The following is a 57,671-nucleotide window of genomic DNA, read 5'->3' as shown; positions in this document are numbered from 1 at the left end:
AACGGTATAAGCTTAGTATCAGTTCGAAAAATGGACAATATAATGTTAGAGGATAGAACGACTGCTACAAAAAAGCAGATGAACATAATTACGAACGCTGTTAATAGAATTAGGGGGAACCGAACCCATAGTGATGAATAGTGTTGCTATTACATGCAGGTTGTACATGGTTGTGGCCAGACGCTTGCTATCGAATTACTATATATTTAGCAGGCAATAGATTTTGATTAGTCTTAAAAATCAAGCGGGTCAAAAAATGCTTAAACTATTATAACCGTTAATTTTTCAGCCAAACGATATAGGCGACAAAACCTATCCAGCTTAACGCCAGCAATATCCACTGTAGAGATGTCATAGGCATAATATGCGTGACCTCTTCTGCCGTTTCGGTATTTTCACTTTCAGTTTGTTTGGCCTTTTGTTTACGCTGCTTATCTATTTCTCGTAATTTTATACCCTGCTGTTTTTTATACTCAGCAATACCTTTTTGAATACCTTGGGCGATCAACTTGGTTTGCTCTTTAGTTTGCCCACTTTTTTGTCTTCCTTTAGCCATTTTCATCGCTTGTGCTTCAACTTGTGGGGATACTTTATTTTTCATTTTTTTCCATGTTACTTATTTGAATTGACAACGAATACTAGCAGGCCTATGCCTATTTTAGGCTGCTCATTTGTTACTGTATTTACCCTTGAATAAAGGGGCACACATCCTTTACCTAACATCAGACGCGCCACGTATAGCGCTAGGCAGAATAACAGAATTTACGGTCACATTTGAACCCAAAGACGGTTAAAGCAACGCGTTGTGCACAAGTCTTTAGCCTACGCTCTGGTTATTTATCTGCTTGGCACTCCTTTCTAAAGTGAGGTTAATTCGCATAAACATTCCTTGAATTGCCTCGACCTGTGTTGACTCGTCAACTTTAGACGCTAGCTCTTGATACAGTAAATCTGATTTGTGCTTCAATCTATCATCGGTTTTACCTTTACTGGCCAACAAAAACGCATCCGCTAAAGAATGTTGCCATTGTTTTAGGTACTTTAAATCTTTACCTGCAACGTTTTCGCAGATTGAACGCAAGCGCACAGTGGCATGTCCCAAATTCAAAGCTGTTAAAGCAAGATCGGTAATAGCCCGAGAATGAGAGCCCTGATCGTAGTTAACTAAGCGCAGTAGTCGGTCTGACATACGACGGTTATACCAAATAGCTGGTGTTTCATGTTCGCCTATTTCGCGTAAATCTTCATAGGTCGCTTTAAACACTCGATGCACCAATAATCGAACGCTCGGGCCGGTAAATAAATGAAAAATCCAAAATAGAATACTTACCCCGGCAAAAATAGCCATGGCAGCGCTGAGTGTATAATCGATTGAAAATGCCAAGCTCATGTCGGTGCTTGGCCTAACTAATATTGAGAATGGAATGCAAAAACCTAAACCATAAGGCAATGTTTCACGATCGGCGAGTAGCAGTAATCCTAAAAAATAAGGACCAGCTAATACCAATAATAATATTTCTAATTGTCCGCCACTTTGCGCGAGTAAATTTAGGGCGTAAAAAATAGTGACGACACTGGCCACTATCACACCCATTAATAAACGTTTTATTACCACCCGTAAAATAGCCAAGGGTATACGCGATAACATAATAGAGAAAATCACTGGCAAAATCATGATCATTAAGGCAGCTGAAGAGCCGGTACTTATCCAAATAAATGCGCCAATTAAAAACACTAATGTTGTTCTAAATCCTACAATTATACCCGCCAACGGGTCGCGGTAAGTCAGCATGCTAGGGGCGTTTAATAAGGTTTTATCACGATCTTCGAGGGCGCGATAAGCTCGCAGTAAAATGGTTAAATCGGCTGGTATATCAAGGCCAATATTGAACATATGAGAATCAAAAGGCGTTTCACAAGGATTGTTTGTTCGCTCTTCAGTTAGTTCTTTGCGAAATGCTTTAATTTGCTCGGCACAATATTCATAATCGTTAGACTCTGCGATGCTTGCAAACACGTCTTTTAGCCTATTGAGTAATTGTGCCAACGTAGGGCTTATTAGTTGTGCATGGTTGCGCTGTAAACGACCAAAAATTTGAATTAACGCTAATAAAGAAAGTACTTTTTGTGCCAGTTGATTTGCCGCTCGAGAGCGACCAGGGCCTTTGGGGCCTTCGTATCGCACCGCACTAGAGTCTTCATTTATAACGCCTAACGTGGTCATAATCCCGTCAATTTGTTGATGGCGGTTCTCATGGGAGCCATTATGATCAAGTTCGGTAACCAAGTAACTTAAGGTTTGGTTTATGACTGAGCGTGCTTGGTTTTGTAATGAATCCTTTATTTCTACTGGCCAAAATAAATGACTCACAAGGCCGGCACAAATAGAACCAACCACTATTTCACTGACACGAGCCTGTGCAATATCAAAGATAGCTGAGCTACTCACAGCCGATGGGTTAGCCATCACTAGCAGCACAATAATGGCGGCAGTAACTGCCGCCATTGCAAAGGCGTAAACAAAATTTGCTTGGCGTACCATGGCTGATAGTGCAGAGTTTAAACCAAGCCAAATCGCCAATGTGCCTAGCGCTAAATAAGGGTAGGGCATAAGTTGGGTTAACAGTAAAATCCCAAATAAACCACCTATAACGGTGCCTATAATTTGGCAAATAGCTTTTTCAATCACTAAACCGCTTTCGGGGCGTAATTGCAAAAATATCGCCGAGACTAACGCCCAATAAGGCCGGTCAAGATTAAGCAACATAGCGATAGTCAAGGCCATTGCCATGGCAATAACACCTTTTAGGGCAAAAATCACAGCCTGCTTTTTGGGAAAGAACAGATTCCGCCACACTACATTCAAGGTATTCTCCTTATTGCGTAGCGAGGTGTATTGTGGCGGTCATGCCAGCACTAAGCTGGGTGTTTTCAGGCAATGGATCTAACTTAATATCAACAGGAATTCGCTGTGATAAACGAACCCAGTTAAACGTTTGCTGAACCTGGGGTAAAAGCTGACCGTTGCTTTGAGTATTGGTATTAGCAATGGCTTTGCCAACGCTGACTACATGACCCGTTAACGGTTCGCCTGCGCTAAGTAATGCGATTTTCGCTTTTTGATTGGGGTAAATTAGAGGGATTTTTGTTTCTTCAAAATAACCTGTAACGTAAAACGAGTCAGCTTGCACTATGGCAAATACCGATACGCCCTGTGCGACGTAGTTCCCTTGGCGAAGGTTTAGGTTGATTATTTGCCCCGACACCGGTGCGGTAATGTTTGTTCTGTCTAAATTTAACTGCGCCAACGTTTGTTCTGCTTTCGCTAATTGGTAGTTAGCTTCGGCTATTTTGGTATTTATGCGCGTTGCTTCTAAATCTTCTTCGCTAATCGCTTTTTGGCTCTTTAATTCAACACGACGGGCATATTTATGCTTAGCCAGTTGCCAGGAATATAAGGCATTTTCAGTATTTGCATGGCTTTTTTCTAAAGCCGCTTGATAACGTTTACTATCTACATTAAAAAGCAACTCGCCTTTTTGTACACTCTGGCCATCTTTTACATTTAAGTGGGTCACCCAACCAGATACATCTGGCGCTATCGTTACTATGTCAGAACGAATGCGACCGTCCCGCGTCCAAGGGGTATGCATGTAATCATTCCAAACCCAACGCCCAGCGAATAAAGCGGCTATAACAACCAGTATTGTAAAAATAATACGTATATATTTTGTCATCGAACTTATCTTCCACTAAATAAATAGACGGTTAGGGCCAAATAGCATACGAACATTGACACCTCGAACCACGACACTTTCCAAATTTGGTCGTGCCAGCCCAAGCGGTGCAAAATAAAACGCGTAAGAGCGGTTAAGATAAAGGCAATAGGGAAATAAACAACCATAGGGCTGAATTCGACTCCGCCCAAAACGACAGCTTGAAGCATAAATAAATATCCCATTATTTGCAGAACAAGGCTTATCGTAAAACCCGAATGAGCATGCATAAAATAGTGCAGTAATAGTGACTATTGTGCCGTTAACGGCGCGATAAAAACACTCCACCAATGTAACTAAAAATGAACTTTGATTCTTGGATGTTGATGTTTAAAGGGAGTTAAGTGCCATTCACCGCGCAAAGTTTTGATTTATGTACGTGGCACTTAACACTCATTAACCTCTAATTTAACCGTATAAATCTTCCTGGGCCGAACGATTTCTTCGTTGGCGCAAAAGTAAGTTTGCCATGTACCAAACTACGATGACATTTATCACAAACACACCAACACCTACGATACTGGTATGGAATAGGATTTCATAAACTTCAAAAGGGATATAGATGGCGCCGCTGACTAATGCAAACCACTCCGTCCATACGAGTCCTTTCCATAACCCATAGGCTTCAATTAGCCTGATCACAGTATAGGCGAGTGCGCAGATGGCGATCAGACTCATATTGCTAGCTGAAACGTTGCTCAAAGCATGAATAAATATACTTGGTAAATGGCTTGCTGGATTCAAGTGGGCGTGACTGACAATGGACTCCGCCACCTGCTGTAAATTTCGTCCGGCTAGCATATGGATACCCACAGCAACCATAAGAGCAAGCAAACCTTTAAAGGCTTCTAAGACTGCAATCGCTTTTAGGCCATTTTCTGATGACGTCATACTGCTCTCTATTTAAACAAGGTTAGAATTTATCGATTACATACGTTGAATGATAATGCGTAAAGGTGATTGAGTCGCTGGTTAGTTGAACCATTTTTTAACTAAAAGGTTCACAATCTTACGTGATATTTGATAATAAGGGTGAGCGGGTGACGTTGTTTACTGGCATTGCATCGACCCACTTGCCAGTCACTATATGGGCCTTAATAATCATAACTCTGCAATGCTTTTTAATGCAGCCAGTTGTAAGTCGTCTGCTCTTTCACTGAATAGCAATCACCTGACGGACAAGCCCTGTGTTTACAGGGCTTAGTTTTGACAAAACTCTTATTTAATAAAATTAAAAACGAGGGGAATATCGGATTGCTAATCCCACTGTTCTGCCTATAACATCGTAATCACTGACTGTGTTGAAGTGATTCGCACCTGCTTGTGGAATGGGCGGTTGTTTATCGAATAGATTGTCGATACCGAAGTTCAACACCACTTGCTCTGTGGCTTGCCAAGAAGCGGCAAAGTCAAAATAATCTTGGGCAGATATACTGGTTGAGCGATCAGACGCGTAATCTACACCGCCGATACGTCGCCAACCTAGTTGGAAATTCATGGCGTCTAGGTTCCAATCAAGGGTTGCTCTGTGTTTATAATCTGCTTGTAACACACTGGCGAAGTCCCCTGAACATGCACTGCCATAGGTCCCCTTGCAATCAACCGCTGCCACTGTGGCATTACTCTGGCGAGTTTGCTTAGTAACCAGATTCCCTTGGTAACTTAACTTAAGCGTACCGCCGAGAGCATCGGGTGCATCCACAATGTAATTGGTTGCGATATCAATACCGCTTTGCTCAATTGAAGCTAGGTTGAAATCGTTGACGATGGCTGTGGTAATAAAGCCTGTGGTTGGGTCTCGCAATACGGCGCCACATAACGGGTTGCTCGCATCAGGATTATCGATATAACAGCTTTGTAAGGCCGCCCCCGGTTGAATTTGACTCACCGCATCAGAGATTTCAATGTGATAGTAATCAATGGATACATCAAAGCCTTCGATGAAAGTGGGTGTGTAGACCACCCCGACGGTTTCAGATTCAGCTTGCTCAGGTTTGATTTCAGGGTTACCACCATAGGTATATTGCGCGGTACTCGAATCGTATGGGGTATCGACAGCGGGGGCACCATAGCGTTCGCATTGTGCTGTATCGCCAGTGCCTAATAAACATGGATCGCCGTTATAACGACCAGCAAATCGCGCCACAAACTGGTCGCTCGTTTGATCAAACAAGGCAAGTGACAAACCACTGATTGGACTGGCAAACTCACCAAGGTTGGGGGCTCTAAACGCCGTTAACTTATTCGCGCGCAAGCGAATATCATCGTTAATGGCCCAGTTAAGGCCGATTTTATAGGTGTCTTCTGCTTCAGTATTGGAATAATCCGAAATTCGATAAGCCCCTTCGACACTAATTTCTTTGGCAAAGGCGACGTCTGATACGACCGGTATTAGTACTTCTGCGTAGAATTCTTCACTATCAAAGCCAGCATCCATATCAAATGCACTGACTGATGCGAAACTGGTGCCATTTCTAAATGCATCACCTGGGGTCTGCTTGCCTGTTTCTTTACGGTACTCATAACCGACAGCAAAATCGATAGGCCCATCAGGTAGCTCAAAAAACGCTGATGAATCACCCGATAGCGTCGCTGCTAACACACTTTGGGTACGTTCTCGGGTGGTATAGATTAATGGGTCGCTGAAGCTGGTTAAATCCAAGTTAGGGTCAAATATATCGACAGTATTGGCAAGTGCAGCAAAGCGGTTGTTACCAGAGCCATCAACTTTATAGCCATTGTTGTAAATAGTCGCAGTTTCATCGGTTCGGCCGTACTGACCATAAACGTCGTAACGTAAATACTCATTGATATCGCCTTTGACACCCATTTGCAGTTGAAGAGAATCTCGAACAGCCTCAGTGCGCTGTACGCCGAGTCCGAGGTTTCTTTCAACATTAACCTGTGCGATGCCATCGCTGTCGAAGGTTAAGTTATTGCGGATGTCATCGGTTAAGAAGGCGTTATCGGCACTCAATGTAATCTGTTGATTAACGGAAATAGGTGCCTGACCACTTGCGCCAGCGCCGTTAACTGTCACTTTAGAGTACATGGCGCGGCCATAGGCTGTGGCGTTGTCTGTCAAATCAAAATCAAACAGTAAACCGGTAGACAAACGCTTCATGGGTTGAGTGAGGTAAAGATCAGCAGTAGAGCTAGTGGTTTGACGTTCATCTACCACGCTCCCAGCGGCATCAATAGCAAATGCGTCACCGGTGGCAATATCAGTATAATAACCGCCTGTGTTGATGATTGAATTGGCATTTTTCATGGCGTAATCACGTTCACCAGCCAGCAGCTCTTTTCGTTCAGAGTAACCTACATACCCTGTGATATGACCTGAACCGTTGGCAATATCACCACCAAAAATCCCTTCGAAATTGATTTTTTCGTTGCCACCGTCAGCGGTTTCATAACTGCTAGAAAACTCTGCCCCGTTGAAATCATCGTTTAGAATAAAGTTAACTACGCCAGATACCGCATCGGCACCATAAACCGCTGCAGCACCACCTGTCAGTACATCAACACGCTTAATTAACCCCGTGGGGATCATATTAACGTCTACTGAATTACGGAAACTAAAAGGCACGGCACGGGTGCCATCAATTAACACCAAGGTACGGTTTTGGCCTAAACCGCGAAGGTCAATAGTGGATGAACCAAACGAATCGCCCACGGTAGAGCCTGTGCTGTTCGCTCCTGCTGCCGCTTGGGGCAATTTACTGGTAATATCTTCTACGTTGATGGCCCGGTCCAATTTAATTTGTACTTCATCGACACTGGCAACGGCACTGCTCGACACTAGCTCGGTACGTTGAATTCTCGAGCCAGTGATAGAAATCACTTCGGTTTTATCTTGCTTCTGACTTTCGTCTTGCGCCATAGGGGCAGAACTAAAAAGGGCCGCTGTGACTGCTAGTGTGACAGGCGTCAGCGTGAGTCTTTGCAGCTTGGTAGTGTAAGTTCGATGCTTCATGTGTTTTCTATCCTGTGTCGATATTCGTTGAAAAAATATGCCATGAATGATTTTATTTTGTACAGCAGGGGCATTATCAGTCTAGGAAAATAAAAATTGCAATAAAAGTTTCTTGTAAATAATAATTTTATTGATAAATTATTCTTATTAACAAATCTTTAAACAATAAAGTCGAGTCAAAATTAAGAATGAACACCCATATAGAGCAACTTTATCGCAGTGCTAAAAAACGCTCACGCGTTATTATTGGTTTAATGAGCGGCACGTCCTTAGATGGATTAGACGTGGCGTTGTGTCGAATCGAAGGCCACGGCACTGATATGCAAATTGAGCTAGTAGAATTTTGTACTGTGGATTACGACGATAATTACAAACAGCAAATAAAAAGTGTTTTTGCTCAGCGCCAAGTTGATTTACAGCAGGTGACGTTGTTGAACCCTTGGGTGGGTGTATTGCATGGCCAAATGGTCAATCAGTGTTTAGCCAAATGGGGCGTAAAAGCGGCTGACATCGACGCCATCGCTAGCCACGGGCAAACCATATATCATTGTCCCTTGCGTCAGCACGGACAAAACGAATTTGGAAACGGGACCTTGCAAATTGGCGATGCTGATCACTTAGCGGTAACAACAGGCATTTTAACCATAGCTGATTTTCGTCAAAAGCATATCGCAGCAGGGGGCGAGGGCGCGCCTTTGGCGGTCTACGGTGATTATTTGTTTTTTACCAGCCGTCAAGAAAATCGTATTTTGTTGAATATGGGCGGCATCGCTAATCTAACCTATTTGCCACTAACCGCTGACTCAAGTGCGGTCTTTAGTTCTGATATTGGCCCAGGTAACACGATTATGGATGCTTACGTGCAAAAACACTTTGCTCCACTGCATTATGATAAAGACAGTGCGATCGCAGGTAAGGGGAAGATACATCAAGCGTTATTAGAGACTCTGAAACAGCATGAGTTCTTTACGCTGAATTTCCCTAAAACCACAGGGCCAGAAGTGTTTAATTTGCGCTATTTAATGGCTGCACAACAACGCACCAATACACAAGATTTAGCACCTCAAGATGTGATGGCTACCCTTAATTTCTTTTCGGCTTACGTGATCGCACAAGCAATCAACGACTGCGCTGCCAATTTAGGTGACTTTAGTGTTTATGCTAGCGGTGGCGGTATTCACAACCCATTATTGATGGAACACATTTTAAGTTTATGCCCGAGAATTTCCACTATTGAAGATACCAGCAAGCTAGGTATAGACCCAGATGCGAAAGAAGCCGTATTGTTTGCGATCTTAGCTAATGAGTGTTTGGTAGGCGGGCAGCAACCTTTTGGCAATATTGCCCAAGGGATCCCTGACATCACCATGGGAAAAATAAGCTTTCCTGATTAAAAAACGGGGAGGCGCTACTTTTTGGTTGCCCTTCGCTTCTCCTTTTTCATTCGCCTTTAATACGCAAATTTAGCCGCGCTTTTTTCTTGAGCTTTTTAAGTCGTGTCTTAGCAATATTTGCCCCTGTTAATAACATGTTATATCTTACTGTATGAAAATTAGCTTCCTATTATCAGCGCGTTAAAACTAGATAATTACATTAACACTGCGCCTTTATTTGTGCAGCCAAGGTCAGGGGAAATAGTACAATGCAGCATAAAAATAAGGTTACTCAGTTAAGCATTAATACATTTCGTTTCTGTCGGCTTTCACTGGTCGCCATCACAATTTTTATCAGCAATACTTATGCAAACGTGTCATCCGACGATGCTTTTATCAAACAGCATAAGCTAGTGGAGCGCAGCACAGACATTTTATTTTGGACCCAAGAAGAACGCGCGATTGGGTTTAAAAGCATCGGCAGAATGTGGCCTACCAGAGTGGTAGCCAAATCTAACAACGCCAAACCTCTGATACTGAACGACATTGGCTTGAGCGATATCACGTACGAGGTTGAGGGAAAAAAATACACTATCGAGGATTTCATCGGGCTTAAAAGCGCAATCGGTATTGTGGTGCTAAAAGACGGCGAGCTAGTGTACGAAAATTACACCGATGGCAATGATAAAAACACCCGCTGGATATCATTCTCTGTAACTAAATCAGTCTCCTCTTTATTGATTGGCGCGGCCATCAAAGATGGTTATATCGCAAGCATTGATGACCAAGTCGTAGATTACTTACCGCAATTAAAAGGCTCAGCGTACGACGGGGCGAGTATCAAAAATGTGTTGCATATGAACTCAGGCGTTAAGTGGAACGAAGACTACAGCGACCCAAATTCAGATGTATCACAAGCGGGCGCATCAAACGGCATTACGCTAATAAATTATGTAAAAGCACTGCCAAGAGCACACAAGCCAGGAACCGTCTTTAACTACAACACCGCTGAATCAAATCTAATTGGCGAGCTTTTACGCTCAGCTATAGGCAACAACGCGGCGACTTACTTACAAGATAAAATATGGCAGCCCTACGCCATGGAAAGCGATGCATTATGGGTATTGGATAGACCCAATGGCGTCGAAACAGGCGGTTGTTGTTTACTTGCAAGCCTGCGAGATTTCGCAAAAGTAGGTCAATTTGCTTATGAGCAACTCCCGTCACCAGAAAATTCGCCATTAGCAAAAAATTGGCTGACAGACTCCGTTACCCCCTCTGACACTTACCCCAACTACGGCTATCAATGGTGGTTAGAAACCGATAGTAATAGGTTTCGTGCATCCGGCATATTCGGCCAAGCAATCGCGATTTATCCCGAGCTCGGGCTTGTTATCGCTAAACACGGCAATAGCGCCCAAGCAACCGGCCCCAGTGAATATAAAACACATGAAAAAGCGCTTGATGCAGCTATAGTGGCAAGAATAAATGATATGTAGGTCATCGTTATCTGCGTTTTATACTTAGGCGCTATGTAAGCGGCTAAGTAATAACGTCGTTGTCGTGACCATACCTCTCAAGGTTATGCTGTTAATTTTGCGACTCAGATCCCATTGATTGAACCCGTGGCTCATTTTTCTCACCGAATTTTTGTTTTAAATACTTAATGTTTGCATTGAGTTCCATTATTTCCATTTGTGAGTCACGAGCTAAATCTCGCATCTCTTTAACTCGTCTTGAAATCACAAAAATAAATACCGGCACCAATAGCCACAATATAATAAATGCCACGTAGAATATAACGCCTACCAGCCCAAAGTTACCTAAAATACCTTCCATATAAAACTTATCCTTTAAAATCAATAACCTGAGTATATCGAATCGATTAAAATCAATCCGCGCACTTATATTTTTTGTTCTTACATGTTCGATTTTCTAACACAGCATTGTCTTCTGTACAGGTGTGTTTTCTTCTCAATAATAAAATGGGATTTCTAACTACGCAGTAGTGCCCAGCTGAACGAATAACCATCGAAGGTGAGACGGTAATTTCATTATGGGTAAGTAACATCATGGACTGTTAGTGCTGTGCGTTGAAATTATAGCTGTTTGCGTTTTCACGACCAGTGTTAGTCAATAAGCGCAGGGAGAAGTGACTTGCCGAAGTGTGCCCTTTTTTGCTTACTTTTTGCGGCTGTTGGTAAAAAGTCAGCTAAGCCGCTGGATGCGGTTTGAAAAAATATCATGCGACCAACATGGATATTGGAAGGTAGGGCAACGCAGAAAGTACCGGGCTGGCGTTCCAGTTGCCGAGATGCCTTAAGCATAGGCATGCTCTTTGTGATCGTAGGTCATAATTAAGCAAAGCTAATATCCGACCGAAAGGTTCAAAAAAGTCAAATTGTCGACAATTACTACTATTAATACTTGAAATACCCAATTACTTTGCTATATTGTCGACATCTTATTGCAGAGTAGCCTTCTTTATCTATCCAGATAAGCTGCAATCTCAACAGTGGAATTGATGCTTTAAACATGCAAAACCTGACCGAAATGCCTATTACCGCCGCAGACAAAACGTTTTTCCAATTGCGTAAAGATATAGTAGAAGGTGTGGTGGCTGCAGGTTCAAAGCTCAGCGAAACTGAATTGTCGACAAAGTATGGTGTTAGCCGAGCGGTCATCCGCGAAGCGATTAACCGTTTAGCCACGTGCCATATTGTTGAGCGCAAAGCCAATGTGGGCGCCCGGGTGGTGTCACTTTCTCCTGAAGGGCTGGTGGACTTGTATCAAGTGCGTGAATCTTTAGAGGGCATGGCGGCGCGTTTAGCGGCCCAGAACATGACAGATGCAGAAATCGCAGACTTGAATGCCTTGCTGAATGTGCACTCAGAAGATGTAAAAACACATGGTTCTTATTATCAAGAAGCAGGGGATGTGGACTTTCACTACCGTATTATTTTAGGCAGTAAGAATAACCATCTTATTGCCATGCTTATCAACGGTATTTATCACTTGGTACGCATGTATCGTGTGCAATTAGGCATGTCTGGCCCACGAGTAAGTACCGCATTTGAAGAGCATAAACATATAGTGCAAGCCATTTGTAATCGCGATGGAGAGTTGGCAGAAATGCTTATGCGCCGCCATATTTTATATTCGAAAAACAACATTCAGCGCAAATTAATGCCAGAGCTTGGAGCTTAGCGTTGCCGTCATTGTGTTGTCATCAAATAACCTTTTAATTGTTGCGATGAGGCCGATTTTTACCTCATCAAAAAATAACTACCCTAAGGAGCAAGTTACATGAGCCCAGGTCAAAAATTTCGTCAAGCCTTAAAAGATAACAAACCGTTGCAAATCGTTGGGGCGATTAATGCCTATTCAGCCATGATGGCCAAAAAGATTGGTCATCAAGCCATTTATTTATCCGGTGGCGGTGTGGCTAACGCATCCTACGGTTTACCTGATTTAGGCATGACATCACTCAATGATGTGATTGCAGATGTACAGCGCATTACTTCGGCCTGTGATTTACCGCTTTTAGTGGATATCGACACAGGTTGGGGCGGAGCATTCAATATTGCCAAAACCATTCGCGATATGGAAAAAGCCGGCGCAGCCGCTGTGCATATGGAAGACCAAGTAGCGCAAAAGCGTTGTGGCCACCGTCCAAATAAAGAGATCGTACCCGTAGAAGAAATGGTTGATCGCATTAAAGCTGCCGTTGATGCACGCACCGATGCTGACTTTTTCATTATGGCGCGCACAGACTCATTCGCCCAAGAAGGGCTAGATGCCGCCATTGCGCGCGCTAAGGCGTATGTGGCCGCTGGTGCTGACGGTATTTTCGCCGAAGCAATAAAAACAGAAGAGCATTACCGAGCGTTTGCAGATGCTTTAGATGTACCGATTTTGGCTAATATCACGGAGTTTGGCCAAACTGAATTATGGAATAAAAAAGTGTTAGGCGAGTGGGGCGCAGCCATGGTGCTTTACCCATTAAGTGCATTTCGTGCTATGAATAAAGCCGCTGAAACCGTATATAGCGCCATTTTAGAGCAAGGCGATCAAACCTCTGTTGTGGATCAAATGCAAACTCGCATGGAGCTCTATGATTACCTTAATTATCACGATTACGAGCAAAAGTTAGACAGCCTTTTTGCCCAAGGCAAAAACAAGTAGGCGCAGGAAAACTGTTAACAAGCAAATAATTGATAACGCATTAATAGCCATAAATGGCGTTACTGGGATGACGGTTATCTCGGTTTTAACGAATACTTATTTAGGAGCAAGTCATGGTTGATAAAAAATTAAGTGGTGCAGGGTTACGTGGTCAAAGTGCAGGCGAAACGGCCTTGTGTACAGTGGGCAAATCAGGCTCTGGCTTGACCTATCGCGGGTACGATGTTTCTGATTTAGCCGACAACGCTACCTTTGAAGAAGTGGCATACTTGTTGTTCAACGGCGAGTTACCGAATCAAGGGCAATTAGACGAATATAAAGCTATGTTGCGCAACCAGCGCGATTTACCGCAAGCCTTAAAAGCAGTGCTACAGCTTATTCCAAAAGACGCACACCCTATGGATGTGATGCGCACGGGTTGTTCGTTCTTGGGTAACCTTGAGCCAGAGACTGACTTTTCACAACAGCAGCAAGCGGCTAATCGATTGCTAGCGGCGTTTCCGGCAATTATGTGTTACTGGTATCGCTTTACACATGATGGTGTTGAGATTGATTGCACCACAGATGAAGATTCTCTGGGCGGGCATTTCTTGGCCTTACTACATGGTAAAACGCCATCTGAACAGCACCGTAAAGTAATGGACGTATCCCTTATTTTGTACGCCGAGCATGAATTTAATGCCTCTACTTTTACTGCGCGTGTTTGTGCATCAACTTTGTCTGATATGTTCTCTTGTGTAACAGGCGCCATCGGTTCACTGCGTGGGCCATTGCACGGCGGAGCAAATGAAGCTGCCATGGACATGATCCAAAAATTCAGCTCGCCAGCGGACGCCAAAGAAAAAATGGCCGGCATGTTAGAGCGAAAAGAGAAAATCATGGGCTTTGGTCATGCAATTTACAGCAAGTCTGACCCGCGTAATGTGATTATTAAAGCTTGGTCTGAAAAGCTAGCCCAAGAAAACGGCGATACATCTTTGTATGACATCTCGGTAGCCTGTGAAGAATTTATGTGGGATAGCAAAAAATTGTTCTGTAATGCGGATTTCTTCCATGCGTCTGCGTATCACTTTATGGGTATTCCGACTAAATTGTTTACCCCGATATTTGTTTGTTCACGCTTAACAGGCTGGGCAGCACACGTGATGGAGCAGCGTAGTAACAACCGTATCATTCGCCCCAGTGCCGACTATGTTGGGCCTGACCCGCGCAAAGTGTCACCTATTAGCCAGCGTTAAGCTAAAACTGGCAGAGGAAACTTTTAACCCAAGTGCCTCAGCCGTGTTCGCTTAATTTTTTCGCCAGTATCTGCTTTCATTCTTAGCAAACAGGTTATGACTGGCGCGTTGTTATTTTTGTATTTAAGGACCGCTATGAATACTGATTACCGTAAACCTCTTCCTGGCAGCAAGCTCGATTATTTCGATACCCAAGCTGCTGTTGATGCCATCACCCCTGGCGCTTATGCAAAATTGCCGTATACCTCTCGGATACTGGCTGAAAACCTAGTTAGGCGCTGCGCCCCCGAGCAACTAACTGATTCGTTAAAGCAGCTTATTGATCGCAAGCGTGATTTGGATTTTCCGTGGTTTCCAGCACGGGTGGTGTGTCATGACATCTTAGGTCAAACGGCCTTGGTTGATCTGGCTGGCTTGCGCGACGCGATAGCAGAAAAAGGTGGCGATCCATCAAAAGTAAACCCTGTTGTACCTACCCAATTAGTGGTTGATCATTCGTTAGCAGTCGAATTTGGTGGTTTTGATAAAGACGCGTTTGAGAAAAACCGCGCCATAGAAGACAGACGTAACGAAGACCGATTTCACTTTATTCAGTGGACCAAAACCTCGTTTAAAAACGTGGACGTGATCCCATCCGGTAATGGTATTTTGCACCAAATTAACCTTGAGCGTATGTCGCCAGTAGTACAAAAACTAAATGGCGTTGCCTTTCCTGATACCTTGGTGGGCACTGACAGCCACACGCCTATGGTTGATGCGCTAGGTGTGATGTCGATTGGTGTAGGCGGATTAGAAGCTGAAAGCGTCATGTTGGGCCGAGCATCGTATATGCGCTTACCCGATATTATTGGCGTGGAATTAACTGGACGCCCGCAACCTGGGATCACCGCCACTGATGTGGTGTTGGCACTTACCGAATTTTTACGTAAAGAAAAAGTAGTATCGTCGTACCTAGAGTTTTATGGTGAAGGCACTAAGCACCTGACCTTGGGTGACAGAGCCACCATTTCGAACATGACCCCAGAATATGGTGCCACGGCAGCGATGTTCTATATCGACCGTCAAACCATTGATTATTTAACCTTAACGGGTCGTGATGACGAACAGGTTAAACTGGTTGAAAACTACGCCAAACACACAGGGTTATGGGCTGATAGCCTAGAAACTGCTGAATATGAGCGAGTGCTTACGTTCGACTTGTCTACCATTGGACGTAACATTGCTGGACCGTCAAACCCCCATAGCCGCGTGCCTACTTCTGAATTGGCGCAACGTGGCATCAGTGGTGTGGTAGAAAACGAAGAAGGTAAAATGCCTGACGGCGCGGTGATCATCGCGGCTATCACCAGTTGTACTAATACCAGTAACCCACGCAATATGGTGGCGGCAGGTTTGATTGCGCGCAATGCAAACAAACTTGGCTTAACGCGCAAACCTTGGGTGAAAAGTTCATTAGCGCCTGGGTCAAAAGCGGTGCAATTGTATTTGGAAGACGCGAAACTATTGCCTGAGCTAGAACAGCTTGGTTTTGGTGTCGTGGCCTTTGCGTGTACCTCATGTAATGGCATGAGCGGGGCACTTGACCCCGTTATTCAAAAAGAAATTACCGAGCGCGATCTTTACACAACTGCAGTGTTATCAGGTAACCGTAATTTCGACGGCCGTATTCATCCCTATGCTCAACAAGCGTTTTTGGCCTCGCCGCCATTAGTCGTAGCGTACGCTATTGCCGGCACCATTCGCTTTGATATTGAGCGCGACATACTTGGTCACGACAAAGACGGTAATGCCATTACCTTAAAAGATATTTGGCCCACAGATGAAGAAATTGATGCTGTGGTTAAAGCCAGCGTTAAACCTGAACAGTTCCGTAAAGTGTACGAGCCCATGTTTGATTTGAAAGTGGAATACGGCGAGCATATTAATCCGCAATACGATTGGCGCCCGCAAAGTACCTATATTCGCCGCCCCCCTTATTGGGAAGGTGCATTAGCTGGTGAGCGCAGTATGAAAGGTCTGCGCCCATTAGCGGTATTGGGTGACAACATCACGACGGATCATTTATCGCCATCAAACGCGATCCAGCTTGATAGTGCCGCTGGAGCATATTTACATAAAATGGGTTTGCCAGAAGAAGATTTTAACTCTTACGCTACTCACCGAGGCGATCATTTAACGGCTCAGCGTGCGACATTTGCTAACCCCAAACTGTTTAATGAAATGGTTTATGAAATGGGTAGCAACGGGCAAACGAAAGTGAAGCAAGGGTCGTTGACGCGCCTAGAGCCTGAGGGCACTGAAATGCGCATGTGGGAAGCAATTGAAATCTATATGCAGCGTAAACAGCCGCTCATTATTATTGCAGGTGCTGATTACGGTCAGGGTTCGTCACGTGACTGGGCTGCCAAGGGGGTGCGCCTTGCGGGTGTTGAGGTGATAGTAGCAGAAGGTTTTGAGCGTATTCACCGTACCAATCTTATCGGTATGGGTGTATTGCCCTTAGAATTTATGCCTGGTGAAAACCGCCATACTTATCACATTGATGGCAGTGAAACATACGATGTACTGGGCGAGCGCACGCCTGGAGCAACAATGACCGTAAACATTACCCGTAAAAGCGGTGAGCAAGTAAGTGTGCCGGTGAAGTGTCGTATTGATACCCAAGAAGAGTCTTCTATCTACGAGGCGGGCGGGGTATTACAGCGCTTTGCGCAAGACTTCCTTGAAGCAACGGTAGGGTAAGGCCATGGCTAATCAGTCAAAAAGTCAAACACAGGCGCATCAGCCGCAAATAAAAATAGCTGCCACTTATATGCGTGGCGGCACCAGCAAAGGGGTATTCTTTGCCCTTGCTGATTTGCCTGAAGTAGCCCAAAAGCCAGGCGCTGCAAGAGATAATTTATTGCTGCGTGTTATTGGCAGCCCTGATCCGTACGGTAAACAGACCGATGGTATGGGCGGAGCTACATCAAGCACCAGCAAAACAGTGATTTTGTCGAAAAGTGATCACCCTGACCACGATGTGAATTACTTGTTCGGTCAAGTGGCCATCGATAAAGCCTTTGTGGATTGGAGCGGTAACTGCGGAAATTTAACCGCTGCGGTAGGCTCGTTCGCCATAAGCAATGGCTTAGTTGAAGCTAGTCGGGTGCCACAAAATGGCATTGCCGAGGTGCGAATTTGGCAGCAGAATATCAAGAAAACCATTATCGCTCATGTACCCATTACCGAAGGTGAAGTACAAGAAACCGGCGATTTTGAACTCGATGGCGTAACATTCCCAGCTGCTGAAGTATTAATTGAATTTATGCAGCCTGCTGATGACGGAGACGATGCAGCAGGCGGCCCCAGTGGAATGTTCCCCACGGGGAACATTGTGGATACGCTCAATTCACCAGAGCTGGCAGCCCTTGGTTTAACTAATCTGCAAGCAACACTGATAAACGCGGGTATTCCGACTATTTTTGTTAACGCTACTGATATTGGTTACACCGGCACTGAGTTACAAGAGGTGATCAATAGTGACCCAGCGGCCTTAACAAAGTTTGAAACCATACGTGCCCAAGGGGCAGTGCAAATGGGATTGATTAAGGATATAGGCGACGCTGCATCACGTCAGCATACGCCTAAGGTCGCTTTTGTCGCGCCACCAAAACCCTATGTTTCATCTAGTGGTAAAACCATTGGGCTTGAAGACATTGACGTATTGGTACGCGCCATGTCTATGGGTAAATTACACCATGCCATGATGGGCACTGCTGCCGTTGCTATTGGCACCGCCGCGGCTATCCCTGGTACATTAGTTAATATGGCCGCTGGGGGAGGCGATCGTACTGACGTGCGCTTCGGTCACCCTTCTGGCACGTTGAAAGTAGGCGCTGCCGCTGAGCAAATTGATGGCCAATGGTCTGTGCTTAAAGCATCAATGAGCCGCAGTGCTAGGGTATTAATGGAAGGTTGGGTGCGAATACCGAAAGATAGCTTTAAAAGCACAATGCCTAGCAAATAAGTAATTCATTAACCTTGTCTATTGGTAAGCGATCTTAGCTTTTGTTAAGGTCGCTTTTTTATTATTAATGCGCTTGTTATTGCGTATTCGGATACTCACTCAAGCGTCTTATGTTGAATTCTCAAACCAAAATGATCGCCCCCCATACACCTGCTTTTTGGCGGGCGACCCTTGCCTTGTGTTTGGGCTCGTTTATGGTTTTTGCCAATTTATATGTGACTCAACCTTTACTGCCAATGATAGCAGAGCAATATAATGTTTCTGCTTTGCAATCCAGTATGAGTTTTACCATTGCTACCTTAACGCTTGGACTATCTTTGTTGTTTTACGGGCCATTATCTGATGCCGTTGGGCGCAAAGGCATCATGTTGTTTACTATGGTTGGGATTACCCTAACAACGGCGAGTTTAGCGTTAACCAGCGGTTATCATAGTTTATTGTTATTACGGGCGTTACAAGGCTTCTTTTTAGCTGGCTTACCTGCTATTGCAGTTGCCTATATGAGTGATGAATTTAACGCTGATGCCTTGATGATAGCCGTGGGTATATACATCAGTGGCAACTCGTTAGGCGGGATTGGGGGGCGCTTATTGGGCGGTTTCTTAGGTGAAAACTTAGGGCTGGGCGGAACATTCATTGTGATGACGGTACTGAGCATGCTGTTAACGCTGGCATTTTTTTGGTTATTGCCCCCATCACGCCATTTTGAACCTAAGCCTTTGCGACCAAAATTGATGTTGGCGCAAATGGGCGAGCATTTGGCAAATAAACGATTGCTGCTGAGTTACCTCATTGGAGGTTTAAGCTTTTTTATTTTCGTGAATCAATATAGCTACATCACGTTTGTACTTAAAGACAGCCCGTATTCTCTATCAGCTCAGTACATTGGTTTGCTATTTTTAACCTATTTGTCAGGCACCTATGCGTCGGCAATATCAGGTAAATTGGCTAAGCGTTTCTCTCAGCCAGTATGCATGATGGCAGGTACGATTATTATTATGTTTGGCTCTGCCATAACCTTGATACCGTCTTTGTTGGCCATTATTATTGGGCTGTTTATAAATGCTTTTGGTTTCTTTTTGACCCATTCTACCGCTAGCAGTTGGGTAAGCCTAAATGCGCGTAGCGGCAAAGCAAGTGCATCATCTTTGTATCTAACCTTTTATTATATCGGTGCCAGCACAGGAGGAATTTATCTTGATATGTTTTGGCATCAAGGTAAATGGACCGCAGTGGTTAAGGGCTCATGGTTGATGCTGCTGATGATTTTATTGTTAGGTTATGGATTACAGCGCCTACATCGTATTTCGAAGCAGACATCGCTTTAGTGCTGCAATTTGTTAAGAGGCGTTACGCTTTTAATTGCTTTGAATCTAGCCACCCTATAAAATTGGTAAATCGGTTTATTTAGCTGGATGCTACAATCACAAATCACACGATAACAAACTCTTCTATGCTTAATCTGAAGAAACTAAGGCTGGTAATAGTCATCGGAACAGTCTTAATGATGAGTTTTATTATTGCTGATTTAACGGTTATTCCTGATGCGGTAAAGCGAGTTTACTTAATCTCGCGCTTAGGTATGCAACTGCCGATACTGACAGTGTTTTTTGCACTGACGTTCTTACCGTCTTACAATAAAATCTATCATCCGGTGCTATGCTTAAGTCTGCTTGGGGTGTGTTACGCCAATTATTGGTTGATTGTTCAGTGCTGGAAGATTGCAGCGTTTTCGTTTTCCTATGAAGGAACATTCCTGTACGGGCTTTATTGTATGTTTATCATGCGCTTGTCCTTTATATATTCAATCTCCTTTGTATTGTTATCTATAATCGGGTTTAGCGCTGTGGTGCTTATGTATCCGGTATACGATAGTTTTGGAACGGTTAATTTGGGTTTTGTGTCTCTTGGCTTACTCATCAGTTTAGTGGGTGTAAAACAAATCGAAAATATATTTGCTCGCTTCGCACAAGTAAATGAAAAATTGGTGCATTTAAACCAAATTGACCAGCTAACGGGTTTATATAATCGCGGCGCGCTAGAACGGCATTTTGATCGTATGTTGTCTCTGGCTGCTCGGACTAATAGCCCTATTTCTATATTTGTTATTGATCTTGATAACTTCAAAGACTTTAACGATGGCTACGGGCACTTGCGCGGGGATGCAGTGATTCAAATGCAAGCAACGATCTTAAATCAGGTTTTTAACCGGGATAGCGATATCGTCGCCCGTTATGGTGGCGAAGAGTTTGTTGTGATTTCACTGGGCAATGATTTGGTAGCATCCGAAGCTCTAGCGGCTAATGTGTTGCGTGGCTGGCAATTAAAGAAAATTAAACATGCTAAAGGCAATGGGCAAAACATTGTTAGTTGTTCGATTGGCCTAATAAACACCTTGGTTGATAAAACCACGCGGAAAAAAGAATTATTTGATCTAGCTGATAAAGCGCTTTACCAGGCGAAAAACACTGGGCGAGCTCGCTACGTTAGCACAAACGAAGGCGTTGCTCTTTCTCACTGAAGAGCAACGGGCAATTACCGCACCGGAAATACTAAGAATCAAGCGCTAAACTCCCAGTAAACACACAGCGAACAAAATCCTAATCATATAAATAAACACGCACTGCTCACCCATTAGTCAAACGTGCCACCTATAGTAAGTGACGAGTAAGTGCGCCATTCCCTCCGGATATGCCATTACGTCTCAAATGTTTTTAATTTGCTGTGCAATAACGTTATCCGTTTTGCAATATTTACTGTTTGCACATGCTAGTTACCTGTTTCGAGCAAGGCTTAATAGCCCTATTTCATAATGATAAATATCTCAAGGCTACGTTCGACCTGGTGTTTAGCGAAGTTGGTCAATCATATCCACCATTTGGAATAGCCCTTGCTTAGTCTCTGCCACATTCGATTTACGTTACCAATATAACGGCTGCTTTAGCAAAATTGGCTCGAGGTTGTCTAATTAACGAGTCATAACCACGAACAATACCGGTATATATTGAGTAACACAGCAAGAGGACGAAATTTTGCCAAATATTAAAAATACCATCAAAAGCTCAACCGAAACCCCCACTGAACATAAAAGTAATGGAAGTGCTCATCGTGCATTAACCGCGCCGACCAAGCTAGGTAATATGCAGCTCACTAATCGTATTGTAATGGCCCCACTTACGCGTTCTCGTTCCACTGCAGGTGATAACCTGCAAACGCCGCTCCACGCTGTTTATTATGCTCAACGGGCGTCGGCTGGACTAATTGTTTCTGAGGCAACACAAATCAGCCCTCAAGGCCAAGGATATGCTTGGACACCTGGCATATTTACTGATCAACAAGTCGCACATTGGCGAGTCGTTACTGATGCTGTGCACAGTGCTGGTGGACGCATCTATTGCCAGCTGTGGCATGTAGGTGCGATTTCTCATCAAGTCTTCCAACCCCATAATGCGCGTCCATTTTCTGCGAGTGAGTTTCAGCCTGAAGGCGAAGCGTTCGTAGGAGATTTACTCCCTGAGGGACCCACAGTGCCGCACCCAAAAGCTCAGGCTATGTCGTTAGAAGACATTGATAATGTGAAACGAGATTATCGCCACGCTGCTAAGTGTGCCAAAGAAGCTGGTTTCGATGGGGTTGAAATACATGCGGCGAACGGTTATTTACTCGACCAATTCATTCGCTCATCAGTGAACAAACGCGATGACCAATATGGTGGCAGTGTTGAAAATAGGCTTCGGTTACTTGAAGAGGTTATCGATGTGATTGCACAAGAAATTCCGCGTAATAATATTGGCGTGCGGCTGTCACCCACAGGAGGTCCGGGGGGAAGCTTTGACGACGATCCACAAAGCACTTACATTGCTGCAGCAAAAGCGGTTTCAGGAAAAAGTGTAGTCTATCTGCACGTGGTGCGTCCGAATAATCATACCGGGGATGGTTCAGGTATTGAGCAAGGCAACCAGCTGTTAAAAGATATGCGCGCCGCGTTCAGTGGTATGTTTATCGCTAACGGTGAATTTACACCTGAAGAAGCAGCGAAGTGGATTGAAAATAAAGATACTGATGCTGTTGCGTTCGGGCGTTTGTTTCTCGCGAACCCCGATTTACCCGCGCGAATTGCCCAAGATGGCCCTTACAATGAGCCGAATGAGGAAACTTTTTATGGTGGCGGCAGTGAAGGATATGTGGATTATCCTTCACTTGATGATGCGAAGTCAGCTAAGTAAACCTACCAATTAACTCCACTATTCAAACCTGCTACCGGCAGTTAATTTAGCGCCAATGAAAACTAGAATTTATTGGCTGCTATTTAAAGTGTATCGATTAAAGAGAGAGTAAATATGACAACTATTTCAGCTTATGCAGCAAAATCAAACGATGGTCATATGGCGCCGCACCAAATTATCCGCCGTGAACCGAGCGCCCACGATGTGCAAATTGATATTCAATTTTGCGGTGTGTGCCACAGTGACTTACACGCAGTAAAAAATGACTGGGGTAACTCAAATTATCCATTAGTGCCGGGACATGAAATCATTGGTGAAGTCAGTGCAGTAGGAGACAAGGTAAGCAACTTTAAAGTGGGCGACACTGTCGGTGTTGGCTGCATGGTTGACTCTTGTCAGACCTGCGCTGCATGTGAAGAGCATCTAGAACAACATTGCTTGAACGGTGCAACCATGACGTATAATAGCAAACTTGCAGATGACAATGATGATGAAATCACCCAAGGCGGTTATTCCAAGCGTATTGTAGTGAGTGACAAGTTTGTGCTCAAAGTGCCTCAAAATTTAGATAAAGCTGCAGCCGCGCCCCTGCTGTGTGCCGGCATTACTACCTACTCACCCTTACATCAATTCGGTGTTAAAAAAGGCATGACAGTAGGAGTCATAGGTCTAGGTGGGTTAGGCCATATGGGGATTAAGTTCGCTTCTGCCATGGGCGCGCATGTAGTGATGATCACCACGTCAAAAGAAAAAGCTGATGATGCAAAAAAACTCGGGGCTGACGATGTGTTGGTCACTAAAGATAAAGAAGCGCTGAAAAAATGGCGGGGTAAGTTTGATTTCTTGCTTAACACTATTCCCGTTGGACACGACGTAAACCCTTACTTAGCCTTGCTTAAGTACAACAGCACTATGTGTTTTGTCGGCGCGATTGAACCATTAGAAGCAGTCAACGGTGCTTACATGATCGGTGGTCGTAAAGCATTGGCTGGCTCGCTTATTGGTGGTATCAAAGAAACACAGGAAATGCTCGATTTCTGCGGAGAGCACAATGTTGTGTCCGAAATCGAAAAAATTGATATGCAGGATATTAACGAAGCGTTTGAGCGAATGAAAAAAAATGACGTGCGCTACCGTTTTGTTATCGACATGCAAACCTTGTAACTGGGCTTAACTGAAGCATTCACGCCTAAGTGTTTTTCATATCTAGTACCAGCCCTGGCCTTAAAGCTAGGGCTTTTTTTGTGGGAGGGTAGAGCGGTGTGGCCCCTGTTCAACACCAAGTGTAGGCTATTTAACGGGCTTTTATTTCGTGTATTAGTTTGGTTATCCTTGTCCGAATCAGGTTAGCCCGCTTTTACATCATGGCGTAAATATTGAGTCTATTTATGTATGCGCATTTCGACATTCTACTTACTGAGTCGGCACATAGTTGGGGAAGGGGGAGCTTCATCTCAAGCGTGATTTTGACTGTCAAATCCATTTGCCGGAATGCCACGCAACAGGCTTGCCTGTGACATACGATTTCGCTATACCAGGGCAAGAGCGCTTGGTTGCTTAATAACTAGCATTTAAACGAAGTTCAGCGGTGCAAGAGTGCGCTTTTGCGGTGCGGTAGTTCGAATATGGTGCTTCATGGCCGTGCTTGTTAATTTTTTTTGTCAATTTAGCCATCAAAATCTATATTTTAAAATGATTAACTTATTGATTAATTTAAATAAATCAAGTTTGGCAAAACTTGATATTCAATCGGTACGCTTTAAGCAACTGCGTCATTATGAATTATTAAACGATAATAAGTGTGTTAAGTAAAAAAGTGGTGCCCAAACGGGACCCACAGTTAATCACACGAGGTATTTCTATGAGTCAGGCCTATCGCTACACCTTGGGTAGTAAGACCTATCAATTTAAAGATCTGGCGCAATTGATGGCCAAAGCGACGCCCCAGCGATCGGGGGACCGATTAGCTGGGGTGATTGCTCAGTCGGCACAGGAGCGAGCTGTAGCTCAGCTTACGCTTGCAGACGTGCCGCTTAAAACCTTTTTAAACGAAGCTTTGGTGCCTTACGAGAATGATGAAATTACCCGCTTAATAATGGATGAGCATGACAACACGGCGTTTGCGCCTATTGCCCATTTAACGGTAGGAGATTTTCGAAACTGGTTGTTGAGCGATCATGCAACCAGTGACGTGCTCGCACAAATACGGCAGGGCGTGACTCCTGAAATGGCTGCTGCGGTCAGTAAAATTATGCGTAATCAAGACTTAATTTTAGTGGCGAAAAAATGTCATGTGAGCAGTGCATTTCGCAATACTATTGGGCTGCCTGGGCACTTGTCTACACGGTTACAGCCGAATCACCCGACCGACGATATAAATGGAATTGCGGCGAGTATTTTAGACGGCCTACTGTATGGTAACGGTGATGCGGTTATCGGTATTAATCCCGCTACGGATAACGTTGCCCAAGCCATTAAGTTAATGCATTTAATGGATGATGTGATTCAAAAATACGCGATTCCTACCCAAAGTTGTGTGCTTACCCATGTGACCAACACCATCGAGTGTATAGAGGCTGGCGCGCCAGTGGATTTAGTCTTCCAGTCAATCGGCGGCACACAGGCGACTAATAGTAGTTTTGGTTTCAACTTAGCCACGTTGGCTGAAGCGCAAGACGCCGCTTTAAGCTTGAAAAGGGGTACTGTGGGTCACAATGTGATGTACTTTGAAACCGGTCAGGGGAGTTCGCTATCTGCTAATGCGCATCATGGACTTGACCAGCAAACCTGTGAAGCCAGAGCTTATGCTGTCGCGCGCAAGTTTAATCCGTTGTTGGTGAATACCGTAGTGGGATTTATCGGGCCAGAATATTTGTTTGACGGCAAAGAGATCACCCGTGCGGGGCTAGAGGATCATTTTTGCGGCAAGCTACTCGGTCTGCCGATGGGATGTGATGTCTGTTACACCAATCATGCCCAAGCGGATCAAAACGACATGGACAACCTACTGACCCTACTAGGCGTGGCAGGGTGCTCATTTGTAATGGGGATCCCCGGTTCAGACGACATTATGCTGAATTATCAAACCACATCATTTCACGATGCTTTATATGTAAGACGGGTCCTCGGCTCTCGGGCCGCACCGGAATTTGAACAGTGGTTACACCAGATGAAAATTATGGGCAATGGGGGGCAGCATATTTTATCAGACACCATACCTGGTCCGTTCGCTCGTTCGTTAAAAGCTGTAGGAGGATCGTCACGTTGAAAAAATTAACGTCAAACACAGCTGAAATGATAGATAAATCTGAACAAAATCCTCACCAAATAAATGGCAGGGTGGTAGATAACCCATGGCGCACGTTACGCAGCTATACTGACGCGCGCATTGGCTTAGGTCGCGCTGGTATTAGCTTACCCACATCAGAAATGCTTGGCTTTCAGTTATCACATGCCCAAGCTCGAGATGCGGTGAATTTACCACTAAACGTTGACACCTTGTGCGAACAGCTCAGTCCATTTAACGCATCCCTAGATAGCCAATCGAACAAAGACGATAAAGTCTATTGCACACCCAGTCTGCCGATTGCTTTGCACAGTGAGGCGTATGACCGAATGACGTATTTGCAGCGGCCAGATCTTGGTAGAAAGCTTAATGACCCTTCACGCGCTTCGTTACAACGTTATATGGCACAACAAGGGGTAGATGCCCAATTGAAATATGATTTGTCGATTGTCATCGCCGATGGCTTATCGTCATTGGCAGTACAGCAAAATGCCGTGCCTTATATTCAACACCTTGTCGCGTTGCTACAGGATGAGCCACAACCTTGGCGTTTGGCACCGTTCAGTATAGTTGAACAAGGCCGAGTCGCTATTGGTGATGATGTGGGGGCATTACTCAACGCTCAAGTGGTATTGGTGCTTATCGGCGAGCGACCGGGATTAAGCTCACCGGACAGTCTTGGTGTATACCTGACTTGGCAGCCTCAAGTGGGTTTAAATGATGCGAGCCGTAATTGCATCTCAAATATTCGCCCTGCTGGTCTGGCATTCGAAGAGGCGGCTAAGCGCACTTTATATTTGCTGCGTGAAGCTAGGCGACTCAAACTCTCTGGGGTGAACCTTAAGGATCGTAGCCAAGACGACGTGATTGAAAACCAAACTCACAATAAAAATTTTTTGCTGTCCGGTGAATAACGCATTTGGCGTAATGATTTAGCGCTATACATAAAAACTAAACCACAGTTGGAGAAGGCAACGCATGTCAAATACTAACAAAGAGTACCTTGCCAAAAGACAACTTAAACACGGTACAGCTGGATGGATATTACTGGCTGGACTAGGCGTGTCCTATGTAATTTCTGGAGATTTTGCAGGTTGGAACTTCGGTATTGCTGAAGCTGGTTGGGGCGGTTTTGCCATCGCTGCTGTATTGATGGCGATGATGTATTTAACGCTTGTGTTGTCATTAGCGGAAATGTCAGCGGCAATTCCTGCTGCTGGGGGCGGTTACAGTTTTGCCCGGCAGGCAATGGGCCCCACTGGTGGCTATTTGACGGGTCTGGCGGTATTGATTGAATATGCCTTAGCGCCTGCCGCCATAGTGATATTTATCGGCTCCGCGGTACAGGCCCTCACGGGTTTTGATGGGCCTTGGGTTTATGGGGCTTTTTACCTAATTTTTGTGGGTATTCACCTTGCTGGAGTGGGAGAAGCGCTTAAGGTCATGATGGTGATAAGTGGTCTAGCCGTGTTTGCCATTATTGCTACTGCAGCAGTATTACTAGGTAACTTCGATGGCGCACGGCTATTTGATTTACCCGTTAGTGATGCCTTTGGTGCCAGTGCATTTTTGCCTATGGGCTGGTATGGGGTGTGGGCGGCGCTCCCCTTTGCTATGTGGTTATTCTTGGCCGTTGAAGGGGGTGCCCCTTGCTGCTGAAGAAGCAAAAAACCCGGCTAAAGATGTGCCCAAGGGGATAATCGGCGCGATGATATTTCTGTTGTTTACAGCGTTACTTGTGGTAGTGCTTGTTCCCGGCGCAGGGGGGAGCAGCGGCTATGGGGACCAGTGCAGTACCTCTCGTTGACGCGCTAAATGCCACGGGTAACAGTCGCTTAGCAACCTTAGTAAATGTATTAGGACTCGCTGGACTGGTGGCTTCGTTTTTCTCAATTATTTACGGTTACAGCCGATTGGTGTTTGCTTTATCCCGTGCCGGCTACTTACCGAGAAGTTTATCGCTGACCAGTAAGCGAAAAGTACCTGTCAGAGCGTTAATAGTACCGGGTATTTTCGGTTTTCTAGCATCGTTAAGTGGCGAAGGCGACCTAATGTTGGCTATGGCCGTTGTAGGTGCGACCGTGTCTTACGCATTGATGGCGCTAAGTCACATCATGCTGCGCGTTAAACAACCTGAGCTAGTACGCCCATATAAAACACCTGGTGGCATACTGACCTCAGGTATTGCCTTAGTGCTATCTTTAGTGGCTCTGACAGGAGTTTATGCGTTTGACCCCCGTGCATTTTTGTATACCGTTATCTTATTTGCAATCGGTACAGTTTATTATTTTGCTTATAGTCGAAAGCATCTTGTGGCCCACAGTGCGCAAGAAGAATTTGCCATGTTACAAGAAGCGGAATCTGAACTAGCGATAGCCGATTAAGCCGAGTTAGATTATCAGTAAATGGAAGAATGCAGGTATAAGTGTGAAGAAGGAGCGCTGTTTTAACGGATTAATAAAGACCTCCGTCATTAACGTGCCCCCCAATAGTTGGATAGTCCAACCATTGGGGGGCATTTGATTTGCATGAGAATGAATTTATCCCATTGATGTTAGATATGTTATTTTTTTGCGAAACCTATGAAGCGCCCAAAGCCCAATAGGCCTATAAATAATAACCAGTATACACTGGAGCCTTGGCGTTCGTACTCTTCTTCGTACACGTCGCAGTTGTCTATTGAGCCTCCAGCTATCGGTACAAGTTTTACCGCAACAACGTGAGTGGAGTATGACTCTGCATCGTATTCGTCTAGCGCGATTTCTCCGGTGATATCTCTATCGACCGTTGATATGGTAGCGGTGGCAATGATTTCGTTATTCTCATTGATGCCGTTAGCCTGAGCAATAGTGTAAGGACTGTTACATTCGATTAAGTCATTTAGGCCAGAGAATATATCGTTGCGGTAATCATATAAAAATCCTTCAACTCTCCGTACCCCAGAGCTTGTTTCTTCATATTCAGTATAACCTACAACCATATTGTCATCGTTAATCGCTGTTGGGATTGTCGATGCACTATCGAAAAAGTCATCTGGGTAATCTATCAGTCCAGTATCATAGTCATAAACAAAGAACTTACTTGCGCTTGAGCCTAAGACGCTTTTTGTGGCGTAACCTACCACTAAATCATTATTATTAATGTCAGTCGCGTAGCTCGCGAAAACATCGTACTCTTCATCGTTGTCTTCGCTGATGGTGTAAGCTTTATCGTTGTCATATATTACGGCGGCAGACGTTAATGTGTCAGTGAAGTTGTAATAAGCTGGCGAGGTGCCGACAGCAATACCGAAATCATTGATTGCTACAGCAGTACTACTATAGACAGTGGTGTCATCATCATCTGGTTCAATAAGCATGGGCAGTTCAAGGGTGTCAGTTACGTTACCATCATCCAGTTGCCATATAACGCCCCGTCTTTGAAAGACAGTACTCAAGCTTGCATAAGTATTGATACTTAAATTACGTAAGCAAGACTCTACCGGTACATCACCTCGCTCGTCTTCATCATTGCAGGCTTCAATACTGTCCTCTAATGTATCTGACACTAGCTCAGTGGTTGCAATTCCCACAACCTGATTCAGTTCATTTATGTCATAGGCTTCGCTATAACCACCGATTGTATCGTCTGGTGGTGCAAGTTCGATTACATCATCGCCGATCTGCGCAAACGCGCGGGCGTAAAAGTCGTTTAATACATAGGTAACGTCTTCAATGTTTTCGTTTACATAGTCTAGGGTGTAAAAGCCATCGTAACTTAGCCCAACGGTATAACCTGACTCATTAATACCTCGCACAGTCGTTTTGGCGCTGTTACGGTAATCGTCAGTGTTGGAGTCAATCGTGTCAAAGCCGTGTAGTAAAGTACTGGTGTCTTCTGTAGCGACGTAGCTGTTTATACTGGCAATTTGCTGAAAAAACTGACTCTCGTCATTGGCCACAATATACGTATATAAAAGTTCATAATCGGCAGTATTGAAATCACCGGACTTGGCATTTTCTATATTCGTTAAACTAGCTATCAATGTGGCAGAATCAAAATCAAGTAACGTGACATCAATAACGGGATTATATTGAGAAATTAAGTTGACCGTAATTTCGGCTATATCGTTGATGGCACTGGGATAGGAATCCTCTCCTAGCTGCGCAGCCGGGATCTCAACCACTTCATACTGAGCACTAAACGCAGAGGGAATAGATAGAAATGCGCTGGATAGTAGTGCTGCCAATCTTGTTTTTTTCATTTGGAGTCCTGCTTAAAACTGTGTTTCATGGGTCTCTTTCGTTACTTGCTCATTTTCTTGCTGAGGTTTGAGCATCATTTTTCGCCAAAGCTTCAGGTAAAACTTCAAACTCAATCCTAAATTTTGTTCATGTACGTTCCCTGTGAATACAGATCGTAACGCGCAGTAAAACGTTAAAAGGATTGGTAACTGGAGGCCCCAAATATGAAATTAGGGCGTAAAACTTGAGCGAGCATAAAGCGGCGCTCAACCTGTACAATGATGAGTCAGGCTGGCGCAACTTAATTAAACTCGATTAATCGTCTAGGTTCTGATCGACTAACGTCATACTAAAGCCAGTAGAAGAACTATCATCAGCTTCAAATATCAAGAACTGCTCAACGCTGTCTTCATCTAGCGTAAGTTGAAAGCTGTCCATAATAATATCTGAGTCTTCAATTGTGGCGATGGCGTACACAGAATAAGTGTTGTTGATAAGGCTAATTGAACTGTTACTTTCTTGAAGAACAGAAAGAGTATTGTCAGCAGTGGAAATAACCTCATCACTTTCTACAAAGTAGAATTTAACGCGACTAAAATCGTCAGAATCGCTTAAGTTAACAACCTTTATGCCGTGGCTATAGATACTAGAGCTGGTGCTCTTGGTAATCGTGATTGATTTAATGATAGATTCATAATCATCAACAATCCCGTCTTCGTTTTCATCGATAATATCGTCTTCATCGTCGTCGATAGCATCAGTTTTCGCGTAGATAAACACCATGTTATTGGCATTTTCTTCCAAGCTTAATAGCGCGTCATGAATGAAAAGCTCGTCAGTATCGGCGTTGTAAATATCAAATGAGTAGTCACCATTAGCTGTCGTGGTGGTTTCACTGAATTCACCGTAGGCTAAATCATCTACTTTAAGTTCGCTGTCGTCGTCTAAATCAACATTAAGACTAACTACGCCCGTATAATCAGGAATATAGCGGTTGGTTGCTATACCGTTGTAGAAACCGAAAGAAGCTTCTGAATCAACGTCGTTTAATTCAGTTACGCTATTAACACCAATACTGTCTATGGTGAATGGTGAGCTGCCTACGCCTACGTTGTCACGCAAAACAACTAAATATTGGCTAACAACCGAATAGGAGATATCTTCAGATGTGAAGATAGGTTCGTCACTACCTGGCTCTGTAATATAAAAAATATACTGGTCTTGATCGACTTTAAAATTCTCGGTCAAGGTATTAAGACTTACGTTTGAAACAAATTCAGCTTCATTAAACGTTTCATTGTCTTCAGACATATAAACATCTACTGAAGAGTATGTTGTGTTTAGATTTAAGAAACGCACGTTAAACAAGTCATCATCATCATCGTCGTCGTCATCAACCACTTCGATATCAAAAGTCAGTATGGTAGGTTCGCGAATATCATCGGTCAGTGCAACGAAGGTAATATAATCATTTCTAATTTTATGCTGCTCTTGATAAATGACTTCAAGATCACTGCGATCGCTGCTGTCTTCGTCTTGCCAACCAAGTTCAACCCAGTAGGTATCGTTATTTAAGGCGTTATTTGATGTTACGCCACCGAATTCAACTGAACTGTAGGTAATTTCAACTTCATCGTCATCATCGGTATCGAGATCTTCGTCTACTGTCAGATATACTGCGGGAGCATTGTATGAGGCATTATAAAAACGAATATAGCCCGTGTTGTCGTCATCACTCGAACCACAACCACTAAGGGTTAGTAATGCCATGCCCACGTAAAGTACGGGGGATCGTAATATTGACGAGGGCGTTTTGCTTAACTTCATTGTATCTCCAGATTTATTATAGATATGCGGTGCTTCATCAATGATTGATGATGGTTTGCGATTCCGACTGACTATTTAAACGATAAGTTCACCTGTGTAACTGGTCTTTACGAAATCTTTACCTTCCTTGACAATTACTTGGCACTTCTAGACAAAACTTGGCAGAAGTCATGGAGGTACATACAAATACGCACAAGAAAAATGCCAAATATTGATAAAAAATACTGGCTTGTGAATTTGAACTGCAACGAGGTTTTAACTGAGGGATATTGAACACAAACGCCCACAGAAGATGGGCGTGATATTGAATTTTAGCACTATCGTATTTAGCGTTTTATAGCGTTACCTATGCCATAGATGGCGACCCTAGCGCCAAAATAAAATGTGAGTGAGTGGCGTTCTCTTTTTTCTTAGGAAAGCGCAGATAAAACCGCTGAGGACGATTACTAAGCCCATTGCGGGTGCTGATGCATTCACAGTGGGGCGAGCGACCTCTAGATTTAATGTAGCGACTAATTCGTCATCTATTAATATCTGTTCGTTTCCGGCGTAAAGTAGACTGACACTAGTGGCTGTAAAATCCACAGTAAACGCAGATAAAAAAGTGCTGTCGCTAATAGTTGCACCAATAATTTCACTTCCATCAGGCCATTCAATATCTTCGATAATCATATTCCAGCCGTCTGTGATCGAGAAAAAACCACTAGGATCGTTACCGGAACTATTTAAAAATTGTCGAATAGTGATTAATTCGTCAAAAAAAGTAACCGCCATTTGCGTATTGTCGGGGATCACTGCAGGAAGTGTTGGACCAAACGTTACATTAGGTATATATCCCGTAGCTAAATTATTTGCGTCGACCCCTGTACCAACAAGGCCGAACAAGTTGTTAGTTGATCCCTCTACAAACATTCCAACATTTAATCCATCTGCATCAGTCAATAATGAAGCATTAGCATCTTTTGCATTGCCGATAATAAAACTACAACTGATAACAAGCAGCATTAACGTGATTTTATGTGACATAAAAAACTCTCCTATTTTTTGTCTTGATACAATTTGTATTTTTCAAAAATAAATTTATTGATATATGTCCGCTAACATCAAGAAATAGGGCATAACAACATCCGTAATTGTATTGCTAGATGTATAATGCATTTTTTAAACCAGAGAATATATTTACCCAATACTTCAAGGCCTTATCCTTGAGAATGGCAAATAGAATATTGCTTTAATGAAATACTGTAAAAGAGTCTGACACGCTCTAAGCGTCACCAGAGGATAGCGCTAATAACTTTACACCTAGTGAACTTTACACCTAGCCGCAGTGGCCATACAACAGCCACCAAACGTCGTGGTTATTGCCATATACGTGGTAATTATCTTCACTAGGGAAATGCACCTAGCGTATTGGTAAATCAAAATTTGATGCTATATTGGGGGGTGACTAAAATAATCCGGTTGGTGCTGCTTTGATGTATCAGCAGATTACCTTCACGCGTTGCTCGCATATGTCTTACTATCCCGGCGTATACATCGCCAGAGGGGATTGGCCAGCTCTGAAATGTTTCCGTGTTAGGTTCAAACCTAACGAGTGTATCGGGCCTCATGCCAGACTCGTTGTACCAAATTACCTTATCGACCACCGCTATGGCATAAGGATGGGATTTCGGGCCACTGGGAGATGACCATTCTTTTGCTATACCACTAACAGGATCGAACCGGCCCAAGCGGCCTTGGCTGGAGTTGACATACCACAGCATGCCGTCACTGGCGAAATCGAGACGCCGAACGGTTGTTGCTGGGTCTGGGAGCTTATATTCATGTAATTGCATTGTCTGTGAATTGACTTTTACTAGGCAGTTGCTGCCATTACACGCTACCCATGGGTTACCGTTAGAGTCTAATTTTATGCCATATGGCCGAGAGTTTTTGGTTGGCATTGTGACAAGCTTAATATCGCCCGTCTCAGGTATAAGTCTGCCGACCATATTGCTGTGCTGCAATGTAAACCACATAGCACCTTTACTATCGAAAATAGCCGTATGAGGATCTTTGGCATCAGGGTCTGGCATTTTAAAAGTGGTTATCTCGCCAGTACTAGGAGTGAGCTTACCCACAGTGCCGTTTTTGTTGCCTGTGTACCATATATTTCCCGCTTGGTCGTGCGTGACTGAGTGGGGCATTGAGCCTACTGGCAGCGGGTATTCGGTCATTTCATTATTTGTTGGGTCGATTTTGCCAATTAGATTTCCCCATTGTCCTGCCCACCATATGGCCCCATCGGGTGTTTGTATTGGATCTCTAGCCCGTTGGCCTAAGGTAGGTACTGTCCATTCTTTGAAAGTGATCGACGTGCTGCCAGAGAGTAACTGAGGGCTGTTCTTGCTATTTTGAGGAAAGTGATTCGCTAGGTAAGCCGTTATCATTTCACGGTTTGGATTCCCATCTAAGTTCACCATAGTCGCAATCAATTCTTGCCAGCCGGATCGAGTATAGCCAGAACTTTGCGTGATCCGATTGAGCTGATGGCACACAGTGCATTGACCTTGGATCAACTTTTTGCCTGGGTCGCTGGGCGAATTACTGGTTTCAGTTTGAGCGATTACGGGACTAAGAAGATTAATGCTTCCCAGCGAAATAAACAGTTTAAACAGTATATTCATTGTTTCCCCCATATAGAAAAATCCATTACAAGCCGGAATTAGATAAAATGTTACGCATGTTCGACGATAAAATATCCCGTTAATATGCAAGATATAATTCAATAATATAGTCCGGTGGAAGACTATTTAACAGTCATAAATGAGAACAGATAGTGGTTGAATATAAAATGAAATACAGCTTGGCTGTTGGTGTTAAGTGATATGTTTTTTTAAATACAATATCTAACTAAAATTATGGAAATAAGTGTCGGAGCTTATTGGGCCATGATAGCTATCACTAAATCGGGTTTGAATGATTTTCGAGCTGCACATATGGCGTGCTGTGCAATACACAAGGATCACCGAGTGCCGTCATTCCATGCCCGACATTCGATGTCCGACATTCGATGCCCGACATTCGATGCCCGACATTCGATGCCCGACCATACAGAAAGTACTTTACCAGTCGCTCGGTCTTGCGGCGGACAATCGCTGTAAGACGTTGTGGGTTTATAAATTAGGCCAGTTAAATCGTAAGCCTAGTCAATGACCGATCAGTTCGTGGGCATTAAGAATATTTCTCGCACTGAATTGCGCTTGTCAGCCTCTATGGCGAATAAGACCGCCTCGGCTACGTCAACAGGGGCAAGTTTGTCAGGTTTAGCTTCATCGAAGAAGGGCGTATTTACCATACCAGGTGTAATAGTGGTGCATCTGCCTCCCCAGTCGGCCATTTCTTCAGCCAGATTTTGGCCGAATCCGTAAGCGAACCATTTACTTGCGCCGTAAACCGAGCCTTTAATGGGTCGACGGCCCGCGGCTGAACTGGTGATAATGAATTGTCCCACAGACTCACGCAAATGGGGGAGGGTAAGCTTGGCAGTGTAAAGCAGTGCGTTAATATTGATACTGAGCATAGCGTTCCACTCGTCTGGATCACCTTTCTCTGTGCCGGAAGTAGACACGCCTGTTCCGGCGTTGGCAAATGCTACGTCCAAGCGACCAAACTTCTCCAGTCCTGCCTGAACAACCTTATTTAGCTCGTCAATGTTAGTGGCATCGGCGGCAACTGCAAAGGCATGCTCTTCACCTAAGTAATCTACGAGTTCGTCTAATTGCTTTTGTCTACGGGCGGTTAGAATCACTTTATGACCATTTTGCACAAGAATTTTTGCAGTCATTTCACCGATGCCGCTTGATGCACCAGTAATTAATACGACTTTCTCTTTAGCCATGTTACTTTCTCCTGATAAAGTTAAAAATTTGTTCACTGTGTAGAACTGATGCTGTTTTATTGAAATTCAATCCTTAAGAAAAATTAAGCACTAATCGGAGATATAAGATCGGGCGTGATACCGACTGTGGAAATTTTAATTTGTTAGGTAGCTCATCAGGAAATTAAGGATTAGTTTTTTTAATCCAACATGGGTAATAAATGTGCGTTGTGCAGCGGTCTAATTGTCACTAGAATCCGCGAGAATTCGGTATAAGCCGACGGTTTCAGTTAAATATTTATGATGATAAGGCGTGTTAAGTGAATACAGCAGAGTTTATTCAAATTCGAAAATTTATCGTTAAATTGGGCATTATGTTGCACAAATACGGTACACCTGCGTTTCGCTTAGAAGCCTATCTGACTGAGCTCGCTACTTATCTGGGTGTTCGAGCTTCTTTTATTGCTACCCCTACCGCGTTGACGTTCGTAATTTGGAGCGACAGACGCGAAGATGAATACAATCACTCAGTGCGCGTGCAGCCCGGTGATTACGATATGAACGCCTTATCGCGTACAGACGAATTGGCAACGCGTCTGCTGGCCGGAGAGGTCGGTCTTGAAGAAGCGGATTATCAACTAGATGTGATTAATCAAATGCCGAGTCCTTATGGCAAAGTATTAACTGGGCTAGGTTTTTGTGGCGCCACGGGTGCCTTTGCCATGTTGATGGGGGCGAGTTGGCAGGAAATACTATGGACCGCCCTAATCGGTTTGATAGTGTACTTTTTAGTCTTGTGGTCGCAAATATCAAAACGCGTCACGTTGATGTTAGAGCCCGCTGCATCACTTATCGCGGGGTTGGTGGCCTGTGCTATCAGCTTTTACTTTGATCATGGGATTAATATTCCGCTGGTGGTGCTTTCATCGGTTATTATTTTAGTGCCGGGTTTGGCGTTAACCATGGGGTTAGCTGAATTATCTTCACGTAATTTGGTGTCAGGTACGGCTCGGATAATGGATGCGGTCATGCAATTATTCAAATTGTATTTTGGCGCATTTCTAGGGATCAGCATTGGCTTTGGTTTGTTCGGGGCGAATGAATCACAGGTTGCCTATTCATTACCAGAATGGACGCGTTGGTTCGCTATATTTATGCTCTGTTTGGCCCTAGTAGTGATATTCAGAACCAGAGTAAAGCATATCCCGTGGGCGTTGTTATCAGGCTTTATTGGTTATGGTGCAACAGTGTGGAGCTCGGCTTATTTTGAGCAAGGCTTAAGCACCTTTGTAGGTGCATTTGCACTGGGCGTTTACGCAAATTTATTCACCCGTATTGCTAACGCACCAGCGTCGTTGGTGAGCATGCAAGGCTTAATTGTGCTGGTGCCAGGTTCAAAAACTTATATTGGTTTAAACTCTTTCGTATCAGGGCAAGACTTCGTGCAAGCAGAACATATCGGCCAAGAAACCTTTTTGATATTTATGTCACTGATTGCTGGTTTAATCTTTGCTAACGTTGTGATGCCAACGAAAAAGGCGTTATAGCTTGCACAAAAAGAGTTGCCAGTTGATTTGAGATAATAAAAAAGAGAGCATTGCTCTCTTTTTTATTATCTGTAACGCACGTTAATCATAAGAAAGATTAACTCACCTCTTTTAAACCCTCATCTGTTTCAGCGACAAAATGTTTCGGCAAAAAACTTTCTGCACAAGACTCAGCTAGTGCTTGAGCAAATTTGGTTGGGGTATCTTCGTGAAAGAAGCTACCCGGAACTGGACTGGCGTAAATCTCATCGAAACGGCGAACTTCTGTTTCGCTAACTCGGCGGAATATATGTGAGCGATTTAAATCGGACGTGTCACGTAGTCCTGCTGAAGCAATGATCTCTAATGCTGAATTGACCGTGGCTTTATGATAGCGCGCTACGCGCTCAGCTTTATCGGGTACCACTAAGCCTCGGGTTAACTTAGGATCTTGGGTAGCGATACCTGTAGGGCATTTATTGGTATTGCACTCTAATGATTGCACGCATCCAAGAGCGACCATCATGCCCCGAGCGCTGTTACACATATCGGCCCCAAGGGCTAAATTCTTCACTAAATGAAAACCGCTAAAGGTTTTGCCACTGGCAATAACACGTATGTCTTTTTTAAGATCAAAGCCAACGAGCACATCACAAACAAATGACAGTGCTTCACGCAATGGCATACCTACTGAGTTGGAAAACTCTAGCGGTGCTGCGCCAGTGCCACCTTCGCCACCGTCAACGGTAATAAAATCTGGTTTTATGCCTGTTTCGAGCATCGCTTTACACACGGCCACAAATTCGCTGGCACGACCGATACATAATTTAAACCCTACGGGCTTACCGTCAGATAGCTCACGTAACTGTTTGATGAATTGCATCATTTCAAGGGGAGTATCAAATGCACTGTGTGAAGGTGGCGAGTCGACTTGGGTACCGGGCTCGACAAGACGAATACGGGCTATTTCGTTGGTGTTTTTATCGGCTGGTAACAAGCCGCCATGACCAGGCTTCGCCCCTTGACTGAGTTTTATCTCAATCATTTTAATGACATCATTTTGCGCAATTTTTTGAAAGGCCTCAGGATCAAATTTACCTTCTTTGTCACGACAACCAAAATAGCCTGTTCCGATTTGCCATACTATATCTCCGCCATTTTCTAGATGGTAGTCGCTAACGCTACCTTCACCTGTGTTGTGATAAAAGCCGCCAATTGAAGCCCCTTTATTTAAAGCACGTATGGCGTTGTCACTTAAGGCACCGAAGCTCATCGCGGAGATATTAAAAAAGCTAGCCTCGTAAGGCTGCGTGCAATCAGGTCCACCAACCATAATACGAGGAGCGGGACGATCGCTGTCGTGATGCTTAGCTGCCATTGAATGGCCTATCCACTCGTAGCCTACGCGTTGGGTATCGATCTTTGTGCCATAAGGATTTGAATCTAAACTTCCTTTTGCGCGCTGGTAAATCAATGATCTGAACATTCTGCTAATAGGCTTGCCGTCCGTTTCTGATTCGAAAAAATACTGACGAACGAACGGCCTCAAGCGTTCCATTATCCAGCGGCCATGACCGACTATCGGATAGTTGCGTAATATACTGTGGCTGGTTTGATTGTAGTCAGAGTAGGCTAGCGCCACGAGCGGGATAAGCAGCACGAATAACCATAATGCAGAAAGCCAGAATAAACTGACGACTAGTATCGCTATAGCAGTCCATATGGCGATTTCTTTTAATTTTTTTTCCATTATTGCTCACTATCTTGTTGGTTTCTTTAAGGCAGATATATATCAGACCCAGTGACAAGGGAACTTCGTTCAAGTTTTTCAGTTACGCATATTTCAATGCAACTAGGGTAAATCTAGTTCAAAATAAAATCTATTACTGTAGCGCTACTAAAATTAGGTTATCGCCTGTATTCAGACCACAAAACTCACCCAACCTGCGCTGCTTCCATCTATCTGAGAGGAAACATCGAAAGCGCGAGGAGATAATGTCGGGATGACTGGGACTTTTTGCCTAAGCCTTTTATCACCTAGCTATGACTGAAAATGGCAGTATCTAGTATCTAGGGCAGCCTAAGAACTTTAACTATTAACAGGCTAACTCCTTGCGTGCCACAACGTTTTGTATACATTATTTATTACTCAATTTATTAACAAACGGATCCCACTTTTAGCTTTATAATACTGAGCTTAATTTCAGGATTGAGGTACTTATGATTATTCGCGATACTCCTCATTCATTTAGATTATTTTTCATTCTACGTGGATCAGTTTTGCCGCTAATTTATGGCAAAATAATTTTTATCACGCTGTTAGGCATTGGCGTTGCTTTTACCCAGTATTATTATCCCGCTGTTTTTCCACACTTTACTTTGGCTCCAGTGGCATTATTCGGTGTGGCATTATCGTTATTTCTTGGTTTTAGAAATAACGCTAGTTATGACCGCTGGTGGGAAGCGCGAAAGCAATGGGGGCATTTAATTGTGGCATCGCGCAGTTTGTCCCGACAGTTGGTGACGTATATTGATGGTAATGATGAAGAAGGCGCATTTGCACAACGTTATGCAATAAATCTGATCATCGCATTTGGCCATGCACTACGCCATGAATTACGTCAGTCAGACCCTTGGCCTGATATTGAAAAGTATGTAACACAAGATGATGCACTATTTTTGCAAAGAGCGAATAGCTTGCCTGATGCCATATTGCGCTTGATTGGACAAAAATTGGCAGATTGCCGACGAAAAAATTTATTTTCAGACATTTTATTGGCCAGTTTGAATAAACAGATTACGGCTTTGGCCGACGTGCAGGCATCTTGTGAGCGTATTCAAAATACCCCGCTACCGTTTGCGTATATGTTACTCGTTCAGCGTACAGCCTATTTATATTGTTTTATTTTGCCCTTTGGTATTGTGGCATCACAAGGATTAGTTACGCCTTTATTTAGCGCTATTATCGCTTACACCTTCTTTGGCTTAGATGCGTTAAGTGAAGAGTTGGCACAGCCCTTTGGTCTTTCTGCAAACCATTTACCTTTGCATGCTATTTCCCGAACGATTGAAATTAACTTACTGGATATTTTGGGTGAGAAAGTGCTACCAGAACCTATTCAGCCGCAAGATCACCGTCTGGAATAAATGGCCCCAGACGATGCGGATAAGAGCAACATTACGTACGATATCGCTTTAGCCTATAGGTACTTCACCCAAGGCATGGTTGAGCGTTTTTTAAAGCGCGAGAAGACCATGGTGGGATAGTAACGGACTAAGGCTAAAAGTGCAGCGATGGCCCATACTTGCCAAACGTGATTAACAGCAAATTCGTCCCCTTGATTGGTGCCAAATTGCGCGGACAATATTCGATATAAAACTGACAACCGATACAAGTGCACAATAAAGAAAAACATTGGTGACGAACCAAAACGCTCAACTATTTTGCTTATTTTGTTATCAACGTTTTCTAATGCGCATAGCAGCAACCAGGCAAGGCCCAATGTGAGCAGTCTATAATCGAGTGACGGCGGTTACTTTTGTGTAATTAATAAACGATTTTAGGCTCTCGACCAAGGTACTCCCGGCTTGCCACGGCAAGGTTTCTCCATAGACGTTAAAACCACGTAAGATCAAAAATAGTATCAAAGCGCATAAGCCACCGAGTAACAGTATTTTTTAACATTTTATCGCCAGCATCGTTCGAGCGTATATTGGACCGGCGAAGTAACCTAGGAAAATCACTCCAATCCAAGGCAATTCAGGGGATAACGCTTTGATTCTGACGGCACCATCAGTAATTAACCAGCCTCGGTCATGGAAAATAGTCCATAGGGTATAAGCTGTTTCGTCCGGTGTGAAATTTACAAATGCAAGGGCATTGGGGCCAAATACAATAAGCAAACCAAGCGCGTCAATCAACCAGTAGTTCACTTTTACCATGGCGGATAAAATGACCATGCTAAATCCGATGGCCCACATAAACTGTAAGTACAAGACGTCATAGTTGCCGAACCAAGAAAAATTAATCAAGGTGACTTCAATAACAATAATAAACAGCCCTGGTTTAAACAAGAAGCCGCTGGCAGAGCGTGTGGCCTTGTTATGAGGATGGGCGTACAACTAAGCTGATAAACCTATTAAGAAAACGAATACGGGTGCGCACAGATGAGCGGTCATTCGGGTGAAAAAAGCTCAGTACTGGTGGTGTCTAAGACCATTGGATCGGTAACATTCTGGTGATAGAACATACGCTCACGCACATGCTCTACCAACATTAATAACATTACCAAACCCTGTAAAATATCGATCGAAGCGATACGCTTTTTCGGCGTATGCAACTCATCTGCACATTGCGCAGAGCCTAAGTTGATTTAGCAACTCCTAGTACGTGCGGTAGTATATTTAATGCACTGTTCAATAACCCAATGAGCGATCAACAATGCCACGCATCGGCTGTTGATCGAGATAGCGTTGTACATTTTCAACTAGCATTTTGCCTGCGCTATCGTTTTGCGTTATGGCAGCGATATGTGGCGTAACGAGCACACGTGGATGTTGCCAAAACGAGTGCGCTTCAGGTAAAGGTTCGATGTCGAAAACATCTAGCACAGCGTACTCAAGGTGCTGTTCATCGAGCAGCGCCAATAAGTCTTGGGCCACTAATTGTTCACCACGTCCTACGTTTATGACGCTGGCGCCTTTGGGTAATTGGCTGAGTGTTTCATGATTGAGTATGCCTCGTGTCTGATCGGTAAGGGGTAGTAGGCAGACCAAAATATCGCTCTGAGACAAAAAAGTGTGCAAGCGATCGTCACTATGAAAACAGTTCACGTTGCTTATTTTCTTAGCACTGCGGCTCCAACCATTTACACTAAAGCCTAGCTGTAAAAGGCTTTCTGCGGCGACTTGACCTAAATGACCTAAACCAAAGATACCCACACGACGCTGTTGATTCTCGATTGTAGGGATTTGCTGCCAAGTGGCCGATTTATTGGCGTTGATATAAGCGAAGGTATCTCGGTGAATATTCAACACGTGCATGGCAATAAATTCACTCATGCCTTTTGCAATGCCAGGGTCAAGCATACGTATTACCTGAATATGCTCTGGTACAGTGGCGAGGTCGAGTTGATCAACGCCAGCCCCGACTGAAAATATGGCTTTCAGGTTGGGATAATCTTGTTGGTAATCACGGGGCAGTTTCCAGACAATCATTAACTCTATGGCTGCTTTGTCTGTTATTTTTGGCCAATGATGCCATGCAACATCGGGCAGGGCGTCAGCAAATAACGCTTGCCAACAATCATTGCGCTCTTGGGGACCACGAAAAAGAATATTAATTGTCATCTGCACTGCACCTCAATTTTATTTACTAAGCCTTTATATTGTAAACTGTTTATTCTCAAAATTGATAACTAACACTGATGCGGTAATTGCGTGGCGAGCCAGGTATTGTCCATACCGCTGAGTAAGAACTAACGTAGTATTCTTCATCGAATAAATTGTCTATATCGAAGATCAATTTTATTTGTTCATTTATGTGCATTGAAGCAAAGGTTCGCGCAAGGGTGTATGCAGGAAAACAAGACATAATTAGGATCGATGGTTTTAGCCTGAAGGTAAGTTTTCGTCACCAGCAAAGCCGCGTATAAAGAGGCTATCGTACATATCACCAAATGAATTTTGACGAACGATGCAGCTAGCAAACGCTAGCGCGTTCCGAAAATCAACTATGCCTGCGTCTTGTAATAATACATCGGAAACCAAGCTAACAGCTTGGGGGGACGATTTAAGTGGAACATCACCGCTATAGGGCTGTTTTTGATGTCTGACCTTGAGGCGCTCCAATTCGTTATTATCGGTTGCTTTTTGTTGCGTTGGCGTATTAAAACTTAGTGCAAATGAAACCGTTAGCGCAAAGTCAGTATCTTCTGACACGCTTCTTATATTGCCACAAACTCGTTAGGCTTTATGGATAATGCTAAGGCATCGTTAATGCTTATCGACGGTATTTGAGCTAACAGCCATTTTTGTTTACGTGTTGTGTAAACGACGCGATTTCGCCTGAACTAAAGGGTGCTGTCGGGCTGATTTTGCGGTGCAGCTTGAATAAAGGCATCGAGTTTATTGCAGGCATCATAGGCACGCATAATATTGGGGTAGGCTTGCATATCGACCTCAAACCTCAGCGCATTGTATACTTGCGGCACCAAATAGAGATCAACCATAGTCACTGCTTGGTCCATGGCGTAACTCAAGGTGTTTGTGGATCTATCTTGGTACTTTGCAAGTTGTTGTTCGATGGCGGAAAAACCTTGTTCGATCCAGTGGCGATACCACGCTTTTTTTTGCTTATCATCAACGGCTAGATCGTTGCTCAGATATTTTAAGATCCGCAGATTGTTCACGGGGTGAATATCACAGGCAATCATATCCACTAGGCTACGGACGTTGACGGCTGCCAATAGATCTTCTGGCATCAATGGATATTGAGGATATAACGCCTCAATATAAGCCAAAATTGCCCCAGACTGAATGATCACTTCACCACTATCAATTTGCAGGCAGGGCACTAAGCCCTGAGGCTGCAAAGCATTATAATCTGCCGACAGTTGTTCGCTTTTCAGTAAGTTAACCGTCACTAATTCATGCTCTATTTTTTTCAGGTTAAGGGCAATTCTTACTCTGTATGCGGCAGAAGAGCGAAAGTAGCTGTATAGCTTCATAATACGGCTGGTAGTAAGGTACCTACTACCTCTCCGAAACCTATGGTAGCCGCGCCTTCGCGACTGCAGTGGGCGCGCATGATAATGGCGTCGCCGTCTTGTAAGAATGTGCGAGTCTCGCCGTTGTCCAGTGTCAGTGATTTTTTACCACCTTGGCTGAGCTCCAGTAGCGAGCCGGCTTCATCGGCTTCTGGACCAGATTGGGTGCCCGAGCCTAACAAATCACCTGGGGTCATGGGGCAGCCATTGACACTGTGGTGGGTGACTAACTGTGCTGGAGTCCAGTAGGCATGCTTAAAGTTTGATTCAGACAATAGCTGCGGTGCTTGCTTAGCACTGCGCATCGCTTCGGTCTGAATAAAGCAGCTCAATTCAATATTTAAATTACCTGCTTGGGTGTTGCTTTCGCTGGTTAAGTATTCAAGGGGTTGCGGGTCGCTCTCAGGGCGGGTAAATGCTTCTCTAAATGGCGCAAGCGCTTCGTTGGTTACCACCCAAGGGGAAATAGTTGAAGCGAAGTTTTTTGCTAGAAATGGCCCTAATGGTTGGTATTCCCAGGCTTGAATATCGCGCGCAGACCAATCATTTAAAATACACATGCCGAAAATATGCTCTTGCGCAGCACTAATATCAATGCGTTGTCCAAGTTGTGTGCCTTGGCCGATAAACACGCCCATTTCTAATTCGTAGTCCAGTCGTTCACAGGGGCCAAAATCTGGTGTGCTGGCATCAGGTTTTTTAGTTTGCCCCACAGGACGCGGGAAGGTTTGACCAGAAACGCCTATGCTTGACGAGCGTCCGTGATAGCCGATCGGTACCCATTTATAGTTAGGTAACAAAGGGTTGTCTGGACGAAACAAACTACCGACTGCGGTTGCATGGTGAATCGACGTATAAAAGTCGGTGTAATCTGTTACCTGACAAGGCATGGCATATTCAACGCAGCGTTGTGCAACTAGGCAATTTTCAAGTACACGTTGGTTTGTAGACCCTTCGCTTAACATATTTGACAACGCAGATCGCAAGGCTGAATTTGCCTTAAGGCCCAAGCCCATTAAGGTATTTAAACTCGTCTGCGCTGCAGCTTGTGCCGCTGTCTGGGCATCGCCGTTTAATATATTGAGTTTCGCGACTTTTGCCATATCGAGTATCTTTTCGCCAATGGCAACACCGCCGCGCCAAGTGCCGTTAGATCCCGTTTCACGAAAAATTGCGAACGGTAAATTTTGAATCGGAAATTGCGAATGGCCATTAGCCGAGCTCACCCAGCTTTTGCGGGCAGGATCATGTGTTGCGTTTATCAATGTCATCTTATTAATTCCTTAATAGCGGGCCGGCGACTATGGCTGGCCGTTAAAATGTTTTTTAAGGTCGCCCCAACAGTCCAAGTAATTCTTCTGGCGCTGAAGGGCATTAAGTGCAAATTTTGTAGGCCCAATGACGTAACGAGACTCCAGCATAAAAGCCATGGTATTTTCATAACGCTGAGGCTTAAGTTCGCCGTGGGTTGCTTTATCAAATACGTCTGCTTCCGGGCCGTGAGGCGTCATGCAGTTGTGCAGGCTGAAGCCGCCGGGGGAAAAGCCTTTTTCTTTGGCGTCATAAGTGCCTTCAATTAAACCCATAAACTCACTCATTACGTTTCTGTGATACCAAGGGGGCCGAAAGGTATTTTCGGCTACCATCCAGCGCGGCGGAAAAATAACAAAGTCTACATTTGCTACACCAGTATCTGGGCTAGGCGAGGACAGTACGGTGAAAATTGATGGGTCAGGATGGTCGAAGCTCACAGTGCCGAGCACATTAAAACGGGATAGGTCGTATTTATAAGGAGCACTATTGCCTACCCATGCCACCACATCAAATGGGCTATAATTTTGTGTTGCCTGATAAAACTCGCCACAAAACTTTGCAATGACTTGGTGCTGCCCCTCGGTGTCTTCAAAGCGCGCGTGGGGATACTCAAAATCTCTTTGATTTGCAAAGCCATTAGCTCCGGCAGGCCCGCGCTCAGCTAGCTCCATTGGGCTGCCATAGTTTTCACAGATGTAGCCGCGAATGGGCCCATCTGTGGGTTCTATTTTAAATTTTATACCTCGGGGGATAACGAGGATCTGCCCGGGCTTTATATGTAGCTTACCCATTTCAGTTATGGCGCTAAACGCCCCAAGTTGCGGGATAAAGAGCAACTCGCCGTCGGCAGAATAAAATGACCGAGAGCCCATAGTTTTATTCGCCACATAGATATGAATGCCAATGCCTGTTTGGGCGCGAACATCCCCGTTTGCTGCAACCGTTGTCAAACCATCGATAAAGTCGGTGGGCTCCATGGGCAAGGGAAGGGCGTTCCAGCGCATCACGTTGGGCGGGCAGTCTGCATCAGTGATGGGCCCTGAACGTACATGGCCTTTATCTATTTTACTAAAGTCGCCCATGGCAATCGACGGGCGAATGCGATAGGTCCAAGTACGGCGGTTTTGATGCCGTGGCCGCGTAAAAGCACTGGTACTAAATTGCTCTGCATATAGCCCATAAGGGCAACGCTGTGGACTGAATTGTCCGATAGGCAACGCGCCAGGCAAAGCCTCTGTTTGGTGTTCATTATTAAACCCATACAGCTTATTTATTGACACATCGTTCGCCATACGCACCTCTTAATCACCTACGGGTAAAGCTAAAGCAGCAACAATTTACTTATAGGTATTATTCTCATATGAGATTAATTTATAAGCTTGTATATCATTTATGCAAGTTTATCGTGCTTATATAAGACTATTTAGCGATTTTCTAATGCCTTTTATCGTAAAGATTTCTTTAACTGCTCTTACTTGAGATTAAGTGATTGTGGCGTGGTGGTGCTTTGAAGTGTAAGCTTTATGCCCCAGAACCTAATCGAATTGTGCGCAACAACGCGCGAGACAACCATGACTCTATACGGCGTTTAAAATGATTTTACTTAAACTGTTTGTACCTTATCGAATGGTCAATTTAGCCACGCGCATTAGCAATGCATTTTCACAGACATATCGAGGGGAATTTAAGCTGGCTATTCCTGATTGGCGTTTATTGGCTTGTCTGGGGGAATATGGAAAACTCAATGCAAAAGATATTGCTGAGCTGACCTTGATGGATAAATCTAAAGTGTCGCGAGCGGTTAAACAGCTTGAAGATAAAGCTTTGTTGCTGCGCGAAACAGACCCGAAAGATAATCGCGCCGCTTATTTATCGTTAACCGAAGCAGGGCACGCTCAATACCGGACTATTTCCCCAAAAGCCCTAGCGTGGGAGGAAGAATTATTAGGTGTACTCGATACGAACGAGTACCGTAATTTAATGCGCATCATAGAAAAGCTTGATAACCAAGTGATCAAAATGGCTGCCCAACATCATGAAATCAATCAACCTCATGAGCGTGATTAAGTAAAATCGAGTAAAAATGCCAGTGAGAATAATTTGAGCTGCGAGAACGAACATATTCTTTGCCTCGGATTGCATTTCATCTCGAATTACCTTTATGATCCATTACTGGGCTACGCCTAGAGAGGGTTTTGATCGCTAGTGGATTTGTCTACTATTAGACTGGTAAGCTCGTAAAGATAGCGCTTGGACGTAAGATTATCTTGAAAATTCTATTCATAACTCACTTCATTTTGTTTGGTGTGTTCTGCGCTCAATAAGCACCGAATTTGAAAAGATGATGGTGGATATTAAGCCGTTTAAGATCATTGGCGAGTGTCTTATTGATATTTATAAAAAAGGTATTAGTTAGCGGCCTTTTGCGGGATTAAATGCCGCTGCAATAGCCCATAAGTTAACCATAAGTTAACCATAAGACCAAAGTCTTATGGTTAACTTATTTGTCTAGACTAGCATGAGGTAATCTTACTTTTAATTGAATGCAGTAAATTAGAGTTTCGTTTTAAATTATTGATTTTAATGATAATTATTCATTCTATTTTGATGTTCTAATAATAGTTATCGTCTTCTTTAACGTTCTCAGGTGCATAAATACACCCTTGTACCTGGTCGTATAAGACCTTTTGCCTAATCGCCATTTGCCAATGGCTGACTTACCCTGCCGCATCGACATTCATTTGCTTCAAACAAAGCGTTTATTTTTATTTTGAGCAAATCACTATGCGTTAGGAAATATTATGAATACCACGTCGCAGTATGACAATAGTCCCGAAGCCGCACAGACAGAGGACCCGCAGCCCATTTCTGATAGCTATGAAAATCTGCATAAACCCAGTTCTGAGTTCGACACCAGAGACGAGTACCTCGAGCATGAACTGCAAATTATGCAGCCAAAGCGCTGGCGGCCTAATTTACCCTTTCGAGATTATCGCTTCGAATTTGAAGATACGATCCCCGCATTAGCAGGCACTATCGGCAAAGTCGTTATGGTTAGTGCGATTGCGGGTACGTTTGCCGGAACATTAGGCTTAAGCGACGGTTTTGTTTTAGAGAATGTGCGCTATGAATTATTCATTGTTGCTGTTTTCATTCTGATATTTTCGGGCTTTATCTTACCGACTGCCAATTTAGCAGGTACGCACGGACCGCTTATCCCGTTAATTCCAATTGTTGTTGCAGCAGGCGGTCACCCTATGGCGTTTGGGTTACTCATTGGGGCGTTCGGCTTAATTCTCGCGCTGAGTAAAGGGGGAAGTTTACTGGCTCGACTCACCAGTAAAGGTGTGTGTGGGGGGCTGCTACTGTACCTCGGCTTTATCGGCACTATTTCTCAAGTGAAGAAACTATTTTCTTGGGCAGAAGACATTCAAATGACCCATATTGCATTTATTGTCATTCTGGCCACTATTTTATTATATGCATTGCTAGAACACTTCAAAAAACGTTGGTTAGCAGTACCACTAAGTTGCCTAATAGGTGGGGTGACCGCGTTTTCATTAGGGGCGCCGTTTGAATTTAAAACAGCCCCTGGCTTGCCTAATGTCAATCCTATGTATTGGTGGGGCGAAAATACTGGATGGATGCTAGGTATGCCTACCCTTGAAAGTTTCGTGGTTGTATTACCGTTTGCCGTACTCGCCGTAGCCATGTGGTCGCCAGACTTCTTAGGTCACCAAGTATTTCAAAAAATAAGCTATCCAGAGCGGACAGAAAAAGTGCAAATGAACATTGACGATACGATGCTCAGCGCATCGGTCAGGCAGACCTTTGGCTCTATTTTAGGTGGCTCGAATTTCGCGTCTTCGTGGGGGACCTATATCGTACCGGCCGCCATTGCGAAACGGCCAATTCCCGCTGGCGCTATATTAACTGCATTATTTTGTATTATCGCCGGGGTGTGGGGTTACCCCATGGATTTAGCGATTTGGCAGCCCGTATTATGTGTGGCATTAATCGTGGGGGTGTTTATTCCATTGCTTGAAGCAGGTATGGAAATGACCCGTGAAGGTAAAACCACTCAATCAGCAGCCATTGTGGTGTTCGCCTCAACCTTGGTTAACCCCGCGTTTGGTTGGTCTCTTACTATGTTGCTGGATAACCTGGGCCTTATTGGCTGTAAAAAACGAAGTGCTGAGTTAACCCATATGAGCCGCTGGATCATTCCTGTGGTCATGTTTGTATTACTCACACTGGTAATGGCAATGGTCGGCATGCTGCCAGGCATACCCGCACTGATGTCAGACTTCCGGCATTAATAGTACGCGCAGATCATGCCGTGGTCTGCGCTTACTGCTGCTTTAAAGCAAGAAATTGCCAAAATTGCCAACGTTTACTGGCATACCTAGTAAGAACGCAACGTAATCTTGAGTATCGCTGCATTATACTTAGCGGCTGATATTCTATCCCTTCAAAATTGCACCGCCTACGTATTAGTGCTTTTATCTGCGATAACAAGAAAATTCCGGAGTTACAAAGAGAGTTACAAAGACATATATGGTCACTCCCGTGTTATCAACAGGTTTTCGTTTTTCTTTCACAAACGTTTAAGCGTTACGTTGTCATAATTGGCCTTTTCCAAACAGCTTTTGCATAAAATGAAATACGGTCTTGTGACATATATCCGGCATCTTTATGGCGATATTCATACTCGCCGTGCCCTCATGAGTTTCAATTGAAGTCTTATAAGCCTTTGCACCCATATTGCCTCGAAGGCAGTTGTCTTGCTGAGGTTCCAAATAAGACATAACCGTTTAAATCATCAATGCTTTTTACCGCTTAGTACTGTTATGTTTACTATGTGTGTTGCGTGTTATGCACATGCTTTTTTGACGTCAAATTCGACTTCTTTTGCCATGACTACCCAAATAATTCTTGCCAGTTTATTCGCCAATGCCACTACAGCTTTACAGCCATGCATGCGTTTTTTGATATGTTGTGCCCAGCGTCTCAGGTTGTCATTTGTTTTGTCGCACCAATTCAATACCGCCCGAGCGCCCAAAATTAACATTTTACGTAAGCTTTGGTTGCCCCGTTTGGTGATACCTCCCATGCGTGATTTATCCCCACTGGCATACTGTGCAGGGGTTAAACCAATCCAGGCAGCAAATTGCCGACCATTTTTAAAGACGTGGATATCGTTCACGCTGGCTAAGAATGTCGCAGCCACTTTAGCCCCGACACCAGGCACGTTTAATATACGTTGATAAGCCTTATTATCTTTGAGTAGTGAAATTAATATTCCATCCACTTCTTCTATTTGCGTCGTTAACGCCTGTACATTGTTATGTAAACGCTCAATGAAATGCCTGGCCGTAATACTCAATTCATTCTCAGCATCTTCTAGGATATCCGGCACATACTTTTTAAGCGCACCGTGTTTAACGGGTAAGACAATACCGTATTCAGCTAGTAGTCCTCTGAGTTGATTACTATCTCCAATTCTATTCTTGAGTAATCGTTCACGGATACGCTGTAGCGACTGAACGTCTTGTTGCTCAACAGATTTTATTTCAACAAAACGCACATTGGGTCGCCGTGCGGCTTCGGCAATCGCTAGCGCATCGTTGGCATCATTTTTATTGCCCCGCACAAAAGGCTTAACCACATGAGCAGGAATGCATTTTACCGTATGGCCTAGCGCCTTGAACCTACGACCCCAAGGGTTAGCTGAATAACAAGCTTCCATCACAACTAAGGTCGGCTCTATTTGGCGCAACTCATGGAGCAACTTATCTCTTCTTATTTGTTTATTGAATATCACATTGTTTTGCTCATCTAAGGCGCATAACTGGAACACATTCTTTGCTAAATCAATGCTAACTAGGTTACATTTCATCTCGGTCACTCCATTAATTGATTGATATTGCTTGATAACTTTTCAATCATGGCAGGTTTTAATGCCTTTGGAGTGACCATCTCAAGGAGTTACAAAGACACCCATCTTTAAAATCGCATAAGAGTTACAAAGACACCCATCTTTAAAATCGCATAAAATGTTTCCGTAAATTGTCCTCTTTTTTTCCATTCGCAAGAACTTCCATTAACACAAATTAACCATACTTTTAATCCGAATGATGAGGGCTTTTGTTGAAATATCGAGCGATTTAAAAAGGAGAAGAGGAATTATATGAATTTTATGCACGGGTAAAAGTCGTGAGATATTATGCATGAGATTTGTTATGTAAAACAGATTTATGCGCGCGTTAACAGCTCTTTTGCTTTTGTCATTCCGCGTAACCGTTGATGATGGGTATGACGTTTAAAGGCGCTCATCATTTGCTCAGCACCTGCGGCGTAGCAGAAGTGTTTTTCGAATTCAGTCGTTAACGTTAACCATTGAGCGCTATCTAATCCCAGTCTTTCTAGAATGGGGCTTTTATCATTATTGATACAACCCGCCTTATCATAGCGGATACAGCGACCGGTAGTCTCTACGAGCTCACAATAGTCTTTGAGTGAATAAGCGATACCTTTTGGCATGTTTTTACGAGGATTTCCCGCAAAGGGCATTAACGAGCTCGGTTGGGCTTGTTGATTTTTAACAGCTTGAGTACGCTTTTGGATACTAGTGTGTTTTGATGTCTCGGGTGTTTTTTCAATTCTTGCGCGAATGGGGTTTAAATCTACATAGGCCATACAAGCTAAAACAGCACTTTCATCTAACAGTGCTTGTGATTTAAATCGTCCTTCCCAAAATCTACCAGTGCAACCGTCCTCTTTATTGGCTTCACGGGCAATGCGTTCGTTTAAGTCACGCATAAACCAACTGATTTCATATAAACGTTTTCTGTATATTTCTACCGTGTCATCAAGCGTGATTAGCTCCCCTTGGCTCAACGTATCGCCGTTCACATATTTCTGTGTGAGCAAAGTGCCTTTATGGAGTTTGTGATACCGCCTCAACACCTCATCGGTACTCCAATTCTCAGCCAACGCTTTATTAACACAAAGCACTACATGAGTGTGATTATTCATAACCGCATAAGCACATATGTCGATGGCAAATATCGTAGATAAAAACAATAAACGCTCTTCTACCCAACCCCGACGATGCTCATAGCTCTGCCCGGAATGTTTATCTATTCCACATAAATACGAGTGACGAACACAGCGTGACACACAGTGATAATAAGGCGTATCGATTAAACTGATTTGGCTTTTTCGAGGCTGAGGCATAGTCCATCTACCTGAGAAAAATGAAACACGTATTAAGCGTAGTTCAGCCCTAAAAATTAACCATTTTTATTATGGGTGTCTTCATATTTCATGGGTGTCTACATATTTCCTTTGTTATTTTCGGAGTTGCGAACATAGGCTTGGTGGGTGGTCTTTTTATTTATTTACGATTTTGAAGTTTGCTCTTTATAAAATATAAACTGACAATCAGCAGGCATAGGGCGAGAGATAAGTAGCACAGTGGTATGCCTTGCTCATTGACAGGGCATATATCTCCTAATACGATTTCAGTAATTACCCCAACCAATGCGATAATCAAAACCAATCCCCAGCCCAGATAAAACAAGTTATTTGCCCGTTTAGAAGCGGAAAAAAGCACGCTTAAGAACATTGACAAATAACCCACTGTGACCAAATAACAAATTGGAACTCCGCCCACGTCAGGACATGGGGCTTTAGTTGTTAACGTATCAAAAGACACTTGAAGTGCACCCCATAATCCAAAGATGACTAATATCATTAGAGATAGATAGAGTGCTTGGTTTAGACGTTTAGACATTAGAATGAAACAGTGGAATTAATCCAATTCCCTGTTTGAACTGATTTTTCACCATTAATATATTGCACACTGACTTCGCTAGCTCGTGCATCTTCTAAAGCAAAAATTTGCACATGAGATTGGTCAGAATTAAGTCCTTCGCCCAATACATAGTCACGACGAAGGATTTTGCCATCGCTTCTTGTGACAGTAATCTTTGCAGCAATTGAATAAACGGTATCAGGTAATTTTACTTTCAGATATTTGGCCTCGCCGCCTTTATTGATAAAGGCTTTTGATTGCCCGGCAATATTCACATGTACCACATCAGGATATCCGTCATTGTTAAAGTCGGCAGTGATGGGGGTAATGCTATAACCCGTATTAATTACGCCGCTTTGCTCTCCGGTTTCAGCAAACTCGCCTTGATTATTTTGCAGCAAAAACCGCCCAGGTAATCTCAATAAAGAAAGCTTGTGAGGTGGGAAACCAATGTAGTTTTCTGACACCACTAGATCATCGTGTCCGTCTAGATTGAAGTCTTCGAATATTGCGCCCCAAGAAAACTCGTAGTCGGCAATTTTGACCTGTGCCGCAACATCGTTAAACTCAAAGTCGCCTTTATTTTTGAACATGATCCATTTGGGATTAAATTTTTGGTCGTCACGTAAATCGCCCTTTACCAAAAAGCTTGGTGGGGTACTTCCAACGTTGGAAAAAAAGAAATCAACAAGACCATCGTCATCAAGATCGGTAACCGCAATCCCCATGGGATAGCTATATTCGTCACTATTTGGATTCGCAACGTCAGTAAATTTATTGCCGCCGACGTTTTTCCAGGTTTTGACATGACCAGTATCGTGTGCGACGACTAAATCTTCCAAACCATCGTTATCCATATCAACAAAAATTCCCATAAAGGTATTGTGTTTATATTTTAGTCCCGACGAGTCGGTAATATCAGTAAAGGTATTATCGCCATTGTTAAGCAACATCAAGCTACTGCCGCCATAACCTTCTTTGTTGAAAATGTTTTGACCTTCAACCAATTCCTTTTTTATATAACCGGCCACGTACATGTCAAAATGTCCGTCACGATTAATATCTGCGATAGCTACAGATAATGGTGTGGTGTCTGATTGAATGGGCAAGTCAAGTTTCTGTGGGCTGAACTTACCATCTTGATTCGAATATAACCAAACACCTGTTGTGCGGGTGATGACTAAATCAGAAAAACCGTTACCGTCTGCATCTAAAACCATCGCAGCGAAGGTAGCATCCTGCATGTCTGGCTTGCTGATGATATCCGAATTTAGTGGTTCCAATTTACCGTTGATATACCCGAATAGGGCATCTTTCTGGTTAGGACCGCCACCAATGAAAAGCTCTTCGGTACCGTCATTATCGATATCAATTATTGCACTGGCGGTAAATGGTAAAGATTCGGCATTGCTGAGTTTCTGATCAAAATCCAATAAATAAGAATCAAACTCGGGTATAGCGAGTCCATTGGTTGAAACATCATATGGATTGTTTTTATCTAAGGTAAATTTGACCATAAAAACCATGATCAATAAGACGATCAGTGTGACGGGTATAAGCAATAATTTTTTCATATGTTTCCTTGAGCTCTATGCTGACACTCTTAGTTTTTTTGTTTGTATTAAAGACAGAATAAAGAATAAGCCAAATCCAACATTTAGCGCGATTGGCATTAAATATTTACCTATAGAGGGATTGATCAAGTACACCACAAAAGACAAGAGCAGGAGCACGATAGGGCTAAAAAAAGCATGCCACTTTTGATAATGTGAGCGTCCTGTGGCCGCTAAATAAATAAAGATAACAGAGCTCAACAGGGTAGTAATACGCACTACGGTGAGCAAACTTTCATATCGGATTTGGTAGAGATTTATGAGGTGATCGACGTCCATACCTTGCGTTTTGGCATGGATCAAGGCACCGATACTGGCACGTGAGCTGATCCAATCAGCACCTAACATAAATCCATAGGCTCCAATTAAAAAACCGAAAAAGGCGAGTTTTTGATTGGCGGGTTTAAGCATCAAGTAGATATGCCAGCACCCTACAATGTAAAGCGGTGCGCCAAGAGCGCCTAAAAAATGCCCGATGGTCTGCTGTAAATCAGATGTAGCAAGCATAAAATCGTAATGCACTTCAGAGTATCTAGCCAGGGGATCAAAATGTAATAGGAATTCACCTGCACCTACTAACACCGCAGCTAATAACCCAATTAAACCGGTCAATACGATTACGTTATTTCGTTCCATTATTGTCTATTCTTAATTTTTTAATGAAAATCACATGCATCAAATGCACCTCATATCTAATGTTTAAAGCAGTTCGTCTACACTTGAAGTCGATTGGCCAAGGAATATAAGGCAACATTCATTTCGTGCTTGCGTTTGATAGCCGAAAATGTTCAATATCTTCGAGCACTCCCAATTATATTAGTGGGTTGGTTCGCAAGCGTACCTTCGCTTAATTACAATTTTTAGAATTCAGTGAAAGGACCTGTACAATGTAGCTTGTATTTCACAGGTAGGTTAAAAATAAGTTCTTTAAGCCCAGCTTTGCGACAAATTAGTGCTACAACTAGGGTTTCACTGTAATAAGCCTGAATCAAAAAAAACACATTTTCTGAGTCCTTAAACAAGAGGATCTTACCGAGATACTCAATTTACTAGTGTATTGTTTCTACTTAAGTTTATAAGGGGATTCATTAGAAACGAGCGTCATGAAAAAGGCAGTTAAAGTGCTAAACAATATCGGAGAAAACATTTGGACTGTTGAGGGTGAAGCGGTTCTTTTTTTTGGCATGCCTTATACAACCATAATGACTTTAATTAAGATGGCAAGTGGCGATATATGGATACATTCATCACTGAAATTATCTCAAGATCTTATCAGAGAGGTATCGGCTCTAGGTAACGTTAAATACCTTGTTTCTCCAAATAAATTACACCACCTCTTTATAGCAGATTGGATAAAAGCGTTTCCAAAGGCCATTTGTTACGCGTCACCGGGTTTAGTCAAAAAGAGGCGTGATATAACGTTCGATAAAGAGTTGGGAATGCATCCAGAAACTGAGTGATCGACTGAAATCAATCAAACAATTTTCAAAGGTAGCCCAGCTTTACAGGAGGTTGTATTTTCTCACTCCAGCTCAAAAACGTTAATATTAGCTGACCTTATTGAGAACTTTAAGCCTGATTCATTCAATTGGTGGCAAATAATATTAGCGAGAGTGACAGGCATTTTATCCCCCCATGGCAAAACACTGATTGATTGGAGTTTAAGTTTTATAGGTGGGATAAATGAGGCTAGAAAGTCACTATCTATCATTTTGAGCTGGGAGCCCGAAGTTATTGTGGTATCGCATGGGGAGTGTATTTTAGGCAATCGGGTTCAGTTTTTGCAAAAGTCATTCTTATGGCTCAAATTATAATGTATAACAAAACAGTCAGAGCGAGGCTAAAAATTTGCTCGTTTGTGATCGGGGTATATTCACGAGGTAAAATATGGAGATTCAGGTTTTTCGACCCAAACAATTTGGCGACATGACAAGAGATTACAAACTCTTTGCAGATGATGTCGAGATAGCCACGCTAAAGCGTGGAGATGTTCAAACGATAACAATCTCTGAAGATACCATGACGCTTCAAGCAAGGATTGACTGGTGTACCAGCCGAAAGTTCTACATTAACACAGAACAAACTAACCGTGAAAAACAGCTTTTCAAGCAATTTCATCACGGCTATTTTCCTGCCTTTGTATTACATTACCGTCGGAAAAAACAAATATCTGAAAATTGAACAAGGCATACAATAAGGTACTTATCACAGCTTGCCGAGCTTCTTTGTGGCAAATTTTAACTAAAAGATAGTTGCCAGCTATGAGAGCGCTACCCCCCAATAGAATAATTATCATGTCTTGATTTAAGTAATATATCTATGCTTCTAAACCCATCTAATTTAGGCTGAGTTTATCATATACTCTGGTGCGCTTTTGTTGAGCAAGCAGCCAAACCTAAGAATTAATAAATGCCGACCGTTAACGGTTAATTTGATTACGACTTTTAGTACCTATATGACAGGTGAAATGTCCGCTGAGTTCGATAAATACAGCATTTTAGACAAAATGTATCAGCATGTGAGTGATGGCGGTAACGTTGACAGTGATGCATTTGATACAGGTATAAAACGGCAAAAACACCGGGTTGTTTGCTACATAAATTTTTTAGCGCCCTTTCCAAATTTTTGAATAAGACGCTCCATGCATCTGGGGT

The 57,671-nt window shown here is 43.6% G+C and carries 45 protein-coding genes and 2 pseudogenes (1 of these 47 only partly in view); 21 read left to right on the top strand and 26 right to left on the bottom strand.

The window, feature by feature from the left end; genetic code table 11:
* Nucleotides 1-277: 277 nt before the first annotated feature.
* The 6 genes from GQR89_RS13480 to GQR89_RS13455 form a co-directional block, all read right to left on the bottom strand.
* Nucleotides 278-601 (bottom strand): DUF2956 domain-containing protein, encoded by a 324-nt coding sequence (locus tag GQR89_RS13480; protein ID WP_158770521.1) that lies wholly within the window; start codon nucleotides 599-601, stop codon nucleotides 278-280.
* 216 nt (nucleotides 602-817) lie between these two features.
* Nucleotides 818-2,866 (bottom strand): FUSC family protein, encoded by a 2,049-nt coding sequence (locus GQR89_RS13475; RefSeq protein ID WP_158770520.1) that lies wholly within the window; start codon nucleotides 2,864-2,866, stop codon nucleotides 818-820.
* A gap of 10 nt (nucleotides 2,867-2,876) precedes the next feature.
* Nucleotides 2,877-3,737 (bottom strand): HlyD family secretion protein, encoded by an 861-nt coding sequence (locus GQR89_RS13470; RefSeq protein ID WP_158770519.1) that lies wholly within the window; start codon nucleotides 3,735-3,737, stop codon nucleotides 2,877-2,879.
* A gap of 5 nt (nucleotides 3,738-3,742) precedes the next feature.
* On the bottom strand, nucleotides 3,743-3,946 hold the full coding sequence (locus tag GQR89_RS13465; RefSeq protein WP_158770518.1) for a DUF1656 domain-containing protein: 204 nt from the start codon (nucleotides 3,944-3,946) through the stop codon (nucleotides 3,743-3,745).
* A 238-nt stretch (nucleotides 3,947-4,184) separates the two neighbouring features.
* A complete protein-coding gene (locus GQR89_RS13460; protein WP_158770517.1) occupies nucleotides 4,185-4,667 on the bottom strand; it encodes a DUF2127 domain-containing protein in 483 nt (160 codons plus the stop codon).
* A gap of 340 nt (nucleotides 4,668-5,007) precedes the next feature.
* Nucleotides 5,008-7,752, bottom strand: a complete 2,745-nt coding sequence (locus GQR89_RS13455) for a TonB-dependent receptor domain-containing protein (protein ID WP_158770516.1) — start codon at nucleotides 7,750-7,752, stop codon at nucleotides 5,008-5,010.
* 188 nt (nucleotides 7,753-7,940) lie between these two features.
* Between GQR89_RS13455 and GQR89_RS13450 the strand changes: the two genes are divergently transcribed.
* Both GQR89_RS13450 and GQR89_RS13445 read left to right on the top strand, forming a co-directional pair.
* The gene (locus tag GQR89_RS13450) at nucleotides 7,941-9,146 is read left to right on the top strand and encodes an anhydro-N-acetylmuramic acid kinase (protein ID WP_158770515.1); all 1,206 of its coding nucleotides are present in this window, start codon (nucleotides 7,941-7,943) and stop codon (nucleotides 9,144-9,146) included.
* A gap of 248 nt (nucleotides 9,147-9,394) precedes the next feature.
* The gene (locus GQR89_RS13445; RefSeq protein WP_158770514.1) at nucleotides 9,395-10,624 is read left to right on the top strand and encodes a serine hydrolase; all 1,230 of its coding nucleotides are present in this window, start codon (nucleotides 9,395-9,397) and stop codon (nucleotides 10,622-10,624) included.
* A 91-nt stretch (nucleotides 10,625-10,715) separates the two neighbouring features.
* On the opposite strand, the gene GQR89_RS13440 is transcribed toward GQR89_RS13445, so the two are convergent.
* The gene (locus tag GQR89_RS13440) at nucleotides 10,716-10,964 is read right to left on the bottom strand and encodes a hypothetical protein (RefSeq protein WP_158770513.1); all 249 of its coding nucleotides are present in this window, start codon (nucleotides 10,962-10,964) and stop codon (nucleotides 10,716-10,718) included.
* 290 nt (nucleotides 10,965-11,254) lie between these two features.
* Nucleotides 11,255-11,452 (bottom strand): hypothetical protein, encoded by a 198-nt coding sequence (locus tag GQR89_RS13435; protein WP_158770512.1) that lies wholly within the window; start codon nucleotides 11,450-11,452, stop codon nucleotides 11,255-11,257.
* A gap of 208 nt (nucleotides 11,453-11,660) precedes the next feature.
* Between GQR89_RS13435 and GQR89_RS13430 the strand changes: the two genes are divergently transcribed.
* The 12 genes and pseudogenes from GQR89_RS13430 (at nucleotide 11,661) to eat (ending at nucleotide 28,453) form a co-directional block, all read left to right on the top strand.
* Complete coding sequence (locus GQR89_RS13430) at nucleotides 11,661-12,332, top strand: GntR family transcriptional regulator (RefSeq protein WP_158770511.1); 672 nt, start codon at nucleotides 11,661-11,663, stop codon at nucleotides 12,330-12,332.
* A 99-nt stretch (nucleotides 12,333-12,431) separates the two neighbouring features.
* The gene (gene prpB, locus GQR89_RS13425; RefSeq protein ID WP_158770510.1) at nucleotides 12,432-13,310 is read left to right on the top strand and encodes a methylisocitrate lyase; all 879 of its coding nucleotides are present in this window, start codon (nucleotides 12,432-12,434) and stop codon (nucleotides 13,308-13,310) included.
* Between the two features lie 113 nt (nucleotides 13,311-13,423).
* Nucleotides 13,424-14,548: a 2-methylcitrate synthase gene (gene prpC / locus GQR89_RS13420; protein WP_158770509.1), complete on the top strand. Its 1,125-nt coding sequence runs from the start codon at nucleotides 13,424-13,426 to the stop codon at nucleotides 14,546-14,548.
* A 135-nt stretch (nucleotides 14,549-14,683) separates the two neighbouring features.
* Nucleotides 14,684-17,290, top strand: coding sequence for a Fe/S-dependent 2-methylisocitrate dehydratase AcnD (gene acnD / locus GQR89_RS13415; RefSeq protein ID WP_158770508.1), 2,607 nt, complete (start codon nucleotides 14,684-14,686; stop codon nucleotides 17,288-17,290).
* A gap of 4 nt (nucleotides 17,291-17,294) precedes the next feature.
* On the top strand, nucleotides 17,295-18,557 hold the full coding sequence (gene prpF, locus GQR89_RS13410; RefSeq protein ID WP_158770507.1) for a 2-methylaconitate cis-trans isomerase PrpF: 1,263 nt from the start codon (nucleotides 17,295-17,297) through the stop codon (nucleotides 18,555-18,557).
* A gap of 131 nt (nucleotides 18,558-18,688) precedes the next feature.
* Nucleotides 18,689-19,885: an MFS transporter gene (locus tag GQR89_RS13405; protein WP_158772268.1), complete on the top strand. Its 1,197-nt coding sequence runs from the start codon at nucleotides 18,689-18,691 to the stop codon at nucleotides 19,883-19,885.
* Nucleotides 19,886-20,061: 176 nt separating this feature from the next.
* Nucleotides 20,062-21,078, top strand: coding sequence for a GGDEF domain-containing protein (locus GQR89_RS13400; protein WP_158770506.1), 1,017 nt, complete (start codon nucleotides 20,062-20,064; stop codon nucleotides 21,076-21,078).
* 511 nt (nucleotides 21,079-21,589) lie between these two features.
* On the top strand, nucleotides 21,590-22,783 hold the full coding sequence (locus GQR89_RS13395; protein ID WP_158770505.1) for an alkene reductase: 1,194 nt from the start codon (nucleotides 21,590-21,592) through the stop codon (nucleotides 22,781-22,783).
* Between the two features lie 114 nt (nucleotides 22,784-22,897).
* Complete coding sequence (locus GQR89_RS13390) at nucleotides 22,898-23,947, top strand: NAD(P)-dependent alcohol dehydrogenase (protein ID WP_158770504.1); 1,050 nt, start codon at nucleotides 22,898-22,900, stop codon at nucleotides 23,945-23,947.
* 697 nt (nucleotides 23,948-24,644) lie between these two features.
* Nucleotides 24,645-26,051, top strand: a complete 1,407-nt coding sequence (locus GQR89_RS13385) for an ethanolamine ammonia-lyase subunit EutB (protein ID WP_158770503.1) — start codon at nucleotides 24,645-24,647, stop codon at nucleotides 26,049-26,051.
* A 26-nt stretch (nucleotides 26,052-26,077) separates the two neighbouring features.
* Nucleotides 26,078-26,983, top strand: coding sequence for an ethanolamine ammonia-lyase subunit EutC (gene eutC, locus GQR89_RS13380; protein WP_158772267.1), 906 nt, complete (start codon nucleotides 26,078-26,080; stop codon nucleotides 26,981-26,983).
* Nucleotides 26,984-27,047: 64 nt separating this feature from the next.
* Nucleotides 27,048-28,453 (top strand): annotated as a pseudogene (eat, locus tag GQR89_RS13375) (ethanolamine permease).
* A gap of 179 nt (nucleotides 28,454-28,632) precedes the next feature.
* On the opposite strand, the gene GQR89_RS13370 reads toward eat, so the two are convergent.
* The 5 genes from GQR89_RS13370 to GQR89_RS13350 all read right to left on the bottom strand — a co-directional run bounded on the left by GQR89_RS13370 (nucleotide 28,633) and on the right by GQR89_RS13350 (nucleotide 35,999).
* On the bottom strand, nucleotides 28,633-30,312 hold the full coding sequence (locus GQR89_RS13370; RefSeq protein WP_158770502.1) for a DUF3466 family protein: 1,680 nt from the start codon (nucleotides 30,310-30,312) through the stop codon (nucleotides 28,633-28,635).
* A 295-nt stretch (nucleotides 30,313-30,607) separates the two neighbouring features.
* A complete protein-coding gene (locus GQR89_RS13365) occupies nucleotides 30,608-32,119 on the bottom strand; it encodes a hypothetical protein (RefSeq protein ID WP_158770501.1) in 1,512 nt (503 codons plus the stop codon).
* A 366-nt stretch (nucleotides 32,120-32,485) separates the two neighbouring features.
* On the bottom strand, nucleotides 32,486-33,145 hold the full coding sequence (locus tag GQR89_RS13360) for a hypothetical protein (RefSeq protein WP_158770500.1): 660 nt from the start codon (nucleotides 33,143-33,145) through the stop codon (nucleotides 32,486-32,488).
* 392 nt (nucleotides 33,146-33,537) lie between these two features.
* Nucleotides 33,538-34,785 (bottom strand): cytochrome C, encoded by a 1,248-nt coding sequence (locus GQR89_RS13355; protein WP_158770499.1) that lies wholly within the window; start codon nucleotides 34,783-34,785, stop codon nucleotides 33,538-33,540.
* Nucleotides 34,786-35,318: 533 nt separating this feature from the next.
* Complete coding sequence (locus GQR89_RS13350; protein WP_158770498.1) at nucleotides 35,319-35,999, bottom strand: SDR family oxidoreductase; 681 nt, start codon at nucleotides 35,997-35,999, stop codon at nucleotides 35,319-35,321.
* A 299-nt stretch (nucleotides 36,000-36,298) separates the two neighbouring features.
* On the opposite strand from GQR89_RS13350, the gene GQR89_RS13345 reads away from it, so the two are divergent.
* Nucleotides 36,299-37,525 carry a threonine/serine exporter ThrE family protein gene (locus tag GQR89_RS13345; protein WP_158770497.1) on the top strand — a complete coding sequence of 409 codons (1,227 nt, stop codon included), beginning with the start codon at nucleotides 36,299-36,301 and terminating at the stop codon, nucleotides 37,523-37,525.
* A 97-nt stretch (nucleotides 37,526-37,622) separates the two neighbouring features.
* Here GQR89_RS13345 and GQR89_RS13340 read toward each other — a convergent pair whose 3' ends face one another.
* Nucleotides 37,623-39,254, bottom strand: a complete 1,632-nt coding sequence (locus GQR89_RS13340) for an FMN-binding glutamate synthase family protein (RefSeq protein WP_158770496.1) — start codon at nucleotides 39,252-39,254, stop codon at nucleotides 37,623-37,625.
* A gap of 470 nt (nucleotides 39,255-39,724) precedes the next feature.
* Here GQR89_RS13340 and GQR89_RS13335 point away from each other — a divergent pair, with 470 nt between their 5' ends.
* The gene (locus GQR89_RS13335; protein WP_158770495.1) at nucleotides 39,725-40,651 is read left to right on the top strand and encodes a bestrophin family protein; all 927 of its coding nucleotides are present in this window, start codon (nucleotides 39,725-39,727) and stop codon (nucleotides 40,649-40,651) included.
* Between the two features lie 53 nt (nucleotides 40,652-40,704).
* On the opposite strand, the gene GQR89_RS21555 is transcribed toward GQR89_RS13335, so the two are convergent.
* From GQR89_RS21555 to hmgA, 7 genes are all read right to left on the bottom strand, one after another.
* Nucleotides 40,705-41,007 (bottom strand): hypothetical protein, encoded by a 303-nt coding sequence (locus GQR89_RS21555; RefSeq protein WP_233268970.1) that lies wholly within the window; start codon nucleotides 41,005-41,007, stop codon nucleotides 40,705-40,707.
* A 175-nt stretch (nucleotides 41,008-41,182) separates the two neighbouring features.
* Complete coding sequence (locus GQR89_RS21550; protein WP_233268969.1) at nucleotides 41,183-41,626, bottom strand: DUF1624 domain-containing protein; 444 nt, start codon at nucleotides 41,624-41,626, stop codon at nucleotides 41,183-41,185.
* 294 nt (nucleotides 41,627-41,920) lie between these two features.
* The gene (locus tag GQR89_RS13325) at nucleotides 41,921-42,853 is read right to left on the bottom strand and encodes a glyoxylate/hydroxypyruvate reductase A (RefSeq protein ID WP_158770494.1); all 933 of its coding nucleotides are present in this window, start codon (nucleotides 42,851-42,853) and stop codon (nucleotides 41,921-41,923) included.
* Between the two features lie 261 nt (nucleotides 42,854-43,114).
* On the bottom strand, nucleotides 43,115-43,444 hold the full coding sequence (locus tag GQR89_RS13315; RefSeq protein ID WP_158770492.1) for a Plug domain-containing protein: 330 nt from the start codon (nucleotides 43,442-43,444) through the stop codon (nucleotides 43,115-43,117).
* A 131-nt stretch (nucleotides 43,445-43,575) separates the two neighbouring features.
* Nucleotides 43,576-44,232, bottom strand: a complete 657-nt coding sequence (gene maiA / locus GQR89_RS13310; RefSeq protein ID WP_158770491.1) for a maleylacetoacetate isomerase — start codon at nucleotides 44,230-44,232, stop codon at nucleotides 43,576-43,578.
* On the bottom strand, nucleotides 44,229-45,542 hold the full coding sequence (gene fahA, locus GQR89_RS13305) for a fumarylacetoacetase (protein ID WP_158770490.1): 1,314 nt from the start codon (nucleotides 45,540-45,542) through the stop codon (nucleotides 44,229-44,231). Before fahA ends, maiA begins: the two co-directional genes overlap by 4 nt.
* A gap of 30 nt (nucleotides 45,543-45,572) precedes the next feature.
* Complete coding sequence (gene hmgA / locus GQR89_RS13300) at nucleotides 45,573-46,877, bottom strand: homogentisate 1,2-dioxygenase (RefSeq protein ID WP_158770489.1); 1,305 nt, start codon at nucleotides 46,875-46,877, stop codon at nucleotides 45,573-45,575.
* 301 nt (nucleotides 46,878-47,178) lie between these two features.
* Between hmgA and GQR89_RS13295 the strand changes: the two genes are divergently transcribed.
* The gene (locus GQR89_RS13295) at nucleotides 47,179-47,652 is read left to right on the top strand and encodes a MarR family winged helix-turn-helix transcriptional regulator (RefSeq protein WP_158770488.1); all 474 of its coding nucleotides are present in this window, start codon (nucleotides 47,179-47,181) and stop codon (nucleotides 47,650-47,652) included.
* Nucleotides 47,653-48,386: 734 nt separating this feature from the next.
* Nucleotides 48,387-49,904, top strand: a complete 1,518-nt coding sequence (locus GQR89_RS13290; protein WP_158770487.1) for a DUF3360 family protein — start codon at nucleotides 48,387-48,389, stop codon at nucleotides 49,902-49,904.
* A gap of 554 nt (nucleotides 49,905-50,458) precedes the next feature.
* On the opposite strand, the gene GQR89_RS13285 is transcribed toward GQR89_RS13290, so the two are convergent.
* The 5 genes from GQR89_RS13285 to GQR89_RS13265 form a co-directional block, all read right to left on the bottom strand.
* Nucleotides 50,459-51,484, bottom strand: a complete 1,026-nt coding sequence (locus tag GQR89_RS13285; RefSeq protein WP_158769517.1) for an IS110 family transposase — start codon at nucleotides 51,482-51,484, stop codon at nucleotides 50,459-50,461.
* Nucleotides 51,485-51,840: 356 nt separating this feature from the next.
* Nucleotides 51,841-52,824, bottom strand: a complete 984-nt coding sequence (locus GQR89_RS13280; protein WP_158770486.1) for a transposase — start codon at nucleotides 52,822-52,824, stop codon at nucleotides 51,841-51,843.
* Nucleotides 52,825-52,984: 160 nt separating this feature from the next.
* Complete coding sequence (locus tag GQR89_RS13275) at nucleotides 52,985-53,383, bottom strand: hypothetical protein (RefSeq protein WP_158770485.1); 399 nt, start codon at nucleotides 53,381-53,383, stop codon at nucleotides 52,985-52,987.
* Entirely contained in the window at nucleotides 53,383-54,978 is a 1,596-nt protein-coding gene (locus GQR89_RS13270; protein ID WP_158770484.1) for a VCBS repeat-containing protein, read from the bottom strand. The genes GQR89_RS13275 and GQR89_RS13270 overlap by 1 nt, the downstream gene beginning before the upstream one ends.
* A gap of 15 nt (nucleotides 54,979-54,993) precedes the next feature.
* A complete protein-coding gene (locus GQR89_RS13265; RefSeq protein WP_158770483.1) occupies nucleotides 54,994-55,653 on the bottom strand; it encodes a DUF6796 family protein in 660 nt (219 codons plus the stop codon).
* Nucleotides 55,654-56,120: 467 nt separating this feature from the next.
* On the opposite strand from GQR89_RS13265, the gene GQR89_RS21350 reads away from it, so the two are divergent.
* The 3 genes and pseudogenes from GQR89_RS21350 to GQR89_RS21760 form a co-directional block, all read left to right on the top strand.
* Nucleotides 56,121-56,477, top strand: a complete 357-nt coding sequence (locus GQR89_RS21350; protein ID WP_199271325.1) for a DUF4336 domain-containing protein — start codon at nucleotides 56,121-56,123, stop codon at nucleotides 56,475-56,477.
* A 427-nt stretch (nucleotides 56,478-56,904) separates the two neighbouring features.
* Nucleotides 56,905-57,198 (top strand): hypothetical protein, encoded by a 294-nt coding sequence (locus GQR89_RS13255; protein WP_233268968.1) that lies wholly within the window; start codon nucleotides 56,905-56,907, stop codon nucleotides 57,196-57,198.
* 402 nt (nucleotides 57,199-57,600) lie between these two features.
* Nucleotides 57,601-57,671, top strand: a pseudogene (locus tag GQR89_RS21760) (2-dehydro-3-deoxygalactonokinase) (its annotated part continues 136 nt past the right edge of the window); the annotation flags it as partial.

The organism is Paraglaciecola sp. L1A13 (assembly GCF_009796745.1).
Lineage (GTDB): Bacteria > Pseudomonadota > Gammaproteobacteria > Enterobacterales > Alteromonadaceae > Paraglaciecola.
This window is presented reverse-complemented; position numbering and strand designations above follow the sequence as displayed.

What these genes read in the sequence shown, in the direction of transcription:
- GQR89_RS13450 (WP_158770515.1), top strand. Translation starts at nt 7,941, where the DNA reads ATGAACACCCATATAGAGCAACTTTATCGCAGTGCTAAAAAACGCTCA.
- GQR89_RS13355 (WP_158770499.1), bottom strand. Translation starts at nt 34,785, where the DNA reads ATGAATATACTGTTTAAACTGTTTATTTCGCTGGGAAGCATTAATCTT.
- GQR89_RS13365 (WP_158770501.1), bottom strand. Translation starts at nt 32,119, where the DNA reads ATGAAGTTAAGCAAAACGCCCTCGTCAATATTACGATCCCCCGTACTT.
- GQR89_RS13275 (WP_158770485.1), bottom strand. Translation starts at nt 53,383, where the DNA reads ATGTCTAAACGTCTAAACCAAGCACTCTATCTATCTCTAATGATATTA.
- hmgA (WP_158770489.1), bottom strand. Translation starts at nt 46,877, where the DNA reads ATGGCGAACGATGTGTCAATAAATAAGCTGTATGGGTTTAATAATGAA.
- GQR89_RS13405 (WP_158772268.1), top strand. Translation starts at nt 18,689, where the DNA reads ATGATCGCCCCCCATACACCTGCTTTTTGGCGGGCGACCCTTGCCTTG.
- GQR89_RS13440 (WP_158770513.1), bottom strand. Translation starts at nt 10,964, where the DNA reads ATGGAAGGTATTTTAGGTAACTTTGGGCTGGTAGGCGTTATATTCTAC.
- GQR89_RS13265 (WP_158770483.1), bottom strand. Translation starts at nt 55,653, where the DNA reads ATGGAACGAAATAACGTAATCGTATTGACCGGTTTAATTGGGTTATTA.
- GQR89_RS13340 (WP_158770496.1), bottom strand. Translation starts at nt 39,254, where the DNA reads ATGGAAAAAAAATTAAAAGAAATCGCCATATGGACTGCTATAGCGATA.
- prpC (WP_158770509.1), top strand. Translation starts at nt 13,424, where the DNA reads ATGGTTGATAAAAAATTAAGTGGTGCAGGGTTACGTGGTCAAAGTGCA.
- GQR89_RS13455 (WP_158770516.1), bottom strand. Translation starts at nt 7,752, where the DNA reads ATGAAGCATCGAACTTACACTACCAAGCTGCAAAGACTCACGCTGACG.
- GQR89_RS13400 (WP_158770506.1), top strand. Translation starts at nt 20,062, where the DNA reads ATGATGAGTTTTATTATTGCTGATTTAACGGTTATTCCTGATGCGGTA.
- GQR89_RS13390 (WP_158770504.1), top strand. Translation starts at nt 22,898, where the DNA reads ATGACAACTATTTCAGCTTATGCAGCAAAATCAAACGATGGTCATATG.
- GQR89_RS21350 (WP_199271325.1), top strand. Translation starts at nt 56,121, where the DNA reads ATGAAAAAGGCAGTTAAAGTGCTAAACAATATCGGAGAAAACATTTGG.
- prpF (WP_158770507.1), top strand. Translation starts at nt 17,295, where the DNA reads ATGGCTAATCAGTCAAAAAGTCAAACACAGGCGCATCAGCCGCAAATA.
- GQR89_RS13465 (WP_158770518.1), bottom strand. Translation starts at nt 3,946, where the DNA reads ATGCTTCAAGCTGTCGTTTTGGGCGGAGTCGAATTCAGCCCTATGGTT.
- GQR89_RS13460 (WP_158770517.1), bottom strand. Translation starts at nt 4,667, where the DNA reads ATGACGTCATCAGAAAATGGCCTAAAAGCGATTGCAGTCTTAGAAGCC.
- prpB (WP_158770510.1), top strand. Translation starts at nt 12,432, where the DNA reads ATGAGCCCAGGTCAAAAATTTCGTCAAGCCTTAAAAGATAACAAACCG.
- GQR89_RS13350 (WP_158770498.1), bottom strand. Translation starts at nt 35,999, where the DNA reads ATGGCTAAAGAGAAAGTCGTATTAATTACTGGTGCATCAAGCGGCATC.
- GQR89_RS13280 (WP_158770486.1), bottom strand. Translation starts at nt 52,824, where the DNA reads ATGCCTCAGCCTCGAAAAAGCCAAATCAGTTTAATCGATACGCCTTAT.
- GQR89_RS13360 (WP_158770500.1), bottom strand. Translation starts at nt 33,145, where the DNA reads ATGTCACATAAAATCACGTTAATGCTGCTTGTTATCAGTTGTAGTTTT.
- GQR89_RS13430 (WP_158770511.1), top strand. Translation starts at nt 11,661, where the DNA reads ATGCAAAACCTGACCGAAATGCCTATTACCGCCGCAGACAAAACGTTT.
- maiA (WP_158770491.1), bottom strand. Translation starts at nt 44,232, where the DNA reads ATGAAGCTATACAGCTACTTTCGCTCTTCTGCCGCATACAGAGTAAGA.
- GQR89_RS13255 (WP_233268968.1), top strand. Translation starts at nt 56,905, where the DNA reads ATGGAGATTCAGGTTTTTCGACCCAAACAATTTGGCGACATGACAAGA.
- GQR89_RS13435 (WP_158770512.1), bottom strand. Translation starts at nt 11,452, where the DNA reads ATGCTTAAGGCATCTCGGCAACTGGAACGCCAGCCCGGTACTTTCTGC.
- GQR89_RS13325 (WP_158770494.1), bottom strand. Translation starts at nt 42,853, where the DNA reads ATGACAATTAATATTCTTTTTCGTGGTCCCCAAGAGCGCAATGATTGT.
- GQR89_RS13270 (WP_158770484.1), bottom strand. Translation starts at nt 54,978, where the DNA reads ATGAAAAAATTATTGCTTATACCCGTCACACTGATCGTCTTATTGATC.
- GQR89_RS13285 (WP_158769517.1), bottom strand. Translation starts at nt 51,484, where the DNA reads ATGAAATGTAACCTAGTTAGCATTGATTTAGCAAAGAATGTGTTCCAG.
- GQR89_RS13290 (WP_158770487.1), top strand. Translation starts at nt 48,387, where the DNA reads ATGAATACCACGTCGCAGTATGACAATAGTCCCGAAGCCGCACAGACA.
- acnD (WP_158770508.1), top strand. Translation starts at nt 14,684, where the DNA reads ATGAATACTGATTACCGTAAACCTCTTCCTGGCAGCAAGCTCGATTAT.
- GQR89_RS13385 (WP_158770503.1), top strand. Translation starts at nt 24,645, where the DNA reads ATGAGTCAGGCCTATCGCTACACCTTGGGTAGTAAGACCTATCAATTT.
- GQR89_RS13480 (WP_158770521.1), bottom strand. Translation starts at nt 601, where the DNA reads ATGAAAAATAAAGTATCCCCACAAGTTGAAGCACAAGCGATGAAAATG.
- GQR89_RS13470 (WP_158770519.1), bottom strand. Translation starts at nt 3,737, where the DNA reads ATGACAAAATATATACGTATTATTTTTACAATACTGGTTGTTATAGCC.
- fahA (WP_158770490.1), bottom strand. Translation starts at nt 45,542, where the DNA reads ATGACATTGATAAACGCAACACATGATCCTGCCCGCAAAAGCTGGGTG.
- GQR89_RS13295 (WP_158770488.1), top strand. Translation starts at nt 47,179, where the DNA reads ATGATTTTACTTAAACTGTTTGTACCTTATCGAATGGTCAATTTAGCC.
- GQR89_RS13335 (WP_158770495.1), top strand. Translation starts at nt 39,725, where the DNA reads ATGATTATTCGCGATACTCCTCATTCATTTAGATTATTTTTCATTCTA.
- GQR89_RS13445 (WP_158770514.1), top strand. Translation starts at nt 9,395, where the DNA reads ATGCAGCATAAAAATAAGGTTACTCAGTTAAGCATTAATACATTTCGT.
- GQR89_RS13370 (WP_158770502.1), bottom strand. Translation starts at nt 30,312, where the DNA reads ATGAAAAAAACAAGATTGGCAGCACTACTATCCAGCGCATTTCTATCT.
- eutC (WP_158772267.1), top strand. Translation starts at nt 26,078, where the DNA reads ATGATAGATAAATCTGAACAAAATCCTCACCAAATAAATGGCAGGGTG.